The sequence below is a fragment of the Inquilinus sp. 2KB_23 genome (assembly GCF_052115705.1).
Taxonomy (GTDB): Bacteria; Pseudomonadota; Alphaproteobacteria; order DSM-16000; family Inquilinaceae; genus Inquilinus; species Inquilinus ginsengisoli_A.
In genome coordinates, this window is the sequence record NZ_JBFRHF010000005.1 from 218148 (window position 1) to 273602 (window position 55455).

The 55455-nt window shown below is 69.4% G+C and carries 56 protein-coding genes (2 of these 56 running past the window's edge); 33 read left to right on the top strand and 23 right to left on the bottom strand.

Annotated features, from left to right (window positions below):
- From AB4112_RS08835 to copD, 7 genes are all read left to right on the top strand, one after another.
- Positions 1 to 156: the 3' portion of a lysozyme inhibitor LprI family protein gene (locus tag AB4112_RS08835; RefSeq protein ID WP_441718673.1), read on the top strand. It extends 240 nt beyond the left edge of the window; the window shows 156 of its 396 coding nt (coding positions 241–396); the start codon falls outside the window, past its left edge; it ends in the stop codon at positions 154 to 156.
- Between the two features lie 259 nt (positions 157 to 415).
- Positions 416 to 874: a DUF305 domain-containing protein gene (locus tag AB4112_RS08840; RefSeq protein ID WP_309791647.1), complete on the top strand. Its 459-nt coding sequence runs from the start codon at positions 416 to 418 to the stop codon at positions 872 to 874.
- Between the two features lies 1 nt (position 875).
- A complete protein-coding gene (locus tag AB4112_RS08845) occupies positions 876 to 2348 on the top strand; it encodes a YncE family protein (protein WP_309791648.1) in 1473 nt (490 codons plus the stop codon).
- Positions 2349 to 2373: 25 nt separating this feature from the next.
- A complete protein-coding gene (locus tag AB4112_RS08850; protein WP_309791649.1) occupies positions 2374 to 2904 on the top strand; it encodes a sigma-70 family RNA polymerase sigma factor in 531 nt (176 codons plus the stop codon).
- On the top strand, positions 2901 to 3698 hold the full coding sequence (locus AB4112_RS08855; protein WP_309791651.1) for an anti-sigma factor family protein: 798 nt from the start codon (positions 2901 to 2903) through the stop codon (positions 3696 to 3698). The genes AB4112_RS08850 and AB4112_RS08855 overlap by 4 nt, the downstream gene beginning before the upstream one ends.
- Before the next feature lie 46 nt (positions 3699 to 3744).
- The gene (copC, locus tag AB4112_RS08860; RefSeq protein WP_309791652.1) at positions 3745 to 4110 is read left to right on the top strand and encodes a copper homeostasis periplasmic binding protein CopC; all 366 of its coding nucleotides are present in this window, start codon (positions 3745 to 3747) and stop codon (positions 4108 to 4110) included.
- Positions 4107 to 4991 carry a copper homeostasis membrane protein CopD gene (copD, locus tag AB4112_RS08865; RefSeq protein ID WP_309791654.1) on the top strand — a complete coding sequence of 295 codons (885 nt, stop codon included), beginning with the start codon at positions 4107 to 4109 and terminating at the stop codon, positions 4989 to 4991. The genes copC and copD overlap by 4 nt, the downstream gene beginning before the upstream one ends.
- Here copD and ruvX read toward each other — a convergent pair.
- Positions 4988 to 5455: a Holliday junction resolvase RuvX gene (gene ruvX / locus AB4112_RS08870; RefSeq protein ID WP_309791656.1), complete on the bottom strand. Its 468-nt coding sequence runs from the start codon at positions 5453 to 5455 to the stop codon at positions 4988 to 4990. The genes copD and ruvX overlap by 4 nt on opposite strands.
- Before the next feature lie 101 nt (positions 5456 to 5556).
- Between ruvX and gatC the strand changes: the two genes are divergently transcribed.
- The 5 genes from gatC (at position 5557) to AB4112_RS08895 (ending at position 9392) form a co-directional block, all read left to right on the top strand.
- Positions 5557 to 5844, top strand: coding sequence for an Asp-tRNA(Asn)/Glu-tRNA(Gln) amidotransferase subunit GatC (gene gatC / locus AB4112_RS08875; RefSeq protein WP_309791658.1), 288 nt, complete (start codon positions 5557 to 5559; stop codon positions 5842 to 5844).
- Positions 5844 to 7319 carry an Asp-tRNA(Asn)/Glu-tRNA(Gln) amidotransferase subunit GatA gene (gene gatA / locus AB4112_RS08880; RefSeq protein ID WP_309791659.1) on the top strand — a complete coding sequence of 492 codons (1476 nt, stop codon included), beginning with the start codon at positions 5844 to 5846 and terminating at the stop codon, positions 7317 to 7319. Before gatC ends, gatA begins: the two co-directional genes overlap by 1 nt.
- Positions 7320 to 7334: 15 nt before the next feature.
- A complete protein-coding gene (locus tag AB4112_RS08885; protein ID WP_309791660.1) occupies positions 7335 to 7832 on the top strand; it encodes a GNAT family N-acetyltransferase in 498 nt (165 codons plus the stop codon).
- 101 nt (positions 7833 to 7933) lie between these two features.
- Positions 7934 to 8734: a class I SAM-dependent methyltransferase gene (locus tag AB4112_RS08890; protein WP_309791662.1), complete on the top strand. Its 801-nt coding sequence runs from the start codon at positions 7934 to 7936 to the stop codon at positions 8732 to 8734.
- A 91-nt stretch (positions 8735 to 8825) separates the two neighbouring features.
- Positions 8826 to 9392, top strand: a complete 567-nt coding sequence (locus AB4112_RS08895; protein WP_309791663.1) for an NADPH-dependent FMN reductase — start codon at positions 8826 to 8828, stop codon at positions 9390 to 9392.
- Between the two features lie 148 nt (positions 9393 to 9540).
- Here the strand turns inward: AB4112_RS08895 and AB4112_RS08900 are convergent, their stop codons facing one another.
- Positions 9541 to 10095, bottom strand: a complete 555-nt coding sequence (locus AB4112_RS08900) for a helix-turn-helix domain-containing protein (protein WP_309791664.1) — start codon at positions 10093 to 10095, stop codon at positions 9541 to 9543.
- A gap of 125 nt (positions 10096 to 10220) precedes the next feature.
- Between AB4112_RS08900 and AB4112_RS08905 the strand changes: the two genes are divergently transcribed.
- Together AB4112_RS08905 and gatB are read left to right on the top strand one after the other, a co-directional pair.
- Complete coding sequence (locus tag AB4112_RS08905; protein WP_441718682.1) at positions 10221 to 11396, top strand: NAD(P)/FAD-dependent oxidoreductase; 1176 nt, start codon at positions 10221 to 10223, stop codon at positions 11394 to 11396.
- Between the two features lie 85 nt (positions 11397 to 11481).
- A complete protein-coding gene (gene gatB / locus AB4112_RS08910; RefSeq protein ID WP_441718685.1) occupies positions 11482 to 12936 on the top strand; it encodes an Asp-tRNA(Asn)/Glu-tRNA(Gln) amidotransferase subunit GatB in 1455 nt (484 codons plus the stop codon).
- Positions 12937 to 12987: 51 nt separating this feature from the next.
- Here the strand turns inward: gatB and AB4112_RS08915 are convergent, their stop codons facing one another.
- Positions 12988 to 13527 carry a DUF1097 domain-containing protein gene (locus tag AB4112_RS08915; protein WP_441718688.1) on the bottom strand — a complete coding sequence of 180 codons (540 nt, stop codon included), beginning with the start codon at positions 13525 to 13527 and terminating at the stop codon, positions 12988 to 12990.
- A gap of 209 nt (positions 13528 to 13736) precedes the next feature.
- Between AB4112_RS08915 and AB4112_RS08920 the strand changes: the two genes are divergently transcribed.
- Positions 13737 to 14987: an MgtC/SapB family protein gene (locus tag AB4112_RS08920; protein WP_441718691.1), complete on the top strand. Its 1251-nt coding sequence runs from the start codon at positions 13737 to 13739 to the stop codon at positions 14985 to 14987.
- A 566-nt stretch (positions 14988 to 15553) separates the two neighbouring features.
- The gene (locus tag AB4112_RS08925; RefSeq protein WP_309791670.1) at positions 15554 to 16717 is read left to right on the top strand and encodes a helix-turn-helix transcriptional regulator; all 1164 of its coding nucleotides are present in this window, start codon (positions 15554 to 15556) and stop codon (positions 16715 to 16717) included.
- A gap of 20 nt (positions 16718 to 16737) precedes the next feature.
- Here AB4112_RS08925 and AB4112_RS08930 read toward each other — a convergent pair whose 3' ends face one another.
- Entirely contained in the window at positions 16738 to 17754 is a 1017-nt protein-coding gene (locus tag AB4112_RS08930) for a CorA family divalent cation transporter (protein WP_309791671.1), read from the bottom strand.
- A 7-nt stretch (positions 17755 to 17761) separates the two neighbouring features.
- Complete coding sequence (locus tag AB4112_RS08935; RefSeq protein ID WP_309791672.1) at positions 17762 to 19345, bottom strand: inorganic phosphate transporter; 1584 nt, start codon at positions 19343 to 19345, stop codon at positions 17762 to 17764.
- 186 nt (positions 19346 to 19531) lie between these two features.
- Here AB4112_RS08935 and AB4112_RS08940 point away from each other — a divergent pair, with 186 nt between their 5' ends.
- Complete coding sequence (locus AB4112_RS08940) at positions 19532 to 19912, top strand: glycine zipper family protein (protein WP_309791673.1); 381 nt, start codon at positions 19532 to 19534, stop codon at positions 19910 to 19912.
- 4 nt (positions 19913 to 19916) lie between these two features.
- Here AB4112_RS08940 and speB read toward each other — a convergent pair whose 3' ends face one another.
- Positions 19917 to 20837, bottom strand: a complete 921-nt coding sequence (speB, locus tag AB4112_RS08945) for an agmatinase (protein WP_309791675.1) — start codon at positions 20835 to 20837, stop codon at positions 19917 to 19919.
- A 92-nt stretch (positions 20838 to 20929) separates the two neighbouring features.
- A complete protein-coding gene (locus AB4112_RS08950) occupies positions 20930 to 21328 on the bottom strand; it encodes a carboxymuconolactone decarboxylase family protein (protein WP_309791677.1) in 399 nt (132 codons plus the stop codon).
- Positions 21329 to 21703: 375 nt separating this feature from the next.
- Between AB4112_RS08950 and rpsM the strand changes: the two genes are divergently transcribed.
- From rpsM to rplQ, 4 genes are all read left to right on the top strand, one after another.
- Entirely contained in the window at positions 21704 to 22072 is a 369-nt protein-coding gene (gene rpsM, locus AB4112_RS08955; protein WP_309792237.1) for a 30S ribosomal protein S13, read from the top strand.
- Between the two features lie 18 nt (positions 22073 to 22090).
- Complete coding sequence (gene rpsK, locus AB4112_RS08960; RefSeq protein WP_309791678.1) at positions 22091 to 22495, top strand: 30S ribosomal protein S11; 405 nt, start codon at positions 22091 to 22093, stop codon at positions 22493 to 22495.
- 202 nt (positions 22496 to 22697) lie between these two features.
- Positions 22698 to 23714 carry a DNA-directed RNA polymerase subunit alpha gene (locus AB4112_RS08965; RefSeq protein ID WP_441718819.1) on the top strand — a complete coding sequence of 339 codons (1017 nt, stop codon included), beginning with the start codon at positions 22698 to 22700 and terminating at the stop codon, positions 23712 to 23714.
- A 106-nt stretch (positions 23715 to 23820) separates the two neighbouring features.
- Positions 23821 to 24261, top strand: a complete 441-nt coding sequence (gene rplQ / locus AB4112_RS08970) for a 50S ribosomal protein L17 (RefSeq protein ID WP_309791680.1) — start codon at positions 23821 to 23823, stop codon at positions 24259 to 24261.
- Positions 24262 to 24345: 84 nt separating this feature from the next.
- On the opposite strand, the gene AB4112_RS08975 is transcribed toward rplQ, so the two are convergent.
- Positions 24346 to 25962, bottom strand: a complete 1617-nt coding sequence (locus tag AB4112_RS08975; protein ID WP_441718698.1) for a carboxylesterase/lipase family protein — start codon at positions 25960 to 25962, stop codon at positions 24346 to 24348.
- A gap of 248 nt (positions 25963 to 26210) precedes the next feature.
- On the opposite strand from AB4112_RS08975, the gene AB4112_RS08980 reads away from it, so the two are divergent.
- The 3 genes from AB4112_RS08980 to AB4112_RS08990 all read left to right on the top strand — a co-directional run bounded on the left by AB4112_RS08980 (position 26211) and on the right by AB4112_RS08990 (position 28946).
- Positions 26211 to 26495, top strand: coding sequence for a DUF427 domain-containing protein (locus AB4112_RS08980; RefSeq protein WP_309791684.1), 285 nt, complete (start codon positions 26211 to 26213; stop codon positions 26493 to 26495).
- 134 nt (positions 26496 to 26629) lie between these two features.
- Positions 26630 to 28033 carry a Do family serine endopeptidase gene (locus AB4112_RS08985; RefSeq protein ID WP_441718702.1) on the top strand — a complete coding sequence of 468 codons (1404 nt, stop codon included), beginning with the start codon at positions 26630 to 26632 and terminating at the stop codon, positions 28031 to 28033.
- 61 nt (positions 28034 to 28094) lie between these two features.
- On the top strand, positions 28095 to 28946 hold the full coding sequence (locus AB4112_RS08990) for a hypothetical protein (protein WP_441718705.1): 852 nt from the start codon (positions 28095 to 28097) through the stop codon (positions 28944 to 28946).
- 18 nt (positions 28947 to 28964) lie between these two features.
- On the opposite strand, the gene AB4112_RS08995 is transcribed toward AB4112_RS08990, so the two are convergent.
- Entirely contained in the window at positions 28965 to 32147 is a 3183-nt protein-coding gene (locus AB4112_RS08995) for an efflux RND transporter permease subunit (protein WP_441718708.1), read from the bottom strand.
- 11 nt (positions 32148 to 32158) lie between these two features.
- Positions 32159 to 33346: an efflux RND transporter periplasmic adaptor subunit gene (locus AB4112_RS09000; RefSeq protein ID WP_441718711.1), complete on the bottom strand. Its 1188-nt coding sequence runs from the start codon at positions 33344 to 33346 to the stop codon at positions 32159 to 32161.
- Between the two features lie 263 nt (positions 33347 to 33609).
- Between AB4112_RS09000 and AB4112_RS09005 the strand changes: the two genes are divergently transcribed.
- Positions 33610 to 34929 (top strand): replication-associated recombination protein A, encoded by a 1320-nt coding sequence (locus AB4112_RS09005; RefSeq protein ID WP_441718714.1) that lies wholly within the window; start codon positions 33610 to 33612, stop codon positions 34927 to 34929.
- 37 nt (positions 34930 to 34966) lie between these two features.
- Here AB4112_RS09005 and AB4112_RS09010 read toward each other — a convergent pair whose 3' ends face one another.
- A complete protein-coding gene (locus tag AB4112_RS09010; RefSeq protein WP_441718717.1) occupies positions 34967 to 36661 on the bottom strand; it encodes an amidohydrolase family protein in 1695 nt (564 codons plus the stop codon).
- 257 nt (positions 36662 to 36918) lie between these two features.
- On the opposite strand from AB4112_RS09010, the gene AB4112_RS09015 reads away from it, so the two are divergent.
- The 4 genes from AB4112_RS09015 (at position 36919) to AB4112_RS09030 (ending at position 40766) form a co-directional block, all read left to right on the top strand.
- Complete coding sequence (locus AB4112_RS09015; protein WP_441718720.1) at positions 36919 to 37842, top strand: aspartyl/asparaginyl beta-hydroxylase domain-containing protein; 924 nt, start codon at positions 36919 to 36921, stop codon at positions 37840 to 37842.
- A gap of 259 nt (positions 37843 to 38101) precedes the next feature.
- Entirely contained in the window at positions 38102 to 39205 is a 1104-nt protein-coding gene (locus tag AB4112_RS09020) for an acyltransferase family protein (RefSeq protein WP_441718822.1), read from the top strand.
- Positions 39202 to 40086 carry a hypothetical protein gene (locus AB4112_RS09025; RefSeq protein ID WP_441718723.1) on the top strand — a complete coding sequence of 295 codons (885 nt, stop codon included), beginning with the start codon at positions 39202 to 39204 and terminating at the stop codon, positions 40084 to 40086. The genes AB4112_RS09020 and AB4112_RS09025 overlap by 4 nt, the downstream gene beginning before the upstream one ends.
- A 5-nt stretch (positions 40087 to 40091) precedes the next feature.
- Positions 40092 to 40766 carry a DUF2459 domain-containing protein gene (locus AB4112_RS09030; protein ID WP_441718726.1) on the top strand — a complete coding sequence of 225 codons (675 nt, stop codon included), beginning with the start codon at positions 40092 to 40094 and terminating at the stop codon, positions 40764 to 40766.
- Between the two features lie 3 nt (positions 40767 to 40769).
- Here the strand turns inward: AB4112_RS09030 and AB4112_RS09035 are convergent, their stop codons facing one another.
- Positions 40770 to 41273: a hypothetical protein gene (locus AB4112_RS09035; protein WP_441718729.1), complete on the bottom strand. Its 504-nt coding sequence runs from the start codon at positions 41271 to 41273 to the stop codon at positions 40770 to 40772.
- Between the two features lie 94 nt (positions 41274 to 41367).
- Positions 41368 to 41757 carry a fluoride efflux transporter CrcB gene (crcB, locus tag AB4112_RS09040; RefSeq protein WP_309791698.1) on the bottom strand — a complete coding sequence of 130 codons (390 nt, stop codon included), beginning with the start codon at positions 41755 to 41757 and terminating at the stop codon, positions 41368 to 41370.
- Between the two features lie 139 nt (positions 41758 to 41896).
- Here crcB and AB4112_RS09045 point away from each other — a divergent pair, with 139 nt between their 5' ends.
- Both AB4112_RS09045 and AB4112_RS09050 read left to right on the top strand, forming a co-directional pair.
- The gene (locus AB4112_RS09045; RefSeq protein WP_441718733.1) at positions 41897 to 42889 is read left to right on the top strand and encodes an RluA family pseudouridine synthase; all 993 of its coding nucleotides are present in this window, start codon (positions 41897 to 41899) and stop codon (positions 42887 to 42889) included.
- Between the two features lie 69 nt (positions 42890 to 42958).
- Positions 42959 to 43300, top strand: a complete 342-nt coding sequence (locus AB4112_RS09050; protein WP_441718736.1) for an antibiotic biosynthesis monooxygenase family protein — start codon at positions 42959 to 42961, stop codon at positions 43298 to 43300.
- 51 nt (positions 43301 to 43351) lie between these two features.
- Here AB4112_RS09050 and AB4112_RS09055 read toward each other — a convergent pair whose 3' ends face one another.
- Both AB4112_RS09055 and AB4112_RS09060 read right to left on the bottom strand, forming a co-directional pair.
- Positions 43352 to 43813 carry a hypothetical protein gene (locus AB4112_RS09055; RefSeq protein WP_441718739.1) on the bottom strand — a complete coding sequence of 154 codons (462 nt, stop codon included), beginning with the start codon at positions 43811 to 43813 and terminating at the stop codon, positions 43352 to 43354.
- A gap of 262 nt (positions 43814 to 44075) precedes the next feature.
- Entirely contained in the window at positions 44076 to 44693 is a 618-nt protein-coding gene (locus tag AB4112_RS09060; protein ID WP_441718742.1) for a LysE family translocator, read from the bottom strand.
- Positions 44694 to 45243: 550 nt separating this feature from the next.
- Here AB4112_RS09060 and AB4112_RS09065 point away from each other — a divergent pair.
- Positions 45244 to 46593, top strand: coding sequence for an FAD-dependent oxidoreductase (locus AB4112_RS09065; RefSeq protein ID WP_441718744.1), 1350 nt, complete (start codon positions 45244 to 45246; stop codon positions 46591 to 46593).
- Positions 46594 to 46625: 32 nt separating this feature from the next.
- Positions 46626 to 47597 carry an alpha/beta fold hydrolase gene (locus tag AB4112_RS09070; protein WP_441718747.1) on the top strand — a complete coding sequence of 324 codons (972 nt, stop codon included), beginning with the start codon at positions 46626 to 46628 and terminating at the stop codon, positions 47595 to 47597.
- A gap of 10 nt (positions 47598 to 47607) precedes the next feature.
- Here the strand turns inward: AB4112_RS09070 and AB4112_RS09075 are convergent, their stop codons facing one another.
- The 8 genes from AB4112_RS09075 to AB4112_RS09110 form a co-directional block, all read right to left on the bottom strand.
- The gene (locus tag AB4112_RS09075) at positions 47608 to 47997 is read right to left on the bottom strand and encodes a VOC family protein (RefSeq protein WP_309791705.1); all 390 of its coding nucleotides are present in this window, start codon (positions 47995 to 47997) and stop codon (positions 47608 to 47610) included.
- Between the two features lie 47 nt (positions 47998 to 48044).
- Positions 48045 to 49055, bottom strand: coding sequence for an ABC transporter permease (locus tag AB4112_RS09080; protein ID WP_309791706.1), 1011 nt, complete (start codon positions 49053 to 49055; stop codon positions 48045 to 48047).
- 139 nt (positions 49056 to 49194) lie between these two features.
- Positions 49195 to 50703 (bottom strand): sugar ABC transporter ATP-binding protein, encoded by a 1509-nt coding sequence (locus AB4112_RS09085; RefSeq protein ID WP_309791707.1) that lies wholly within the window; start codon positions 50701 to 50703, stop codon positions 49195 to 49197.
- Between the two features lie 59 nt (positions 50704 to 50762).
- Positions 50763 to 51719, bottom strand: a complete 957-nt coding sequence (locus AB4112_RS09090; RefSeq protein ID WP_309791709.1) for a sugar-binding protein — start codon at positions 51717 to 51719, stop codon at positions 50763 to 50765.
- Positions 51720 to 51833: 114 nt separating this feature from the next.
- Positions 51834 to 52907, bottom strand: coding sequence for a LacI family DNA-binding transcriptional regulator (locus tag AB4112_RS09095; protein WP_309791711.1), 1074 nt, complete (start codon positions 52905 to 52907; stop codon positions 51834 to 51836).
- A gap of 68 nt (positions 52908 to 52975) precedes the next feature.
- Complete coding sequence (locus tag AB4112_RS09100) at positions 52976 to 53980, bottom strand: rhamnose ABC transporter substrate-binding protein (protein WP_441718753.1); 1005 nt, start codon at positions 53978 to 53980, stop codon at positions 52976 to 52978.
- 206 nt (positions 53981 to 54186) lie between these two features.
- Positions 54187 to 55173, bottom strand: coding sequence for an ABC transporter permease (locus AB4112_RS09105; protein ID WP_441718755.1), 987 nt, complete (start codon positions 55171 to 55173; stop codon positions 54187 to 54189).
- Positions 55173 to 55455 carry the 3' portion of an ATP-binding cassette domain-containing protein gene (locus AB4112_RS09110; RefSeq protein ID WP_441718758.1) on the bottom strand. The gene runs 2276 nt beyond the window's last position, so 283 of the gene's 2559 nt are visible here — the last part of the coding sequence; the start codon falls outside the window, past its right edge — the gene reads right to left on this strand; its stop codon occupies positions 55173 to 55175. The genes AB4112_RS09105 and AB4112_RS09110 overlap by 1 nt, the downstream gene beginning before the upstream one ends.

Sequence of the window (55455 nt, forward strand, 5' to 3'; positions counted from 1 at the left end):
TGCGACTTCATCACCTCGGGCGCGGCGGGGGGCACCGTCCGTCCGATGCTCCAGACGATGTGCCTGGAACAGGTGACCTCCAGGCGCGTCGACGAGCTGAAGCCGCTGCTGGAGTGCGAGGAGGGTGATCTGAGCTGCCCGGTGCCGGCCCCCTGATGGAAGTCCCGTCCGCAGTCGCCGAAAGATGCGGCGACTCGCCGCGGCAAATGGGCGTAGAATGACGGAAGAATCGGAACGACGGCCGGCAAGTCCAGTCGGAATTAATATTATTACAATTGTAGCAAAATCCATTTTCGACAGACGCGCCGAAGTTTGCGGTTAATTCATCAGGAAAAGTGACGGCACGGGAATAAAGCCGGCGGGCCGGCGTCTCATCAGTCGCGGCGCTGACGCCGTCCCTTGCCCCGGAGGTTCCATGCGCCCCCCCCGCTTCCTTCTCCGTCCCCGGACGGTCGTCCCCCGCCCTGGGGCGGTGGTCGGTGCCGCACTGCTGCTCGGCGCCGCCACCGCCTGGGGCGCCGGACCTCCGGACGAGGCCCCGTTCCTGGCCGAGAACGACGCCGCCATGACGAAGATGATGGACGGCATGACAGTCAAGCCGACCGGGGATGTCGACGCCGACTTCACGGCGATGATGATACCGCACCACCAGGGTGCCATCGACATGGCCCAGGCCGAGCTGCGCTATGGCCGCAACGAGCAGCTGCGCCGCATCGCCCAGGAGATCATCGTCGAGCAGCAGCAGGAGATCGCGGCGATGCGGCTGGCGCTGGGCCAGCCCTTGCCGCCCTCGGTCGCCGCGCCCGACCAGGGGACGCCTGCCGCCCCGGCCGCCGACTCAGCCATGCCCATGACCATGCCGATGGAGCACTGACGTGAAACGCCCCCTCCTGCTGTCCACGCTGCTGGCCGCTACGGCCTTCGCCTCCGCCGCCTGGGCCGGGCAGGCGCCCTTCGCCGCCGCGGCGCCGGACATCCCGGTCAGCCACAAGGACCGGGTCTATGCCGCCGAGCAGTTCTCCAACACCGTCTCGGTGACCGATCCGGTCGACAACAGGCTGCTCGGCGTGATCCGCCTGGGCGAGCCGCAGCCGACCAATTTCAGTCCGCTCTACCACGGCCAGCTGCTGGTGCACGGCATGGGCTTCTCGCCCGACCACCGCACCCTCGCGGTGGTGTCGATCGGGTCGAACTCCGTCACCTTCATCGACACCGCGACCAACGCGGTGAAGCACACCACCTATGTCGGCCGCTCGCCGCACGAGGCATTCTTCACGCCCGACGGCAAGGAGGTCTGGGTCACGGTGCGGGGCGAGAACTACATCGCGGTGCTCGACGGCACGACCTATGAGGAGAAGACGCGGATCATCGTCCCTGCCGGTCCGGGGATGCAGATCTTCTCGCCCGACGGCAAGTACGGCTACGTCTGCTCGTCGTTCAATCCGGAGACGGTGGTGATCACGGTGGCGGACCACCAGATCGTCGGCCATGTCCCGCAGGCCAGCCCGTTCTGCCCCAACATCGCGGCGACGCCGGACGGCACCCAGGTGTGGTTCACCCTGAAGGACACCGGCAAGACCCAGGTGTTCGACGCCAGGCCGCCGTTCAAGCTGCTGACCACGATCGACACCGGCCCGATCACCAACCACGTCAACATCGTCCACAACCGGAACGGCATCTTCGCCTACGTCACGGTCGGCGGGCTGAACCAGATCCAGGTGTTCCGCACCGACGACTTCTCCAAGGTCGCGACCATCCCGGTCGGCAACCTGCCGCACGGCATCTGGCCCTCGGGCGACGGCACCCGGGTCTATGTCGGCATCGAGAACGGCGACCAGATCACCGCGGTCGACACCCTGACCAACAAGGTCATCGGCTCGGTCGCGATCGGCCAGGCGCCGCAGGCGGTCAACTACGTGCCCGACGCGGTGCCGGAGGGCGACGGCACCCAGAACCTGCAGCCGCTCGGCATCGCCGGGCAGACTGCGCATCTGACCCTGCAGGCGCTGAAGGACGGCAAGGCCGCGTCCCCGGCCTCGGGCGTCGCGCCGACCAGCGTCTCGCTGTTCGACCAGGGGCTGACCCAGGTGCTGCAGGCCTCGGCCACCGGGCTGGAGCCGAAGCAGCCCTATGTCCTGGCGCTTTCCGGCCAGGCCGATGGCGGCGGCACGCTGCAGCCGCTGGCCGCCTTCATGACCAACCCGGCCGGCGCCGCCGTCGTCAATGCGTTGGGGCCGATCCGGCAGTTCGTGCAGGGCGACGCCAGGACCGCGCCGCGCTTTCTCGTGATCGCGCCGGGAACCGCCGCGGGCCCGACCGGCGCCGCGGTGCAGATCCAGGCGCAGTGAGCGGCCGGGGGGAGGCGGCCAGTCCATGAAGGACATGATGATCCTGGTCGAACCGCTGATCCCGGCCCTGCGGCGCTATGCCCGTTCGCTGCTGCGGGCCGACGCCGCGGCGGCGGACGACCTGGTGCAGGACTGCCTGGAGCGGGCGATCACCCGGTGGCACCAGCGCCGCGCCGACGGCGATGCGCGGACCTGGCTGTTCACCATCCTGCACAACCTCGCGGTCAGCCGGCTGCGGCAGGCCGCCCGCCGCGGCTGGCACGTGCCGATCGACGATGCCGACGAGGCCGCCACCGCGCGGCCTCCGACGCAGGAGGCCGGGTTGCGGCACGGCGAGCTGCTGCGGGCGCTGGACACCCTGCCGGAGGAGCAGCGCAGCGTGCTGCTGCTGGTCTCGGTCGAGGACCTGACCTACGCCGAGGCGGCGAAGGTGCTGGACGTGCCGATCGGCACGGTGATGTCGCGCCTGTCGCGGGCCCGCGAAAGGCTGCAACGGACCATGGATGCGGACGCACCAGCCTCAGGCCGGGCGCCGATCCTGCGGAGGGTGAAATGAACCCCAATCCACCGATCACCGAGGACGACCTGCACGGCTATGTCGACCAGGCGCTGGCGCCCGAGCGGCGGGCCGAGGTCGAGGCCTATCTCGCGAGCCATCCGGAGGTGGCGCGGCGGATCGCGGGCTATGCCGGCCAGCGCGAGGCGCTGCGCGATGCCTTCGGCCCGATCGCGGAGGAGCCGGTGCCGCCTCAGCTGTCCCTCGCCCGGATGATCGAGGCGCGGCGGTCGCCCGCCCGGCGTCTGCCTTGGCGCCCGGCAGTGGCCGCTGTGTTGCTGCTGGCGATCGGCGGCGGCGGCGGCTGGCTGTCGCGCGGCCTGACCCAGCCGGCATCGGCCGGGATCGCCGCGCTGGCCCAGGAGGGCGCCGACACCTACGCGGTTTATGCCTCGGACCGGACCCGTGCGGTCGAACTCGGCGCCGCCGACCGCGAGCAGCTGGTCCGCTGGGTGTCGAACCGGCTGCAGCGGCCGATCGCGGTGCCCGACCTGGCCTCGGCCGGCTACCGCTTCATGGGCGGGCGCCTGGTCGCCACGCCGCACGGGCCGGCCGGCATGTTCATGTATGACGACGACCGCGGCACCCGGATCGCCATGCTGGTGCGGCCGATGGAGATCGAGGGCGACACGCCGATGTCGGAGCGCTCCCACGGCCCGGTCTCCGGCGTCACCTGGGCCGAGCAGGGGCTCGGCTACACCCTAGTCGGGGCCAAGCCGGCGGATGTGCTGCACCCCCTGGCGGACGAGATGCGCCGGCAGATCAGCGCCGGCCAGGACAGCGTGAAACTGTAGGGCCCGCCTTGTTTCCCACCCTGCCACCGCCTCGAGGAGGTTTCCGATGAACCGTATCCGCCTGCATGGCCTGGCCGCGCTGCTCAGCCTCGGCCTTGCCGGCCCGGCCTTCGCCCATGCCCACCTGACCGCGTCCGCCCCGGCCGCGAATGCGACCGTGACCGCGACGCCGGCCGCGCTACAGCTGACCTTCTCCGAAGGGCTGGAGCTGCGCTTCACCGGCATCAAGGTCACCGGCCCGGGCGGCGCCGCGGTCACGACCGGCGACGCCACCTTGGGGCGGGACGGCGCCACCCTGGTCGTGCCGGTGACCGGGCCGCTGGCACCGGGCGCCTACACCGTCGACTGGCACGCGCTGTCGACCGACGGCCACACCACCAAGGGCAGCTACGCCTTCACGGTCGCGCCGTGACATCGCTCGACGGTGTCCTGGCCGCCTGCCGGCTGGGGCACTATGCGGCCCTGACCTTCATCTTCGGCGCCGCCGCCTTCCTGCGCCTGCTGGCCGGGCCGGCCCTGGCGGCACCGATCGGCCGGGCCCTGCGCCGGCCGATGCAACTCGCCATCCTGCTGGCGGCGGCCACCACCTGGCTGTGGCTGCCGCTCCAGGCGGCGGAGATCGGCGGCGGCTGGGACTGCGCCGGCGATCCCGGCACGCTGTCGGCCGTGCTGTTCGACACCGGCTTCGGCCAAGTCTGGATCGGCCGTGCCATCCTGGCGGTCGTGCTGCTGCTTCTGGTCGCGGGGTGGCAGCGCCGAATGGGCGCGCTGGCGCTGGTCGCCGGACTACTGCTCGCCAGCCTGTCCCTGGTCGGCCACGCCGCCATGCAAAGCGGGGCGTCCGGCATGGCGCACCGGCTCAACCAGGCTGTCCATGTGCTGTCCGGCGGCTTCTGGCTGGGCGCGCTGGTGCCCTTCGTGCTGTGCCTGCCGGCCCTGCGCGACCCCCGGCTGCGGCCCGACGCTGCGTGGGCGCTGCGGCGGTTCTCGACGGTCGGGCATGTCGCGGTGGCGGCGGTGCTGGCGACCGGGGCCGTCAATGTCGCCCTGGTGCTCGACCGCTGGCCGACCCAATGGTCGTCGCCCTACCAGGCCCTGCTGGTGGCCAAGATCGCGGCGGTGCTGGCTATGACCGGCCTGGCGATCACCAACCGCTATGTCCTGGTGCCGCGGATCAAGCGGTCGAACGGCGGCGCCGTCCGGGCGATCCGCGACGGCGCGGTCGCCGAGATCCTGCTCGGCGTCGCGGCGGTGGCCCTGGTCGCGGTCTTCGGGCTGCTTGATCCGGCCTAGCCGCCGAACTGCAGCGCGTCGAGCGCGCCCTGCAGGATCCAGGCGGCGGCGGCGGTGTCCACCGCCTTGGCCCGCTTCTTCCGGGTGACGTCGAATTCGATCATCTGGCGCTGCACCGCCATGGTCGACAGCCGCTCGTCCCAGAACGCGATCGGCAGGTCGCGCAGCCGCAGCAGGTCCTTGGCGAAGGCTCGCACCGACTGGCAGCGCGGCCCCTCGCTGCCGTCCATGTTGATCGGCAGGCCGATCACCAGCCCGGCGACGCTGCGGTCGTCGATGATCCGCAGCAGCTCCTGCGCATCCGGGGTGAACTTGGTGCGGCGGATGGTGCCGATCGGCGAGGCCAGCGACAGGCCGGGGTCGGACACCGCCATGCCGATCGTCTTCTCGCCGAGATCGAGCCCGATCAGCCGCCCGTTGGGGGGCAGCAGGGCCTTGAGGTCGCGAAGATTGCAGACCGCCATATCGGGTGATACCTTCCGCGCCGCTTTCCGTCGGCCGTCCCCCGCGGTCCCGGCGCCATGCCGGCCCGGGGCGGCCACTGATCCCCGGAGATGACTACGACATGTCGCTCGACAGAGCCACCGTCGCGAAAATCGCGCATCTGGCCCGTATCCGCCTCGACGAGACGGAACTCGATGCCATGACCGGCGAATTGTCCAAGATCCTGGACTTCGTCGAGCAACTGGCCGAGGTGAACACCGATGGCGTCGAGCCGATGACCAGCGTCGCCCAGCAGGGGCTGCGGCGCCGGCCGGACGAGGTCACCGACGGCGGCTATCCCGACCGTGTGCTGGCCAATGCGCCCTCGGCCAAGGCCGGGTTCTTCACCGTGCCGAAGGTGGTCGAGTGATGTCGAAGTCCACCCACCTGACCCTGGCCGGCGCGCGCGACGCGTTGAAGGCGCGCGAGATCTCCTCGGTCGAGCTGACCACGGCGCATGTCGCCGCGATGGAGGACCTGCGCGGCCTCAACGCCTTCATCACCGAGACGCCGGACAAGGCGATCGAGATGGCCAAGGCCTCCGACGCCAAGCTGGCGCGCGGGGAGGGCGGTCCGCTCGAGGGCCTGCCGATCGCTATTAAAGACCTGTTCTGCACCGAGGGCGTGCGCACCACGGCCGGCAGCAAGATCCTGGGCAACTTCGTCCCGACCTATGAATCGACCGTCACCAGCCAGCTGTGGCGCGACGGCGCGGTGATGTTGGGCAAGCTGAACATGGACGAGTTCGCCATGGGCTCGGCCAACATCACCTCGGCCTATGGCAATGTCGAGAACCCGTGGCGGCGGCAGGACGGCAGCAACGCCAAGCTGGTGCCCGGCGGGTCCTCCGGCGGCTCGGCCGCCTCGGTCGCGGCGCGGATGACGCTGGCGGCGACCGGCACCGACACCGGCGGGTCGATCCGCCAGCCCGCCGCCTTCACCGGCATCGTCGGCATCAAGCCGACCTATGGCCGCTGCTCGCGCTGGGGCGTGGTCGCCTTCGCCTCGTCGCTCGACCAGGCCGGGCCGATGGCGCGCACGGTGCAGGACGCGGCGATCATGCTGCGCTCGATGGCCGGCTTCGACCCGAAGGATTCGACCAGCGTCGACCTCGCGGTGCCGGATTTCGAGGCGGCGCTGACCGGCGACATCCGCGGCCTGAAGATCGGCATTCCCAAGGAATACCGGGTCGACGGCATGCCGGCCGAGATCGAGCGCATCTGGAAGCAGGGTGCCGACTGGCTGCGCGACGCCGGGGCCGAGATCGTCGACGTCTCGCTGCCGCACACCAAATACGCGCTGGCGACCTACTACATCGTCGCCCCGGCCGAGGCGTCCTCGAACCTGGCGCGCTATGACGGCGTGCGCTACGGCCTGCGGGTCGAGGGCGGGTCGTTGAACGAGATGTATGAGAACACCCGCGCCGCCGGCTTCGGCCGCGAGGTCAAGCGCAGGGTGATGATCGGGACCTATGTGCTGTCGGCCGGCTATTACGACGCCTACTACACCAAGGCGCAGAAGCTGCGCACGCTAATCGCCCGCGACTTCACCGAGGCCTATCAGCGCTGCGACGCGATCCTGACCCCAACCGCACCGTCCACCGCCTTCGCCATCGGCGAGAAGCAGGACGACCCGATCGCGATGTACCTCAACGACGTCTTCACCGTGCCGGCCTCGATGGCCGGGCTGCCCGGCCTGTCGGTGCCGGCGGGTCTCGGCGATGACGGGCTGCCGCTCGGCCTCCAGCTGCTCGGCCGGCCGTTCGACGAGGAGACGGTGCTGCGCATCGCCCATGTCATGGAAAAGGCGGTCGGCTTCACTGCGCTGCCCCAGACGATCTCGTGAGCTGGGGCTCCTGACATGGCGGCCTTCGCCATCCGCCGGCTCGACCGCGCCGATGCGGCGGCCTACCGCGAGATCCGGCTGGAGGGGCTTCAGCGCCATCCCGAAGCCTTCGGCTCGTCCTTCGAGGCCGAGGCGGCGCTGTCGCTGGACGAGTTCGCCGAGCGCACCGTTGCGGTGACGACCTTCGCGGCGGAGCGGGACGGCAGGCTGCTCGGCATCGTCGGGCTGGCGCGCGAGACCATGGCCAAGCGCCTGCATCGCGGCACCCTGGTGCGGATGTATGTCCGGGCCGAGGCGCGCGGCAGCGGCGTCGCCGACGCGCTGGTGACAACGGTGCTGGACCATGCCCGGGCCGAGGGCCTGGACGCGGTCCTGCTCGCCGTGATCCCCGAGGCCGAGCCGGCGCGCCGGCTCTACGCCCGGCACGGCTTCACCGTCTATGGGATCGAGCCGGGGGCGCTGCGCATCGGCGACCGGTCCTATGACGACGAGCTGCGCATCCGGATTCTCTGATCCGCGGCGCTGCGCCGTCTTCGGGCGGTCATGGAAGTCTGCTATGCCAAGCGGATGGCGCAGGGGAGGGGATGCGCCGACGCAGCAGAAGGACGCTGGTCATGGATACCATTCCCTTTACGCCCCGTCGCTTCCAGACGGCGGCCGCCCACTACCTGCAGGGCCGGCCCGCCTATGCCGCCAGCCTGTTCCCGCGCATCGCCCGCCTGTGTGGCCTCGGCCACGGCCATCGGGTGATGGATCTCGGCTGCGGGCCGGGCCAGATCGCGGTGGCGCTGGCGCCCTTCGCCGGCGAGGTGGTCGGCGTCGATCCCGAGCCGGAGATGCTGGCGATCGCCGCCGAGACCGCATCCCGCGCCGGCGTCCCGGTCCAGTTCCGCCAGGGCAGCTCCTACGACCTTGGCCCCGATTTCGGGCGGTTCCACCTCGTCGCCATGGGCCGGTCCTTCCACTGGATGGACCGGGTCGAGACGCTGCGCCGCTTCGACGGCATGGTCGATCCGGGCGGCGCCGTTGTGCTGCTGCACGACGATCACCCCAAGGTGCCGGACAACCGCTGGGTGAAGCCCTATCGCGACCTGATCGAGCGCTATGCCGAAGGCGACTCGGCCCGGGCGATGGTGCGGTCGCCGGGCTGGCTCAGCCACACCGCGGTGCTGCTCGATTCGCCGTTCAGCCGGCTGGAGGAAATCGCGGTGATCGAGCGCCGGCACATCCCGGCCGACACGCTGGTCCATCGCGCCCTGTCGATGTCGGGCACCGCGCCGGGCCGGATCGGCGACAACGCCGATGCCCTGATCGCCGAGATCGAGGTGCTGATGTCGGAGTTCGTGGCCGGCGGCATGGTGGCCGAGGTCGTCACCTCATCCGCCCTGATCGCTCGGCGTCCCGACAACGCCTGATCCCGGCCCGGCCGCTTGCATCCGCCGGCCGGCCGCCGCATAGACGCATGTCGATTTCAGCCGCGCGACCCGCGCAAAAGGAGAGAGTGTCTTGGCGTCCAAGCTCCACACCATCATCTGCAGCACCCGGCCGAACCGGATCGGGCCGGCGATCGCGACCTGGTTCCACGACATCGCCGCCGCGCATGGCAAATTCGACGCGTCGCTGGTCGACCTCCGGGATTTCGACCTGCCGGTGTTCGACGAGCCGGAGCATCCGCGGCTGCAGCGCTATGTGAACGAGCCGACCAGGCGCTGGGCCGCCAGCGTCAGCGCCGCCGACGCCTTCGTCTTCGTCACACCGGAATACAACTACGGCCCGCCGCCGGCACTGCTGAACGCGCTGAACTACCTGTATCTCGAATGGAACTACAAGCCGGCCGGCTTCGTCAGCTATGGCGGCGCGTCGTCCGGGCTGCGCGCGGTGCAGGCCGAGAAGCTGACCCTGACCACGCTGAAGATCATGCCGATCCCTGAGGCGGTGGCGATCCCCTTTGCCTGGAACGCCGTGGCCGACGGCAAGTTCACCGCCCCCGAAGGCCAGGACAAGGCCGCCACCACCATGCTCGACGAGCTGTCGCGCTGGACCGAAGCGCTGAAGCCGCTGCGGGCGAAGTAAGGGCTCCCACCTATCCCCTCAACCTGTCATTGCCCGGCTTGACCGGGCAATCCAGGGGCCACCAAGAGCCGCTCTGGCCGCCCCTGGATGCCACGGTCAAGCCGTGGCATGACAAGTGGGGTTGGAACGGGCGTGGCAACCCACAGCCTCACCCCGTGTGCACCCACAGGATCTCTGCCTCCTCGGGGCCCTCGGACAGGCAGGCATGGGGTGTGCGGGTGTCGAAATACAGGCTGTCGCCGGCCGCCAGACGCAGTGGCGGCTCGCCCAGAAACTGCATCAGCACCATGCCGGACAACACCAGCAGGAATTGCTGGCCGTCGTGATGATCCAGCGGGCCGTATTCGGCCAGGGTCCGCGCCTTGACCCGGGCCCGCACCGGGGTGATGCGCTTCTCCGCCAGGTCAGCGCCCAGCAGCTCGTGGCTGTAGCTGCGGGTCTCGTGGCGCGGCCCGGTGCCGGCCCGGGTCAGGCTGCGCGCCGCCGGATCCGGCCGGGCGTCGCCGAACAGCCCGGCCAGGTCGACGGCGAAGCCCTGCGACAGCTTCAGCAGCACCTCGACCGTCGGCGACATCCGGCCGTTCTCGATTTTCGACAGGGTGGATTTGGCCAGGCCGGTGCGGGTGGCGGCCGCCTCCAGCGTCCAGCCGCGCGTCCGGCGCAGCGCCTTCAGCCGCGGACCCAGCCCTTCGTTGACATCCATGCTCATGGCCGGGAGCTAAGCACGCGGCGGCTGTCGCCGCATCTGTTTCCGATCGGAAAAATCGTGATTGCGCGACGTGCGGCGGCGGCGTAGGAGTCGGGGACATTCCGGGCAGGGTGCGGGCAATGGCGGACAGCTTCGACGTGGTCATCATCGGTGGCGGCGCCATCGGCAGCGCCATCGCCTGCTTCCTGATGCTGGACCAGGGCTTCGGCGGCTCGGTCGCGGTGATCGAGCGTGACCCGACCTATCGCACCGCCTCCTCGGCGCTCTCCGCCTCCTCGATCCGGCAGCAATTCTCCACCCCGTTCAACGTCGCGGTGTCGCGCTTCGGGCTCGAGGTGCTGAAGCACCCCGAGCGCTGGTTCGAGGTCGAGGGCGAGGTGCCGGATTTCGGCTTCCATGAGAAGGGCTACCTGTTCCTCGCCACCCCGCCCGGCCTGCCGGTGCTGCAGGCGAACCACGACATGCAGGTGGGCGAGGGCGTCGCCGTCGACCTGATGGCGCCGGACCGGCTGGCCGAACGCTTCCCCTGGCTGAATGTCGACGGCCTCTCCGCCGGGTCGCTCGGCCTGGCCGGCGAGGGCTGGTTCGACGGCTACAGCCTGCTGCAGGCGTTCAAGCGCAAGGCGCGGTCGCTCGGCGCCACCTACATCACCGAGACGGTGACCGGCATCGACCGGGCCGGCAGCAAGGTCACCGGCGTGACCCTCTCGGACGGTCGCCGCATCGCCTGCGGCACGCTGGTCAACGCCGCCGGGCCGCAGGCCGGCAAGGTCGCGGCGCTGGCCGGCATCGACCTGCCGGTGGAGGGGCGCAAGCGCTGCGTCTTCGTGTTCGACTGCCGCCAGACCCTGGCCGGCTGCCCCTTGGTGATCGACCCCAGCGGCGTCTGGTTCCGGCCCGAGGGCAACCTGTTCATCTGCGGCGCCCCGCCCACGGGGGAGGATCCCGACACCGACGACCTCACGGTCGACCACAGCCTGTTCGACGCGATGATGTGGCCGGCCCTGGCCGAGCGCGTTCCGGCCTTCGAGAGCCTGAAGGTGGTGAATGCCTGGGCCGGCCATTACGAGATGAACACGGTCGACCACAACGCCATCATCGGGCCGCATCCCGACCTGCCGAACCTGATCTTCGCCAACGGCTTCAGCGGCCACGGTCTGCAGCAATCGCCCGCCGCCGGGCGGGGCGTGGCCGAATTGATCGCCCATGGCGGCTTCCGCACGCTCGACCTGTCGCCCTTCGCCTTCACCCGCATCCTGGAGAACCGGCCGATCGTCGAACTCAACGTGGTCTGACGCCGGGCGCGACAATCCTTGACACCGGCGCCCCTTCCGCGCTCCCTACCGTCGCTTTTCTGTCAGGTTGAGTGCGAGCGGTTCGATGTACACGATCGAGGGTGAGACGGGCGTCTGGGAGACGGTGATCGGGCTCGAAGTCCATGCCCAGGTCACGTCCAAGGCCAAGCTGTTCTCCGGCGCGGCCGCCGATTTCGGCGCGGCCCCGAACAGCCAGGTCAGCCTGGTCGACGCCGCCATGCCCGGAATGCTGCCGGTGATCAATGATTATTGCGTCGAACAGGCGGTGAAGACCGGCCTGGGCCTGAAGGCGCAGATCAACCGGCGCTCGGTGTTCGACCGCAAGAACTACTTCTACGCCGATCTGCCGCAGGGCTATCAGATCAGCCAGTACAAGGACCCGATCGTCGGCACCGGCGAGATCGTGCTCGACCTGCCGGACGGGTCGGCGCGGACCGTCGGCATCACCCGGCTGCATCTGGAGCAGGATGCGGGCAAGAGCCTGCACGACCAGTCGCCGCGCGAGACCTTCGTCGACCTCAACCGGTCCGGCGTCGCCCTGATGGAGATCGTGTCCGAGCCGGATCTGCGCAGTCCGGACGACGCCTCGGCCTATCTGCGCAAGCTGCGCTCGATCATGCGCTATCTCGGCACCTGCGACGGCAACATGGAGGAAGGCTCCATGCGCTGCGACGTCAACGTGTCGGTGCGCAAGGTCGGCGACACCGCCTTCGGCACGCGCTGCGAGGTCAAGAACGTCAACTCGATCCGCCATGTGATGTCGGCGATCGAGTTCGAGGGCCAGCGCCAGGTCGAGATCCTGGAGGGCGGCGGGTCGATCAACCAGGAAACCCGGCTGTGGGATCCGAACAAGGGCGAGACGCGGTCGCTGCGCACCAAGGAAGATGCGCATGACTACCGCTACTTCCCCGACCCGGACCTGCTGCCGCTGGTGCTGGAAGAGGGCTATGTCGAGCGGATCGAGGCGACCCTGCCCGAGCTGCCGGACGACAAGAAGGCCCGCTTCATCAGCGAGTACGGCCTGTCCGCCTATGATGCCAGCGTGCTGGTGGCCGAGCAGGCCAAGGCGTTCTTCTACGAGCGGGTGGCCAAGGGTCGCGACCCGAAGCTGGCGGCGAACTGGGTGATCAACGAGCTGTTCGGCGGCCTGGCCAAGGCCGGCAAGGAGATCGAGGACAGCCCGGTCTCGGCCGAGCAGCTGGGTGGTCTGGTCGACCTGATCGCCGACAACACCATCTCCGGCCGCATCGCCAAGGATGTCTTCGCCGAGATGATGGAGACCGGGCACGACGCCGGCGCCATCGTCGAAGCCAAGGGGCTGAGGCAGGTCACCGACACCGGCGCGATCGAGAAGGTGATCGACGAGGTGATGGCGGCGCAGGCCGACAAGGTGGCCGAGTACCGCTCGGGCAAGGACAAGCTGTTCGGCTTCTTCGTCGGCCAGGTGATGAAGGCCTCGGGCGGCAAGGCCAACCCGGCGATGCTGAACGAGCTGCTGAAGACCAAGCTGAACGGCTGATCCGCTCTGCCGGCATCGCCGCACGCGATGCCGGCAGAGCGGGCCGAGCGGCTAGGCCGGTGCGGCTGACTTGCTCAGCACCCCGGCGAGCTTGGCCGAGACGTAGCCGAACAGCGCCCCGATCACCATCGACACGACCAGCAGGATCACGGGGTTGCCGATGCTCGCCGTGGTCAGGCGCTGCAGCGGCCCGACGCCGCCGGCGTCGGCGCCCTGGTGCAGCGCATAGGCCACGGTTGCGGCATAGCCGTAGACATTGGCCGGGACCACCGAAAGCAGGTCGACCGAGGCGACGATCACCAGGAAGAAGACGGTGACGCCGACGACGATGGCCGGCCACACCGTCCCCAACGCCGGGACCGGGACCTTGACGATGATCAGCAATGCGACCCAGGCGACGATGGCGCCGTAGACATTGCCGGCGATCGTCCTGCTCAGCGCCTTTTCGTCGGCGCCCGAGTGGAAGAAGCATCCCCAGGCGATGAACCCGGCCCAGACCAAGACGAAGCCGCTCAGCGGCCCCAGGGCCAGGAATGCCCATACCGCGCCGAGCACTGCTATACTTAAGGATAAGGCAGGCAATTTCGACATGGCGTTTCCCCCGAGATCAATATTGTTCTTTGGAGCGCCGCATATCATTGAATTCAAAGCATCAGGATTCATACTGTAACAAAGTACGAATTCGTCGCTCGGCTGTTGCTGGTCCTCCCGACTGATGCACCCGGCGTCCGCCCTTCGGTTTCACGGGATTCAACCTTTCGGCTATGCTCGGCGCTGATCAACGAGGCGGGGGCCGTGGAATGGATGAGACGCTTCCGGCCCTGCGCCTCGGTGCTGCCCTGGCCGTCGGCCTGATCATCGGGCTGGAGCGCGGCTGGACCGACCGGGGCCGGCCCGAGGGCCGCCGCGCCGCCGGCCTGCGCACCTTCACCATCGCCGGCTTCGGCGGCGGCGTCGCCGCATTGCTGGCCCCTGATCTCGGGCCCGGCCCGCTGCTGCTGTTCCTGCTGGGCATCGGGGTTTACATGCTGGCCGCCTATTGGCGCGACCGCGACGGCGGCCTCGGCCTGACCACCGAGGTCGCGATGCTGGTCACTGTCCTGCTCGGCGCCGCCGCCGGGGCAGGGCATGTCCTGGTGGGCGCGGGCGGATCCGTCGTCGTCGCCCTGCTGCTGCGCGAGAAGGACCGGCTGCATGGCTGGCTCGACCGCTTCACCCCGGCCGAGACTGCGGCGGCGCTGCAATTCCTGCTGATCGCGGTGGTGGTGCCGCCGCTGCTGCCGGACCGGACGCTCGACCCGTGGCAGGCGATCAACCCGGCCAAGATCTGGTGGCTGGTGGTGCTGGTCGCCGGCCTGTCCTTCGCCGGCTATGCCGCGGTGCGCATCGCCGGCGCCCGGGTCGGGACCCTGCTGACCGGGCTTCTGGGCGGCCTCGTCTCCTCCACCGCGCTGACGCTGGTCTTCGCCCGGCAGGCGCAGGCCGCGCCACAGGCGGCGCCGGCGCTGGCCGCCGGCGTCATGACCGCCTGGGCGGTGATGGTCCTCCGCATCGGCGTGCTGGTCCTGGTCCTCCACCCGCCGCTGTTCCTGGCCCTGGCGGCGCCCCTGGCGGGGGCCGCGATCGTGGCGGCCGGAAGCGGCCTGTGGCTGTGGCGGGCCGCCGCCCATCGGACCAGCGAGGCGCCGCCGCTCGGCAACCCGCTGGAGCTGTGGTCGGCGCTGAAGATCGTGGCGCTGATCGTGGCGGTGCTGGTGCTGTCGAAAGCGCTCGAGGCCACGCTCGGCGTCGCCGGCCTTTACCTTCTCGGCGCCGTCTCCGGCCTGGCCGATGTCGATGCGATCACCCTGTCGGCGGCGCGGCTGGCCCAAGGCGGGCTCGATGTCGCCGTCTGCGCGAACGTGGTGCTGATCGCGGCCGGGGTGAACACCCTGGTCAAGGCCGGCTTCGCCGTCGTTCTGGGCGGCCGGGCGATGGCGCTGCGCATCGTGCCGGTGACGGTCGCGATGCTGGCTGCCGGCGTGGCCGGCCTCACCCTTTCGGCCTTCTGATCCGCGAGCCGCTGCCCGGGACGGCCTTCGCCGAGGCCAAAGAGAAGGCCCGGCGCCGTCGCTGAAGGAGATCGCCGGCCGCCACGAAATGAGGCAGGCGGACCTGGTGCGTCTGCTGGTGCGGATCCTGCCGGTGGGGTCGGAGCGCCGTGCCGTCCAGTTAGGGGGCTCCACCGGCCGTCCCGGCTGTCTCGTGGAGGTGTCCACCTCAGCCCACAAGCGAGACAGGCCACACCGGGTTGGGTGTGGCCTGTCCATTGTTTTGCCGTCGGTTTTTGTACGCCGCCTTCGGGTGAACCTCCCACCAGACGAAGCCGCTCGGCTGACGATTTATTAAACGCTATGTGTCCCGTTGGATAAAAACCGTATCAATTTGCGTGGGTGTCTGTACTCTTGAAACGCTGAGAGCATGACTGAAAACCCATCGCGGTCCCATCTGCAAATTGAAGGATGGCAACCTGACCCAAATGGACTATCTTTATCAAAGCCCGGGGGATAGTGGGCAAGCATCGCGGCGCAAGGCCGGCGCAGCCTGCGCTGGCGCCCAGTCGAGGATCGTTCCCGGAATGGCGGATGGTCTGTCGGATCTCATCGCGAGAATCTACGATGCGGCGCTCGACCAGGGGTTATGGGATTCTGTTCTCAACGACCTCGCCCGGCAATTCGCCGACGGCCACGCCAGCCTCTACCTGCTGCATGAATCCGACGATGTCGACACCGCCGCCTTCGAGGCGCTGGCGGCCACCAGCAGCTGGGATCCGGCCTTCATCGACAGCTACGCCCAGCATTTCTGGCGCACCAACCCCTGGAGCGACCGGGTCCTGCAGCGCGGCGTCGGCGAGGTCACGGTTAGCGATACGCTGGTCCCCCGCAATTCGCTGGAGCGGACGGAGTTCTACTCCGACTGGCTGAGGCCGCAGCAGCTGTTCTCCGGCATCGGCGGCACCTTCCTGCGCCGCGGCGGCGTCTCCGCCCATATCAGCGTGCTGCACGCCTCGCCGATGACCGAGCAGGACACGGAGCGGCTGACCACGCTGATGCGTTTGCTGCTGCCCCATTTCGCCCGCGCGGCACAGGTCCATCAGCGGCTCGGCGACGTGACCACCCAGCGCGATGCGCTGGAAACCGGCCTGGACCGCCTGTCGATCGGGGTGATCCTGACCGACCCGACCGGGCGGGTCTCGTTCTCCAACCGCGTGGCCGACGATCTGCTGCGGGCGGGAACCGCGCTGCGGGTCGACCAGCGCGGGCTGATCTGCGCCAGCCAGCCGTCCGAGACCGCGCGGCTGCGTCAGCTGATCGCCTCCGCCTCGATCATCCTCGACGACCCCGGGCTGGAGCCGGGCGGCGGGCTGACCCTGTCGGACACCGGCGGCGACGACCGGCTCGCCGTCCTGGTCGCGCCGGTCGGCCGTGGCCGCCCGCTGCTGGGCCTGACCCAGCCCAAGGCCGCGATCTTCATCGCCGGGCCGACGCCGGCGAACCAGATGTCGCAGCCGGAGCTCCGTCGGCTCTACGGCCTGACCGCGACCGAGGCCCGCATCGCCGGCGAGCTGGCGGCCGGGCTGTCGCTGAAGCAGATCGCGACCCGGCTCGACGTCAGCTACGAGACCATCCGCAACCATCTCAAGAAGATCTTCGCCAAGACCCGCACCAACCGGCAGTCGGAGTTGGTGCGCCAGCTGCTGCGCAACCTGCCGGCGATCGGCGGCCGCAGCGAGGCGGTGTAGGCGGCCAGCCAAGGGCCAGCTCAGAACATCCGGCGCCAGAGCATCAGCACGATCGTCGCCACGCCCGCGACCACGATCAGCAGCATCACCCACAGGAACGCCCCAGGATCCTGCAGCCCGGGCATGCCGGCGACATTCATGCCGAAGATGCCGGTGATCAGCGTCATCGGCAGGAAGATCGCGGTCAGCACCGCCAGCACCAGCAGGCTGCGATTCATCGCCTCGGCCCGCTGCGCCGCAATTTCCTCCTGCAGCAGGCGGGCCCGGTCGATCACCTCGTCCAGGCTGCGGGCGGCGCGGCGGAAGCGTTCGGCCGCGGCGACCAGGCTGCCCCGCCCGGCCGCGTCGGCCCAGTCCGGCAGATCGTCAAGCCCGGCGGCGAAGGTGGTGCCTTCCGGCAGCAGGTGGCGCCGCAGCGCGGCGGCGCTGCGGCGGATGCGGCCCAGCGCCTGGCGGTCCTCGACCGTGTGGCTGTTCGACCGGTCGTCCAGCACCCGGTCTTCGATCTCGTCGACCTGCTCCATCAGCTTCTCGACCGTCGCCTCCGCCTCCGCCGCCAGGTGCTCGCCGACCAAAGCGAGCATGCCGAGGGCGGTGGCGGGCGCCCGCCCGGAATCGAGGCTGCGGCGGATCTCGTCGACCGCACGCAGCGGATGGCGGCGGCCGGTGACCAGCAGGTTCGGCCCGACGCAGAACCGCATCCGGCTGATCTGGTCGGGCTCGAAGGCGAAATCATGGTGCAGCCCGTTGGCGGCGCCGACCACCCAGCCGTCCAGTCGTTGCAGGTGGACCCGGTCCGGCCCGTCCAGCAGCCATTGGGCCACGGCGGGGGGTACGGTCGCGTGATGCGCCAGCCAGTGCCGGGCGCGGGTGTCTGTCAGCTTCAGATGCAGCCAGACCCAGCCGTCGCCCGGCTCCGGCAACGGGTCGACCCCGGTCTGGCGGCAGGCGCCGGATCCGGGGTCGAAGTGATAGGCGGCGGCGACCGCATCGCCGAAGTGAAAGCTGACGAGCGGCCGCTTTTCGTCCAATCCCACGCTCGGATCAGAACAGGTGGCGCAGCAGCCAGTACAGGCCGCCGGCCAGCACGATCGAGACCGGCAGGGTCAGCACCCAGGCCATGATCAGGTTGCGGATGGTGCTCCACTGCAGCCCGGACCGGTTGGCCGCCATCGTGCCGGCGACGCCGGAGGACAGCACATGGGTGGTGCTGACCGGCAGGCCGTAGACATCGGCGGCGCCGATCGTGGCCATGGCGACGAGTTCGGCCGAGGCGCCCTGGGCGTAGGTCAGGTGCTCCTTGCCGATCTTCTCGCCGACGGTGACGACGATGCGCTTCCAGCCGACCATGGTGCCGAGGCCCAGCGCAATGGCGACCGCGACCTTGACCCAGGTCGGGATGAACTTGGTCGCCTGGTCGAGATAGCCGCGATAGGCGGTCAGCACCTTGCCGTCATCGGCGGTGAAGGCCGGCGTCTCGGACTTCGCCATCAGCTTCAGCGCTTCGGAGGCGAGGTACATGTCGTTGCGGATGTTGCCGGTCTGCTCCAGCGGGACCGTGGCCAGGCTGCTGCGGCCGGCGACGCTGCGGTCGATCTCGCGGGTCAGCGCGGCCAGGGCCGGGATCGTCTCCGGCGCGATGGTGCGGTCGCGGACATAGGCGGTGGCGGCTGCCCGGGCATCGGCCGGGGCGGCGACGCCGTTGGTGTAGCGGTCGAGCACGCCCGCCGCCTGCTGCGACGACTGCTCGAAGGCGGCGATCTGGGTTTCCGGCATCGCCCGGTTCAGGGCGTAGGCGGTGGGCACCGTGCCGATCAGGATCAGCATGATCAGCCCCATGCCCTTCTGCCCGTCATTCGAGCCGTGGGCGAAGCTGACGCCGGTGCAGGTCAGGATCAGCAGGCCGCGGATCCACAGCGGCGGCGGCTTGGCACCTTCCGGCGCCTTGTACAGCTCCGGCCGCTTGATCAGAAGCTTGGCGGCCAGCAGCAGCAGGGCGGCGGCGACGAAGCCGACCAGCGGCGACAGCAGCAGCGACTTGCCGATGCCCAGGGCCTGGGACCAGTCCACGCCGCTGGTGCCGGTGCCCGGGATGGCCATCAGCTGGTTCATCAGCCCGACGCCGATGATCGAGCCGATCAGCGTGTGCGAGGAGGAGGAGGGCAGGCCGAAATACCAGGTGCCGACATTCCAGATGATCGCGGCGATCAGCAGGGCGAACACCATGGCGAAGCCGGCTTGGCTGCCGACCTGCAGGATCAGCTCGACCGGCAGCAGCGAGATGATGCCGAAGGCGACGATGCCGGTCGACGTCAGCACGCCCAGGAAGTTCCAGGCGCCGGACCACACCACCGCGAGGGTGGGCGGCAGCGAGTTGGTGTAGATCACCGTCGCCACCGCGTTGGCAGTGTCGTGGAAGCCGTTGACGAATTCGAAGCCCAGCGCGATCAGCAGTGCGATGCCGAGCAGCAGGAAGGGCAACAGGCTGGGGGAATGGACGTCGCCCAGGTCGTTGACCAGGCTCCAGCCGGCATAGATCACGCCGGCGATGAGCAGGCCGAAGACGGCCAGCGGGGTCAGTCTGCTCAGGCCCCCTGTGGGCCTGGAGTCGAGCACGGAACTGGTCATGGGATGCCTCGGCCGGCTTCGATCGATGAAGCCGTGACCCTACAAGCCGTGTGTTACGGTATTGTTGTGGTTTCCGGACGTCATCGGGTCACGTCGAACCCGGAACAGTGTGCGGCCCCAGCCGTTGATACGGGGCGTTTCGCGGCCCATCGATCGAGGGAGAGGACCATGGTCTTGAGAAGGGGAATGGGTCTCGCCGTCCTGGCGCTGGGCCTCGTGCTCGGCCTTGCGGCCTGCGCCCGGCAGGTGCGGCCGATCATCGACCCCGCGACCTCGGTCGCGGGCGGCCGGAACTATGAGTTCGACGTCGGCCAGTGCCAGCAGCTGGCGGATCAGGTCGACACCGGCGGCCGAACCGTCGGCGGGGCGCTGGTCGGCGGCGCGGTCGGTGCCGCCGGCGGCGCGATCATCGGTGCCTTCACCGGCAATGTCGGGCGCGGCGCCGCGATCGGCGCGGGCGTCGGCGGCCTGACCGGCGGCGTCGGCGGCGCGGCCTCCGGCGCGACCTCGACCCGCGACGTCGTCCGCAACTGCATGATGCGCCGCGGCTACGCCGTGCTGGACTAACGCCTTAAGGTGCCTGCTGGGCCGACAGCAGGCAGAGCCAGGTCCAGCCGACCGTCGCGGCCAGCACGGCGGTGATCTCGGAATGGTCGTAGGGCGGGCAGGTCTCGACCACATCGGCGCCGACCCAGTCGAGGTCGCCGAGCCGGCGCAGGATGGCCAGCGCCTGCCACGAGAACAGGCCGCCGGCCTCGGGGCAGGCGACGCCCGGCGCCATGCCGGGGTCGATCACGTCGATGTCGAAGGTCAGGTAGGCCGGCCGGTTGCCGACCACGGCGCGGATGCGGTCGACGGTGCGGTCGATGCCGTCGAGATGCACGCTCTCGGCCGACAGACCGGTCACGCCCCGGTCCCGGGTCCAGGCGGCGGTGTCACGCGCGACCGGGCTGTGCAGCCCGACCTGGATCGTGGCCCGCGGGTCGATCAGGCCTCGCTCGATGGCCAGCCGGACATGCGATCCGTGATAGACCGGCGCCGAGGGCGCGCCGGACCAGGTGTCGCAATGCGCGTCGAACTGCACCAGTGCCACCGGACCGTGCTTCGCCGCCGTCGCTTGCAGCAGCGGCAGGGTGATGGTGTGGTCGCCGCCGAGGGCCAGCACCCTAGCCCCGGCCGCCAGTTGCTCCGCCGTCGCCTGCCGGATCGCCGCCAGGCTTCCGGCGATGTCGGCGGTGATCGGCGCGGCGTCGCCGGCATCGTACAGGTCCAGGCGGTCCTGCGGGCTCAGGCCCAGCTCGGGATGGTCGTCGCCAGTCAGCACCCGGCTCACGGCGCGGATCGCGCCCGGCCCGAAGCGGGAGCCGGGGCGGTAGGTGGTGCCGAAATCGAACGGCGCTCCCAGCACGGCGACGGCGGGGCGGTCCCCTTCGGGCTTGCGGCGGTGCGGCGCGCCGAGGAACGTCGCGATGCCGGCATAGGGCGGGGCCATGGCTCTCTCCGGACCGGAAACGGGCCGCGATGGTTCTTGCCCGCCGCCGGGGTGTCAAGCCGTGTCGGCCCCCGGGTCGCTCCCCGGCCCCGTCACTCCGGGCGGCGGAACGCCTGATCGATCGGCACCTGCAGGCCGGTGGCCAGGCGGTTGGTCTCGTTCGCCATGCCGGTCACCGCCATCAGCTCGCCCAGCATCTCGTCGGTCATCCCGGCCTTGCGCGCGGCGACGGTGTGCGACGCGATGCAGTAGCCGCAGCCATTGGTGGTGCTGACGGCGAGATAGATCATCTCCTTCACCAGCGGGTCGATCGCGCCCGGGGCCATCACCTCCTTCAGGCTCTCCCAGGTCCGCTTCAGCGTCGGCGGGTGGACGGCCAAGGCCTTCCAGAAGTTGTTGACCCGGTCGATCTTCCGGGTGGTCATGATGTCGTCGAACACGGCGCGCACCTCCGGCGGCGCCTCGTCATACTCGATCAGCCCCGATGTCATGCGCTGTCCCCTATTGCGGTCTGGTCGGGCAAGGTGGCACAGCCCGGCCGCAGCGTCATGGGTCCGGGAGGGGCCGCCGGCCCGGCAAATCGTCACAATTGTGCAGGTGACAAGCCGGATCGGTCCCGGCTATGGTTCGGGCGCAGTCGGTCCTGCCGAGCGCGGCGTGCAGTCGCGAATCCCGGCGGTTGACTCTGTCCTGCCGATCACTATACTCCGCGCGCTTCGGAGCCGTAAGGCGCCCGAAGCGCAAGGCGTTCGCATGGCCGCTCCGGCCTGCGGGCAACCATGAACAGCATACCCGGCGTTGCAGGCCTCGCCTCACAAGGGCAGGGCAGCGGCGGCGCCGAAGGTGGCACTCACAAGGAGAGAGACGTGGCACGTATTGCCGGCGTCAATATCCCGACCCAGAAGCGCGTCCTGATCGCGCTCACCTATATCCATGGGATCGGCCGCCATGCCTCGCAGACGATCATCGACAAGCTCGGCATCCCGGCCGACCGTCGCGTCAGCGAGCTGACCGAAGACGAGATCCTGCGCATCCGCGAGTCGATCGACGCCGACTACACGGTCGAAGGCGATCTGCGCCGCGAGACGGCGATGAACATCAAGCGCCTGATGGACCTCGGCTGCTACCGCGGCCTGCGTCACCGCAAGGGCCTGCCGGTCCGCGGCCAGCGCACCCACACCAATGCGCGTACCCGCAAGGGCCCGGCGCGGCCCATCGCGGGCAAGAAGAAGTAATCGGAAGGCGAGCGAACCATGGCCAAGCCAGCAGCTGCCACCGCGAACGCCCGTCTGCGTCGTCGCGAGCGCAAGAACATCACCTCGGGCGTCGCCCACGTGAACTCGTCCTTCAACAACACGGTGATCACCATCACCGACGCGCAGGGCAACGCCATTGCCTGGTCGTCGGCCGGTGGCATGGGCTTCAAGGGCAGCCGCAAGTCGACGCCCTACGCCGCCCAGATGGCCGCCGAGGATGCCGGCCGCAAGGCGCAGGAACACGGCATGCGCGTGCTCGAGATCAACGTGAAGGGCCCCGGCTCCGGCCGTGAGAGCGCGCTCCGCGCCCTGCAGTCGGTCGGCTTCCAGATCACCTCGATCCGCGACGTCACGCCGATCCCGCACAACGGCGTCCGCCCGCGCAAGAAGCGTCGCGTCTAATCAGGGCATCCGGCCCGTCAGCACCGTCCCGGATCTCCGGGGCGGGGCCGACGGGCCGATGTCTTTTCGGGTTTCAGCCGGCCGATCCGGGATAGGACCACTGGCCACAGGGTCCACGCATGGGATCGGAAGGGGGTTTCGGCCCCCGCCGGTGTTTTGGCCGTATCCGGCCGTCCGTGGCAGAACAGGATGATTGATGACAGTGCTTCAGCGCAACTGGCAGGAACTGATCAAGCCCAACGCTCTCGACGTCCAGCCGGGCGACGATGCGCAGCGCAAGGCGACCCTGGTCGCCGACCCGCTCGAGCGCGGCTTCGGCCTGACCCTCGGCAACGCCGTCCGGCGCGTGCTGCTCTCCTCGCTGCAGGGCGCGGCGGTCACCGCGATCCACATCGACGGCGTGCTGCATGAATTCTCGTCGATCCCGGGCGTCCGCGAGGACGTGACCGACATCGTCCTCAACGTGAAGGCGCTGTCGCTGCGCATGCACGCCGAGGGCCCGAAGAAGATGCGCCTCAATGTCGAGGGGCCGAAGGTTGTCAAGGCCGGCGACATCGTCACCGGCGCCGACATCGAGATCATGGACCCCGAGCTGGTGCTGTGCACCCTCGACGAGGGCGCCAAGCTGGCGATGGAATTCACGGTCAATCTCGGCAAGGGCTACGTCCCGGCCAGCATGAACCGGCCCGAGGATGCGCCGATCGGCCTGATCCCGGTCGACGCCCTGTACAGCCCGGTCCGCAAGGTCTCGTACAAGGTCGAGAACACCCGCGTCGGCCAGGTCACCGACTACGACAAGCTGTCGATGCAGATCGAGACCAACGGCGCGGTCACGCCCGAGGATTCGGTGGCGCTCGCCGCCCGCATCCTGCAGGACCAGCTGCAGCTGTTCATCAACTTCGAGGAGCCGTCGCGCGACCATCGCGAGGAGACCTCGGAGGACATGCCGTTCAACCGCAACCTGCTGCGGAAGGTGGACGAGCTCGAGCTGTCGGTGCGCTCGGCCAACTGCCTGAAGAACGACAACATCGTCTACATCGGCGACCTCGTGCAGAAGACCGAGGCGGAAATGCTCCGCACCCCGAACTTCGGCCGCAAGTCGCTGAACGAGATCAAGGAAGTTCTCTCGACCATGGGTCTCCATCTCGGCATGGAAATCCCGAGCTGGCCGCCGGAGAACATCGAGGATCTCGCCAAGAAGCTCGAAGAGCCGTTCTGATCGGCTGACGAGAAGTGCCTAAGCCCGCCGTTCTCTCCCAGCTGGGGAGGCGGCGGGTCCCGCCATCGGACCCCCGCCGGGGGCCATGCCTTGAGGAGAGACCGCCATGCGTCACGGCGTTTCCGGACGTAAGTTCAGCCGCACCAGCAGCCACCGCAAGGCGATGTTCGCCAACATGGCGGCGGCGCTGATCACCCATGAGCAGATCAAGACCACCCTGCCGAAGGCGAAGGATCTTCGCCCGATCGTCGAGAAGCTGATCACCCTCGGCAAGAAGGGTGGCCTCGCCAACCGCCGCCTGGCCTACGCGCAGCTGCGCGACGACGAGGTGGTGTCCAAGCTGTTCTCGACCATCGCCGAGCGCTACAAGACCCGCGAAGGCGGCTATTCCCGCGTGCTCAAGGCCGGCTTCCGCTACGGCGATGCCGCCCCGATGGCCGTGATCGAGCTGGTCGACCGCGACCGCGCCGCCAAGGGCTCCGCCGACAAGGCCCGCGACGCCGAGCTGAAGGCCGCGGCCGCCGAGGCCGAGGGCGCCGACGCCTGATCGGCCGCTGAAGCGACAAGAGACGGATCAAGGCCCGGCGCAAGCCGGGCCTTTTTCGTTGCCGATCGGGTGCGGCGTCCGGGCCTATCGAAGCGGCAGGGCCTGGACGCTGATGATCGGGGTCCAGAAGCCGCATTTGTGGTCGGCGGCGAAGGCGAATGTCGGCTTCTGCCGCTCCGCCAGCGATTGGATGGCGGTCTGGCCGGACCCGATCGGGGTCCAGGACGGAACGCCCAGGCCGTTGGGGTCGCCGCGTCTCGCGAAATTCGTCCAGTAGCGCACCATCGACCGGGCCAGCGCCTGCTCGACCGGCGTCAGGGGGGCGGCCTGGCTGCCATTGGCGGGCTGGACGAACCGATCGAACACGAACGGGATCTCGCTGGCATGCGCCGCGGCGTAGGGGAAGCTGACCGGCGGCAGGAAGATCTGGGGGGCACTCTCGTCGGCGAACTCGTATTGGAACACCGGGGCGAACCGTGCCGCCGCCGCGCCGGCGCGAAGCGTGTTGCACGAGAAGATCGCGTCGGTCTCGAGCGTCGCGAGGGCAAGATCCGGGCTGGGGAACCCGGTCAGCGGATACTGGGCGAGAACCGGGGTGGCGATGCTGGGAAGCGACCCATTGACGAACCCGGCAAAGCCCGCTGCGGTCAGCGGCGCCCCGGCCAGGTCGAACTGGCCCGCGACGAACAGCCTGCCTTCGTCGTGGTTGGAGCCGAGCATGAGCGGAACCCGGCTGAAATTGCCGGTCTTCAGGGCGACGTCGAGGGATTGCGGCAGCACCATGCCATCCAGGATGGTGGTCCTGAAGGCCACACCGGCCTGGTTCGCCAGGATGGTCTCGACCGGGAGCCGGCGCAGGCAGGCGGCCGATTGATCGGTGCAACCCGTCTGCGTGGCGAAGGCGGTTCCCAGGGCCTGGGCCTGGGCGAGGGTCGGAAGGATCAGCCCATAGGCGCCGCTCTGATCGATCGCCCGCGCGAACAGCCCCCGGGCTCCTGGCGAGACCAGATTCGACAGGACGCTCTGCCCGCCGGCGGATTCCCCGAACATGGTGACGTTGCGCGGATCGCCGCCGAAGCCGGCGATGTTGTCCCGCACCCAGCGCAGCGCGGCCTGCTGGTCGAGTAGGCCGTAGTTGACGGCGGGATGGCCCTCGGCCTCCAGGGCGGGGTGGGCGAGGAACCCGAGCGCGCCCAGCCGGTAGTTGAACGTCACGACGATGACGCCCTCGTTCACCAGCCGCGCCGGGTTGAAATCGTCGCTTTCGCCCTGGTTCAGGCTGCCGCCATGGATCCACACCATGACCGGAAGATAGGGGCGTCCCGGGATGGCGCCGTGGGGCGCGAACACGTTCAGGAACAGGCAGTCCTCGGTCGTGCTCGGCGTCCCGAACGCTGACGCCGTCTGCGGGCAATGGGGGCCGAAGGCATTGGCGATGGTGGTGCCGAACGCGGCCTCGAGCGGCTGCGGCGGCTGCCAGCGCAGGGCGCCGACCGGCGGCCGGGCATAGCGCATCCCCAAGAATTGCTTGAAGTCCTGGGTTTCCTGCCCGATCGCCAGCCCATGCTGAAGGATGGCCAGGGTCGGCACCGTGGCGGCCTCGGCCTGCCGCGGGGCCGGTATTCCGGCCGCCGCGACCGCGATGGCGGCCGCCAGCGACCGCAAAAGCGCGCGGAAGCGCCGCGCCAAGGTCTTGATCACCGCAATAATTCTCCCCTTCCGACTCTCGAATCCCAATGCGATTCACCGGAAGGATGAAATCGTCGAATTGCGGATGTGTGTCAGATCGGAGATCGATGGCTACCGACGCAATCAAGCCTGCGGGCGGCCGAAACGACCGTTTGGGAATGTCCAGGACTTCGGGCCGGGTCTTTGACTCCGATGATCGGGCCTTGCCGAAGGGAGATCGGGCTCCAACCTCTCCCGGAGACAACGAAATGGAGCATCCGATGGCGCGCGCGGTCTGGAACGGGGTGGTGCTGGCGGACAGCGACACCTATGAACTGGTCGAGGGCAATGTCTACTTCCCGCCGGACTCGGTGCGGAAGGATGTGCTGCGGCCCAGCCCGACCCACAGCACCTGCCCGTGGAAGGGCGAGGCCAGCTACTACACGGTCGAGGCCGGTGGCGCCGAGAACAAGGACGCCGCCTGGTTCTACCCCGACCCGAAGCCCGAGGCAGCGCGGATCAAGGATCATGTCGCCTTCTGGCGCGGCGTGACGGTCGAGCGCTGAGCGTTCCGCAGAGACCCTTCCTCCAAGACCTTCCTCCACGCGACGTACCGGCGCGTTGCCGTCGGGCCTCTCCCTCGGCTAGACCGGTCCGTCGCCTCTGGTGAGGGGTACCGATGATGGCGGATGGAGGAGTGATGACGCGCTTGTGGATGGCCGCGGCGGCCGCGCTGGTCCTGCTGGCCGGGCCTGCCCTGGCCGAAGATGTTGTGCCGGCCAACCGGGCCGAGATCGACCTGACCTTCGCGCCGCTGGTGCGCACCGCGGCGCCGGCCGTGGTCAACATCTACGCCCGCCACATGGTGGTCGAACGCCAGAACCCGCTGTTCGACGATCCGTTCTTCCAGCGCTTCTTCGGCGACGACATCCCCGGCGGCAGGCCGCGGCAGCGGATGGAGAACTCGCTCGGCTCCGGCGTCGTGGTCGCTGCCGACGGGTTGGTGGTGACCAACCACCATGTGATCAAGGACGCCGACCAGATCACCGTGGTGCTGGCGGACCGCACCGAATTCGAGGCCGAGGTGGTGCTGTCGGACGAACGCACCGACCTCGCCTTCCTCCGGCTCAAGGACATCGGCGGCCGGGCGCTGCCGTTCCTGCCGCTGGGCGACAGCGACGCACTCGAGGTCGGCGACCTCGTGCTCGCCATCGGCAACCCCTTCGGCGTCGGCCAGACCGTGACCATGGGCATCGTCTCGGCCATCGCCCGCACCGCCGTCGGCATCTCCGACTACGACTTCTTCATCCAGACCGACGCGGCGGTGAACCCCGGCAATTCCGGCGGCGCCCTGATCGACATGAAGGGCCGGCTGGTCGGCATCAACACCGCGATCTACAGCCGGACCGGCGGGTCGCTCGGCATCGGCTTCGCCATCCCGGCCAACATGCTGCGCGGCATGATGCGCTCGGCCCAGACCGGGCAGCCGGTGGTGCGGCCCTGGCTCGGCGCCGACGGCCAGGCGATCGACCACAGCCTGGCCGAGGCCTATGGCCTCGACCGGCCGGCCGGGGTGCTGGTCAACGGCGTCGATCCGAAGGGCCCGGCCGGGCGCGCCGGACTGAAGGTCGGCGACGTCGTCATCGCGGTCGACGGCCATGCGGTCGACGATCCGGAATCGCTGCGCTACCGCCTCGTCACCCTTGATCTCGGCGCCACCGCCAAGCTGGCGGTGCGGCGCGGCAAGGACACGGTCGAGCTGTCGCTGCCGGTCGAGGCGCCGCCGGAGGATCCGCCGCGCGACCAGCGCGCGCTCGGCAGCGGCTCGCCGCTGGCCGGCGCCACCGTGGTCAACGTCTCGCCGGCGGTGGTGGAGGAGATGCGGCTCACCAGCGTCGGCAAGGGCGTGGTGGTGACCGCGGTCGCGGCGCGCAGCCCGGCGGGGCGGCTGGGGCTGCAGCCGGGCGACGTGCTGCTGCGCCTCAACGGCGACGCGGTCGACAGCACCGGGGCGCTGGAGGCGTCGCTGCGCGGATCCCGCGGCCCCTGGCGCATCGCCGTCCAGCGCGGCGGCCAGGTGCTGGAGACGACGGTCGGACGCTAGCGGTTGCCCTGTTGTCCTGCCGCTGAAATGATCCGCGCCTGATTCGGGCAAGGGGACCAGAATGGTGGTGGCATTTTCGAGCGGCGACCTGCTGCGGCGGGCCTTCGGCTGGAGCCTGGGGCATCCCGGCGCGCTGGCGCGCGTGGCGGCGCCGGCGATTGTCTTCGCCGCCATCCTCCGCCTGGCCATCGGCCAGCTCTGGGGCGACGAGATCGTGGCCATGATGGCGACCGGCGAGCCCTCGGGTCCCGCCATGCTGGCCGGGCTGCTGTACGGGGTGGTGCTGCTGCTCGCCGTCGCCTTGATCGCGGTGTCGTGGCACCGCTACGTGCTGCGCGGCGAGATCGTCCCGTTTCCGGCCGATGCGGCGACGCTGCGCTTCGCCCTCTACCAGATCTGGCTCGGTGCCCTCGGCATCGCCACGGTGATGGTTGCGCTGATCATCCTGTCGCTGGTCTTCGGCGCCGTGGGCGGACCGTCGGTGATGCAGTCCTTCGCCGCCGGCGGTGGCCTGGCGGGCGGGCTGTGGTCGGCCCTGGCGACGACCGTCCTGGTCACCGCCGTCATGACCGTGCCGTTCGCCTTCTACGGGCTGGTCCTGCCGGCCACCGCGATCGGCGATCGCGGGCTGGTCGCCGGCGAAAGCCGCCGGCTGCTGCGCGGGCATCGCATCGCCGGCCTGGTGGCGCTGATCGCGACCTCGGTGTTGAGCCTGGTGATTTCCCTGGCCGTCGGCTACGCGCTCGATGCAATCCTGCCGGAGGGCGATGGCTTCGGGGTTGCCGAGATCGTGGGCGAACTGGTGGCGCTGGCCCTGGTGGCGTTCGAGACCAGCCTCGTCGCCGGCGTGCTGTCGGAACTGTACCGCGACCTGCGGCTGCCGGAACTGGCCCGCGGAACCGCCCCGGACTGATCCGGGGCGGTTGTCGCGTCAGGCGGCCGGGGTGGCCTCGGGCTTCGGCGCCGCCGGCTTGCGCCGCGATACCGCCGCGCCGAGCCAGCGGCAGACCACGTAGAACATCGGCGTGAACATCAGGCCGAACACGGTCACGCCGATCATGCCCGAGAACACCGCCGTGCCCAGCGACCGGCGCATCTCGTAGCCGGCGCCCGTCGCGATCACCAGCGGCACCACGCCGAAGATGAAGGCGAAGGAGGTCATCAGGATCGGCCGCAGCCGGGTGCGCGCGGCATCGACCGCGGCCTGCTGCCGGGTGTCGCCCGCGGCCTCCGCCTGGCGGGCGAACTCCACGATCAGGATCGCGTTCTTCGCCGCCAGGCCGATCAGCACGACGAAGCCGATCTGGGCCAGGATGTTCACGTCGTACCCCCGGATCAGCAGGCCGGTGACGGCGGCGAGCAGGCACATCGGCACGATCAGGATGACCGAGAGCGGCAGCGTCCAGCTTTCATACTGTGCCGCCAGCAGCAGGAAGACGAACACCACCGAGGCGACGAACACCAGCATGCCGGTGTTGCCCGCCAGCTTCTGCTGCAGCGCGATTTCGGTCCATTCGAAGCCGAAGCCCGGTGGCAGGGTGTCGGCGGCGACCTTCTCCATCGCATCCAGGGCGAAGCCGGTGGAATAGCCCGGCGCGGCCGCGCCCTGGACCTCGGCTGCGGGGTACAGGTTGTAGCGCGGCACGCGATAGGCGCCGGTCTCGTTGCGGAAGCTGGCCACGGCGCTCAGCGGCACCATCCCGCCGCTGTCGCTGCGGGTCTTGTAGTTGCCGACGTCGCGCAGGTTCACCCGGAACTTGCCGTCGGCCTGGGCGGTGACGCGGAAGGTGCGGCCGAGATAGTTGAAGTCGTTGACGTAGGACGAACCGAGATAGATCTCCAGCGCCTCGAACACGCGGGAGGCGGGCACGCCCAGCATCTCGGCCTTCACCCGGTCGATGTCGGCATACAGCTTCGGCGTCCGGGTGTTGAACAGCGAGAACACGCCGGCCAGCCCCGGGACCTGGTTGGCCGCGGCCACCACCTCCTGCGTCGCGGCGTCGAGCGCGGGCAGCCCGCGGCCCAGCTTGTCCTGGATCATCAGCTTGAAGCCGCCGCCGGTGCCGATGCCGCGGACGGGCGGGGGCTGGATGGTGATGATGAAGGCGTCCTGGATGGCGGACAGGCGTTTGCCGAGGTCGGCCTGGATCGCGTCGGCCGTCTGCCCCTTGGGGTCGCGCTCGGCGAAGGGCAGGAACGGCGAGAAGACGGCGCCGGCGTTGGAGGCGTTGGTGAAGGTGGCGCCGTCGAAGCCGGCGAAGGCCACGGCATGGGCGACGCCCGGCGTCTCCGTGACGATCTTGGCCACCTGCTTGACCACGGCGTCGGTGCGCGCCAGGGACGAGCCCGGCGGCAGCTGGATGACGGTGATCAGATAGCCCTGGTCCTGCTGCGGGATGAAGCCGGTCGGGGCGCGGCTGAACTGGACGCCGGTCAGGGCGATCAGCCCGACATAGGCCACCAGCATCACCACCGAGAAGCGTATGAACTGGCGGGTCAGGCCGCCATAGCCGAGCGACAGCCGGTCGAAGAACCAGTTGAAGCCGCGGAAGAAGGCGGTGATCGGCCGGAACAGGATGAAGGTCTTGCGCCGGCTGTGGTGCTCCTCATGCGGCTTCAGCAGCAGGGCGCACAGGGCCGGGCTCAGGGTCAGCGACACGAAGGCCGAGATCACCGTCGCCGCGGCGATGGTGACCGCGAACTGGCGGAAGAACTGGCCGGTGATGCCGCTGATCAGCGCCGCCGGGATGAACACGGCGCACAGCACCAGGGCGATGGCGATCAGGGCACCGCCGACCTCGTCCATCGTCAGATGCGCGGCCTCCTTCGGCGACTTGCCCTCGCGCAGATGGCGTTCGACGTTCTCGACCACGACGATGGCGTCGTCGACCACGATGCCGATGGCCAGCACCAGGCCGAACAGCGACAGGTTGTTCAGGGAATAGCCCAGCCCCGCCATCAGCATGAAGGTGCCGACCAGCGAGATCGGGATCGCCACCACCGGGATGATCGCGGCGCGCCAGGTCTGCAGGAACACGATCACGACGATGACCACCAGGGCCACCGCCTCCCAGATCGTCTTCTCCACCTCCTGCACCGATTCGGCGATGAAGGTGGTCGGGTTGTAGACGACGTCGTAGTGGACGCCCGGCGGGAAGACCTTGGACAGGTCCGCCATCGTCGCCAGCATGGAGTTCGCGGTGTCCAGCGCGTTCGTCCCGGGCTGCTGGAAGATCAGCAGCGGGATCGCCGGCTGCTGGTCGAGATAGCCGTTGGTGGTGTAGTCCTGGGCGGCCAGCTCGACCCGGGCGATGTCGCGCACCCGGGTGACGCGGCCGTCACTGTCGGTCTTGATCACGATGTTGCCGAACTGGCGCGTATCGGTCAGCCGGCCCAGCGTCTCGACGTTCAGCTGGTAGGCGCCCGGGTTCGGCGTCGGCGGCTGGTTCAGCACGCCGGAGGCGACCTGGACGTTCTGCGCCCGCAGCGCCGCCACCACATCGCCGGCGGTCAGGTTGCGCGACTGCACCTTGTCGGGGTCGAGCCAGATCCGCATCGAGTAGTCGCGGGCGCCGATGACGCGCACGTCGCCGACGCCGTGCAGGCGGGCCAGCACGTCGCGCACCTGCAGGGTGGCGTAGTTCGAGAGGTAGAGCGGGTCGCGCGAGCCGTCGGGCGAGGTGAGATGGATCACCATCAGCAGGTCCGGCGAGGACTTGTTGGTGGTGACGCCGAGCGACCGCACCTCCTCCGGCAGCCGCGGCTCGGCCACGGCGACGCGGTTCTGGACCAGCACCTGGGCGATGTCGAGGTCGGTGCCGAGCGAGAAGGTGACGGTGATCGCCAGCTGGCCGTCGCCGGTGGCCTGCGAGGACATGTACAGCATGTTCTCGACGCCGTTGATCTCCTGCTCGATCGGCGTCGCCACGGTGTTGGCGACGACGTCGGCCGAAGCGCCCGGATACTGGGCGCGCACCACCACGGTCGGCGGCGCGATCTCGGGATACTGCGCCACCGGCAGGGTGAAGTAGGCGGCCGCGCCGAGCAGCACGATCAGGATCGACAGCACCGTCGCGAAGATCGGGCGGTCGATGCAGAAATGGGAGAACTTCATACCCCCCGCCCTCAGTTCGCGTCGTATTCGGGAACGGCCGCGATGGTGCCCGGCTGCGGCGTCACCTTGGCGCCGGGGCGGGCGCGGACCAGCCCGTTGATGATGACCTTGTCCTGCGCGGTCAGGCCATCGCGGATGATGCGCAGGCCGCCGGGATAAGTCGGGCCGGGCCGGATGATCTTGGGCACGACCGTGTTGTCGTCCTTCACCGTCATCACCACGCGGTTCGACTGATCGGTCAGGATCGCACTCTCCGGTATCAGGATCGCGTCATAGGCGTTCGACCCTGGCAGGCGCAGCCGGCCGAACTGGCCGGGGGTGATGAACAGGTCCTTGTTGTCCAGGATGGCGCGGGCGCGGATGGTGCCGGAGCCGGGGTCGAGCCGGTTGTCGACGAAGTTCATGGTGCCGGCATGCGGCCAATCCTGCTCGTCCGGCAGCCGGGTCTGGATGATGGTGGCGTTGTCGCGGGTCGAGGGCAGCTTGCCGGCGACCACCGCGCGCTGATAGGCGAGGTAGTCGGCCTCGCTCATGTCGAACTCGAAATAGATCGGGTCCAGCGCCACGATGGTGGTCAGGAGGGTCGAACTCGGGTCGCCGGTGACCAGGTTGCCGATGTCGACCCGGCGGTTCGAGACCCGGCCGGACATCGGCGCCTTGACCTGGGTGAAGCCGAGATTGAGCTGTGCCGACTGCAGCGCCGCCGTGGTCTGCGCCACTGCGGCCTCGGAGGCCCGCCGTTCCTGCACCGCCTGATCGTAGGACGAGCGCGAGACGTTGGACTGGGCGACCAGCGACTGTGCGCGATCGAGCTGGACCTTGGCGAGGTCGAGCCGGGCCTGGGCGTTGGTCAGGTCGGCCTGGGCCGAATCCACGACCGCCTGGTAGGGGCGGGGATCGATCGTGAACAGCAGGTCGCCCTGCTTGACCATGGCGCCGTCGGTGAAGTTGATCGACTGGAGGTAGCCGGAGACGCGGGCCCGCACCTCGACCGAGGCCGTCGCCTCGAAGCGGCCGGTGAACTCATCCCATTCGGTGATCTTCTGGACGAGCGGCGAGGCCACCGTGACCGGCGGGGGCGGCGGCGCGGCCTGGCCCTGGCTGCCCGATTCGTTGCAGGCGACGAGGAAAGCGGCCAGTCCCAATGCCGTCAGGGTGCCCAACACCCGTCCTGGCCGCATGTGCAGGCGCCCGGTCATCATTGTCTCATGCTCCGAAGGAGGTCCCCGGCAAAAGGTATCCGGGTGTCAGGGCTTGTCAATCGTTCGCTCTTTGCACCGCAAAGGTTCACGGCGAAGTGATCATGGTCACAGTCCGGCGGAACGGCGGCGGAAGAGCGGCCAACATGTCGCCATTGCGCCTCGCTGGCCGGTGGCCGACGATGCGGGGCCTCGGCGGGATTCCGCCGCGATCCGTTGTCCCGGCGCTGGCCAAGACCGCCCGCGCCCCCTAGATCTGAGCCATGGCCCGTTCTCCACGATCCGACAATACGCCCTCGCTCTTCGCCGACCAGGCGCCGCGGCCGCTGGCCGACCGGCTGCGGCCGCGCAGCATCGACGAGGTGGTCGGCCAGGACCACCTGCTGAAGCCGGAGGGTCCGATCGGCCGGATGGTGGCGGCGCACCGCATCGCCAGCATGGTGCTGTGGGGCCCGCCGGGCTGCGGCAAGACCACCCTGGCGCGGCTGCTGGCGGAGCACACCGACCTGCATTTCGAGCCGCTGTCGGCGATCTTCTCCGGCGTCGCCGAGCTGCGGAAGATCTTCGACGCGGCCCGTGGCCGGCGCGCCGCGGGGCAGGGCACGCTGCTGTTCGTCGACGAGGTCCACCGCTTCAACCGCAGCCAGCAGGACGCGTTCCTGCCGGTGGTCGAGGACGGCACCATCACCCTGATCGGCGCCACCACCGAGAACCCGTCCTTCGAGCTGAACGCCGCGCTGCTGTCGCGCTGCCAGGTCTTCGTCCTCAACCGCCTCGACTTCGCGGCGCTGGAGGAGCTGCTGCAGCGGGCCGAGGCGGCGGAGGGCCGGACCCTGCCGCTGACGTCGGAGGCGCGCGATGCGGTCAAGGCCATGGCCGACGGCGACGGCCGCTACCTGCTGAACCTGACGGAGGAGCTGTTCGCACTGAAGCCGGCCGCGCCGCTCGACGCCGCCGGGCTGGCCCAGACGGTGCAGCGCCGGGCGCCGGTCTACGACAAGGCGCAGGAGAGCCACTACAACCTGATCTCGGCCCTGCACAAGTCGCTGCGCGGCTCCGACGTCGACGCCGCGCTCTACTGGTTCGCGCGGATGCTGGCGGGGGGCGAGGACCCGCTCTACGTCGTGCGCCGGCTGGTGCGCTTCGCGGTCGAGGACATCGGCATGGCCGACCCGAACGCGCTGACCCAGTCGCTGGCGGCCTGGGACGCCTATGAGCGGCTGGGCAGCCCGGAGGGCGAACTCGCCATCGCCCAGGCGGTGATCTTCCTCGGCACCGCGCCGAAGTCGAACGCCGCCTACACCGCCTATAAGGCCAGTTCGCGTGCGGCGAAGGAGACCGGCAGCCTGATGCCGCCGATGCACATCCTGAACGCCCCGACCAAGCTGATGAAGGAGATCGGCTACGGCAAGGGCTACGCCTACGACCACGACACCGACGAGGGCTTCTCGGGCCAGAACTACTTTCCGCCCGACATGGCGCGGCAGGAATTCTACCGTCCGGTCGAGCGCGGCTTCGAGCGCGAGATCCGCAAGCGGCTGGATTACTGGGGCAAGCTGCGGGCGCAGCGGGAGGAGGGGTGACCTGCGCTGTCCCGGTCCCGGTCCCGGATTTCAGGCTTCAGGCGAAAGGCGGCAGCAGCGTTTCGGGCATCTGGTTGACGGAATAGAACCCCTCCAAGAGCCTACGGCGCGTCGCATCGCCGTCTCGCAGCCCGAGATAGCGGCCGGCATTCAGGCGCAGGATTCGGTCCAGCTGGTCGGCGCTCAACCCGCAATCCTCCGTCAGGAACCAGATGACGTTGCGGGTATAGGCCACTCCCGCCTTTTCGATTCCGACCATGATCCAGTCCGTCCCGAACAGGATGTGCTCCGCGTTCCGGTCGTATCTCCCGATCCAGGCCTTGAGGCTGTCGGCATAGTATTTGCGATTCTCCGCGCCGGGCCGCAGGGCTTCGGACAGATAGCTGATGTCCATGCAGAGATGCGTATCGGGGTTCTTGCTGATATGCCGGCCGATGATGTCCTCGTAGAGCTGCCCTGTGGTCTCCGGGGCGAGCGATCTGTAGCCGAACCGGCCCTGATGGGCGAGGCACAGGCGAAGGCCGGGCCACCGCTTCAGGACCCTCAGCCAATAGGTCGGATCGGCACGATCGGCGTAACCTCGCCCGGCGCCCTGGGTCGCGGCGGCATGCGCGATCACCGGCGCCTCGATGCGGGTGCACAGACCGTACAACCGGTCGAGGGCGTCATCGAGATCCCGCCCCAGCCCTGCAACGCCGCGCAGTTCCTCTGCGACAAGGTCGGGATAGCCCTGGCCGTCGGTATTGCCGGCCGCGCGGAACCCCATGGGCGGATACAGTTTCACCCCCAGGAAACCGTGGCTTTCCAGGGCGTCCTCGACGATCGAGAGCGGGTCCTCCGCCTGCAGGTCGGGGCGGCGCTGGTGGTAGACGGCGCGTAGCGGATCATAGGCGACCATGCCGTGAATGGCCGGTGACGCCTGCCGTCCCCGTGCGATCAGGTCGAAGACCTCAACCTGATCCCGCAAGGATGACGCGACCGATTCCCCGAGCCATTTCGAATAGTCGATCATCAGGGGGACGAGGAGGACGGGCTTCCGCCCGTCATTGGTGAGGGCGCTCGTCAGCTGCTCGGCCAGCGAATGGCGATACTGCATGAAGAGGGTGAACCATCTCAGATAGACCCCGATCGTGCTCTGCGATTCATAGGCGGCAAGGGCGGCCTCCCGCGGGTCGGGCTCGGCTCTCGGCGCGGCGCGGTTCAGGCTCATGGTCCCCGACTGCCCGGCCGCGTCGAGAAGCAGGGTGCGAAAGCGCTCGGACCGGGCATCCGGGGCAAGACGCGGCCCGACGCCGTCGGGCGGTCTGCCCTGGATGACGTCGGCGAGGGTGGACACCGCGAAATCCGGTGCCCCCGCCGCCGTCGCGTTCGATCGCAGCGATGCCTCGCCTTTCAGGTAGGCGATCTCCTGCTCGGCCGTCGGCGTCTCGTGCAGAAGCCGGTCCTTGAACCACTGCAGGACCAGCTCCAGGACGCTGGGATCCTCCACGGCACGGGACGCGGCGATGCGGGGCTCGGGTGTCTCGTTCTCCGGAATGACGACCTTCGTGATGAAACGGACGACGGGCAGATCCTGGCCGTTGAAGAGGTGGCAGTGGATGTCGACGATATCCCCCGCCACCACCAGCGGCGGCGGTGGCGGAAGCAGCGGACGGCACGCTGCGGCAATGCCTGAGATGGAGATGAGAAGGGCGCCCTTGCTGAAAGTCCGTCTGTCGATGTCCAAAGACATGATCGGCTCCCCATAAAATAATATGCGATCAAAATACTGCGGCCTGCGACGGCGAAAATTCCGGCCGTGCGCGCCCCGCCGATGGTAGTGGAAATCGGGACAGCCCGCATTCCCAGCTTTCGCGCGCTTCCGAGCGCCATGCGCCACCCTGCGGCGCCCTGGTCCTATCGGTCCGGCGGCAGGGATGGTATAGAGCGTGCGAGTTGGTCGCAATTCCGGCCCGCACCCTCGCGGCTCCGGTTGGAGGTATGGCCCAGATGCTGGCCACTGTGTTCGCGCCGAAGTTCCTGATCGTCTATGCCTACATCGCCTCGGCGCTGTGGGTGCATTTCCGCGGCCAGGTGCGGCACCGCTTCACCCGGCAGCTGACCGATCACTCGACCTTCTTCGCGCCGATCAACTGCTTCATGTACCTGTTCTCGCGGGTGCCGAGCAGACCTTACCACGACCCGCGCAGCTTCCCGGAGCTGCAGGCGCTGAAGGACAATTGGCACGTCTTCCGCGACGAGGCCCTGCGGCTGCAGGAGGACGGCGACATCAAGGGCTCGGACAAGCTCGACGATGTCGGCTTCAACTCCTTCTTCCGGCGTGGCTGGAAGCGCTATTACCTCAAGTGGTACGGCGACCCGCTGCCCTCGGCCGAAACCCAGTGCCCGCGCTCCGTGGCGCTGGTGAAGACCATCCCGACCCTGAAGGCGGCGATGTTCACCTCGCTGCCGCCGGGCGGCAAGCTGGTGGCGCATCGCGACCCCTATGCCGGCTCGCTGCGCTACCATCTCGGCCTGATCACGCCGAATGACGACCGCTGCCGCATCATCGTCGACGGCAAGTCCTACAGCTGGCGCGACGGCGAGGACGTGGTCTTCGACGAGACCTACATCCACTACGCCGAGAACTTCTCGGACGAGAACCGGGTGATCCTGTTCTGCGACGTCGAGCGGCCGATGCGGTTCGGCTGGGCGCTGGCGGTGAACCGCTTCTTCGCCAAGTACCTGATCCAGGCCGGCGCCACCCGCAACGCCGACGGCGACAAGGTGTCGGGGCTGAACAAGGCCTTCGCCTACATCTACCCGATCCGGACCTTCTTCAAGAAGATCAAGAAGAAGAACCGCAAGCTGTACTACGCGATCAAATACGTCTTCTTCGGCGGGCTATTGGCGGCGTTCCTGGCCCTGGCCTAGAGCCCATCCGATACCGCTACTGGTGCGGCCGTCTGACGGCGGCTTCTCCGCTTCCGGTGCTCACGGACCCAAACGTCCGCTGCGCGCCGGGTCTCGAAACCACCGCCAGCCGACTCACACCAGCGCGGTCTCGAACGGGCCCTATTTCGATGGCCGACGAAGCGGGCCCGTTGCGATGGCGCCGGCGGCGATGCGATAGTGAGCGCGGCGGGGATTCCGGGGGGAACGAATGGTCGCGGAGATCCGTGCCTTGACGTCGATGCGGGGCATCGCCGCGTTGTCCGTGGTCGGGCTGCATCTCGACGACACCATCGACAACCTGATCGGCAAGGGGCTGGTGCCGGTCGGGTTCGACCCCAGCGGCGTCACCCGGTATTTCGACAAATCGTATCTCTGGGTCGACTTCTTCTTCATGCTCAGCGGCCTGCTGATGGCCCTGGTCTACGGCACCGTGCTGAGGCCCGGATTCCGCCGGCGGGACTATCTCGACTTCATCGGCCGCCGGCTGGCCCGGATCTATCCGCTGCACCTGCTGATGCTGCTGGTCTTTGTCGGCATCGAGCTGCTGAAGTACCGGGTGCCGACCTATGATTCCGCGCCCTTCACCGGGCCGCACGGGCCGGTCGGCCTGCTGCAGCACCTGCTGCTGATCCAGGGCTGGCCCGGTGGCGTGGGCACCAGCTTCAACTACGTCTCCTGGTCGGTCAGCACGGAGTTCCTGGCCTATCTGCTGCTGCCGCTGCTGCTGGTCCTGCTGCGCTGGGGATCCTGGCCGCTGGCGATCGCCACGGCGCTGGCCGGGCTGGCGGCGCTGCTGTGGCTGTCGACGGTCGACCCGGCGCTGCAGTTGAACCAGTCCGCCGGGCTGGCGATCCTGCGCTGCCTGCCGTCCTTCGGGATCGGTATCCTGATCGCCCGGCTGGTCGAGACCCGCGACCAGGCGCTGCGGCGGCTGGGCGGCGCGGCTGGCGCGGCCGCGGCCCTGATCCTCGCCGTCCTGCTGCTGCATCTCGGGGCGCCGGACATCCTGCTGATCCCGGTCTTCGCCTGGATCGTGCTGTCCCTGGCGCTGGACGGGGGAACGGTCGCCCGGGCCCTGTCCTGGCGGCCGCTGCATCTCCTCGGCCTGTGGTCCTACTCGATCTACATGGTCCATCCCCTGGTGCTGAAGATCGAGATGCAGGTGCTGCTGCGGTCCGGTGACCGGCTGCAGTCGCTGCCCTATCTGGTCGCGGTCTCGGCCGCGGCGCTGCTGGCGGTGGTGCTGCTGGCGGCGCTGCTGTTCCGCTGGGTCGAGGTGCCGGCGCGCCGGGCGCTGTATGCCCGCCTCGACCGCCGGCGCCCGGCCGCGCTGGCGGCATGAACCCGGCAGGGTTCCCGGCCCCCTTCGACCGCTTCATCGCCATCGACTGGTCCGGCGCGCGCGGCGTCTATGACGGCGTCGCCGTGGCGGAATGCCGGGCCGGCGCGGCCGGGCCGATGCTGCTGCCGCCACCGTCCGGCCGGCGCTGGACCCGCAGCGCCGTCGCCGACTGGATCGCGGCCGAGGCCCGGGGCGCCGACCGCATGCTGGTCGGCATCGACTGCGCCTTCTCGCTGCCCTTCGTCACCGCCGCCGGCTATCTGCCGCCGGGCGGCGGCGCCCGTGACCTGTGGGCGCTGATCGACCGGGTCGCGGCCGGGGCGCCGGATTTCCTCGGCGCCGATTTCGCCCGCCATGCCGACTACATCGCGGATTTCTGGCTGCGCGGCCCGCGGCCGGCCGGCTGGGTCGAGCCGCATCGCGAGGCCGAGATGGCCTGCCGCCGCGACGGGCTCGGCGCGCCGGACAGCCCGTTCAAGCAGTTCGGGCCGAAGACGGTGGGGCCGGGTGCCCTGGCCGGCATGCGGGTGCTGCACCATCTGCGCGACCGCCTCGACGGGCGGCTGGCGGTCTGGCCGTTCGAGCCGGTGGGGGCGCATCCGATCGTGATGGTCGAGATCTTCCCGCGCCTGTCCTGGCGCCGCGCCGGGCGCATGGCCAGCGCCAAGGTCCGCGACCGCGCTGATCTCGACGCCGCGCTGGCCCGGCTGGGCAGCGGCCCCGCCGTCGTGGCCGATCCCCTGACCGACCATGCCACCGACGCGCTGGTCGCCGCGGCGGGCCTGCGGGTGGCGGCCGGGGAGCCGGAAAGCTGGGCGCCGCCGGGGCTGACGGCGGCGACCGCCCGCACCGAAGGCTGGATCTTCGGGGTGCGGGGATGAGGGCGTTGCGCCTGCTGATCGCGGCTCCGCTGGCGCTGGCCGCGACGGCGCTCGGCCTGGCTGCCCTGTATGTCCTGACCGCCGTCGTCCTGGCGCTGGTGCCGGTCGGAGGCCGGGCGCAGGCCGTCGCGCCGGGCAACCCGCCCGCCTATGTCTGCGCCACCCTGGCCCACACCGACATCGTGCTGCCGGTGCGCGGCGCGGGGGTCGACTGGGCCGCGGTGTTCCCCGACGCGGCGCCGACCTTCCCCGTGCCCGACCTCCACGTCGCCTTCGGCTGGGGCGACCTGACCTTCTACCGGGAGACACCACGCTGGGCCGACCTCCGCTTCTCCACCGCCATGGCGGCGCTGCTCGGCGGCGGTCCCAGCGCGCTGCACGTCGCCTATGTCATGGACCCCGCCGGCAACCCGTCCTGCACCCGCCTGTCGCTCGATGCGCCGGGGCGGGCGGCGCTGTCCGGCTTCATCCGCGGCACGGCGGTTCTGGACGATGCCGGGCGGGGCATCCTGGCCGCGCCGCCGGGCACCGGCACCCACGAGGCCTTCTACGCCGCGCATGGCCATTACCGGCCCTGGCGTACCTGCAACGTCTGGACCGCTGACGCCCTGGCGACGGCCGGGCTGCCGACCGCGCTGTGGGCGCCCTTCAGCTTCGGGGTGATGTGGCCGCTCGGGTGAGTCCTACTTCCGCCGCTTGCGCTGGCGCGGTTCCGGCGGCTTGGGCACAAAGCCCTCGGCATCACCGTCGGTGACCTTGTCAGCATAGGAGGTGGAGCGGCCCTGATACGGTCCCTGCGCCGTCGAGACGAAGCGGATGGTGTCGCCGAGATCGAACAGCTGGGCGCAGCGGTCCTCGCCCTCGCGGAAGGTCAGGCACAGCTCGTCCTTGTCGTCCGGCACGTGCCAGTAGCCATGGAAGGTGGTGCGGGTGTCGCGGTACCATAGCTGGCCGTCCGCGCCGAAATACTCGGTCCAGGCGTCGCCAGCCTTGGCGGTGTTGGTGTCGATGGCGATGGTGCCGTACAGCGTCTTGTCGGTCAGCCGCTCGGCGATCGCCGGGCCCGGGATCAGCTTGGCGCCATGTTCGCGCAGGGCATCCGCCGTCGGGTCGGGCGGCAGCTCCTTGGAGGCGCAGCCCGCCAGCAGCCCGAACACCACGCTTCCCGCAACGATTGCCAGCCTCATCGCCCAAACTCCCTGCCATCCCCGGGCCGACTCACAGCCCTTTTGCGCGATAATAATACGCCTTTATGCACGGAGTGCGGGAAATCCGCCCCCCTCAGGCCGCTTTCAGCGTCTGGATCGCGGCGACGCCGAGCCACACCGCGACCAGGCACAGTAGCACCGACAGCAGCACATACAGCCCCGCCCGCAGCCAGTCGCCGGCCTGCATCAGCGTCAGCGTCTGCAGGCTGAAGGCGGAGAAGGTGGTGTAGCCGCCGCACAGCCCGACCATGACGAACAGCCGCGCATCCGGCCCGGCCGGAAGCGGCCCGCCCGCCGCGGTCAGCGCGCCGAACAGGCCGATGACGAAGGAGCCGAGGATGTTGATGCCCAGCGTGCCCCAGGGGAAGGTCTCGCCGTAGCGCTCGACGGCGGCGACGGAGCACCAGTACCGTGCCATGCCGCCCAGCGCGCTGCCGGCCGCGACCCAGAGATATGCGCCCACGCGACGATCCCCTTCACCCGTGCTAAACAACGCGGATGAGCCGAATGCCAGACCCCCTAGAGTCCCTGCCGATGATCCGCGCCCGCCATCCTGCCCCCAAGCCGCACGCCGGCGCCACCCCGCGATCGGGAGACCTGTCGTGAGCGGGGTGCAGAGCCTGGCGGTCGGCACCGATGAGGGCGAGCTGCGCCTGGACCGCTGGTTCCGCCAGCGCTTTCCCGGGCTGACCCATGGCAGGCTGGAGAAGCTGCTGCGCACCGGCCAGATCCGGGTCGACGGCAAGCGCGCCAAAGCGGCGCAGCGGCTGGAGGCCGGGCAGACCATCCGCATCCCGCCCTTGGACGACACCGCGACCGAGACGCCGACCCCGCGCGCGCCGCTGCCGCTGAAGCCGGAGAAGGCGCAAGGCCTGGCGGCGGAGCTGAAGCGCGCCATCCTGTTCATGGATGACGACATCATTGCGCTGAACAAGCCGGCCGGGCTGGCGGTGCAGGGCGGCGGCAAGGTCAAGGCGCATGTCGATGGGCTGCTCGACCACCTGCAGTTCGACGCCAAGGAGCGGCCGCGGCTGGTCCACCGGCTGGACCAGGAGACCTCGGGCGTGCTGCTGATCGGCCGCACCGCCAAGGCGACGCGGCGGCTGACCGAGGCCTTCCGCGAGCGCGCCACCCGCAAGGAGTACTGGGCGGTGACGGTCGGCGTGCCGCAGCCGCGCCAGGGCCGCATCGACCTGCCGCTGGCACGGTCGCCCAGCAATGTCGGCCGCGTGGTCGAGGAGGATGACGAGGAGGGCCAGCGCGCCGTCACCGACTTCGCCGTGGTCGAGGCCGCGGCCCAGCATGCCGCCTTCGTGGCGATGTGGCCGGTCACCGGCCGCACCCATCAGCTGCGCCTGCACATGGCTGCGCTGGACACGCCGATCCTGGGCGACGGGAAGTATGGCGGCGCCCGGTCCGAGATCACCGGCGCCGAGCTGCCGCGCCAACTGCACCTGCATGCGCGCCGGCTGGTGCTGCCGCACCCGACCCGCGGCACCATCGACGTCACCGCGCCGCTGTCGCCGCACATGGTGTCGACCTTCCGCTACTTCGATTTCGACGCCAAGGCGAAGCCGGAGGGCCCCGAGGACTGAGCCTTCGCGGAACCGCGGTGGCGGAAAGGCTGTGTATCAGGGGGGGGTCACGTCTCGAAGGAGAGCCCCATGAGCACCGAGACCAGCCGCCAGCCGCGCATCGCCCGGATCTGGCGCGGCCGCACCCGGCCCGAGCGGGCCGATGAATACGAGGCCTACAATTACGAGGTCGGGATCAGGCCGCTGATCGACAAGGCGATGGGCGTGCAGACCTTTCGCGAGGACCGCGAGACCCATTCCGAGTTCATGACGATCTCTTACTGGGAGAGCGTCGAGGCGATGGCGGGCTTCGCGGGCAGCGACCCGACCCGCATCCACCACCTGCCGCGCGACGAGGAGTTCCTGATCGAACTGCCGAAATCCGTGCAGATCCTGCGGCTGCTGACCAGCCACGGCCGCACCGGATCATGACGGGACCGCGGGTGAAAGGCGGGCGCGAGGCCCGCCCCTCACCCTGTCGGATCACTGGGCCCGATTGACCCGGATGGTGAAGTGCTCTTTCCCGTGCCAGATCGTCACCCGGCTGTAGTTGGCGGGCGCGGGGTCTTCGACATAGGGCGGGACGTCGATCGGCGTCACCACGGATGCGCCGGCCTGGGGCGCCGTCGCATGCAGTTCCAGGACTTTCGTCCTTGCGGCTTTGCCCGGGGGGCCGTCCACCAACTCGGCCGTCCATCCGGCCGATGGGGCGACCACGGCCCCCGTCGTCCCCTCCACATGCAGCGACGGGGGTGAGCCCGGCATCACATTCAGCCAGGCGGTGAAGTCCTTCGGATTGACTTTCACCTGGTCGACATCGTTTTTGGGCGGCGTTGCTGCTTCGGTCACCTGCGGTGTCGTGTTGGTCGTCGCCTGAGGCGAGCTGCAACCTGCCAGGGCTGTAATGAAGAACCCCGCTAACAGTACGCTATTGTACTTGGCCATTTGGGCTTCTCCCCTAATATTGGGCGCTATACACGACGTTTATACGTGATCGCCCGGTATTTGGCCAGCCCAGGCGGAGCGGCGAAATGCTCGCTGGTCATGGCCATTCGGCAGGGCACGGGTGATGGCCTTCGGTGGATTTCCCGGGCAGGGATAAATACCTCGATTCCACCAAGCCCAGCCGGATCAGCCGCCGCCTGGGCGACGGCCGATCCAATGGAGACAATTTCGGCGACCAGTGGTTCCATCGGGTCGACAATCGCTACTTGCCCCGGGCCAAGGCCAAGCCGAGGCCGGCGCCGATCAACAGGCTGCCGGAGATCCGGTTGCGCAGCCTCCCGTGGCGGGCCAGCAGGAAACGGGCGCGGCCAGCCAGCACCGCCCAAGTACCGTCGACCGCGAGCGCCAGGATCAGGAACACCGCCGACAGCAGGGCGACCTGCGGCCCCGCCGGCCGGGCCGGGTCGATGAACTGGGAGAAGAAGGCGCCGGTGAACAGCAGCGTCTTCGGGTTGGTCAGCGACACCAGCAGGGCGCGGCCATAGATCCGGCGGGCGGATTTCGGCTGCGGCGCCGTCCGGGTCAGGTCGGCCGGCGGGGCTCGCCACTGCGCCACGCCCAGCCACAGCAGATAGGCGACGCCGATCCAGCGCAGCAGCTCGAACCAGCCGCCGAGCGCACCGAGCAGCTGGGCCATGCCGAGCGCGGCCAGGGCGAGCTGGATCACCATGGCGGAACTGGTGCCGAGCACGGTCAGCAGGCCGTAGCGCGGGCCCCAGGCGACGCTGTTGGCGACGATCAGGGCCACGTTCGGCCCCGGGATCAGCATCAGCAGGGTGACGGCGGCGGTGAAGGCGAGAAGCAGGGTCGGATCGATCATCAAGGCTCTCCGGAAAAAGGCGCCGGCGAGGATCCGAATCAAAAACCCCGCCGGCAGGACGGCGGGGTGTGGGGCTTCGGGCTTGTCAGCCGACGGTCAGGAAGACCGCCGGCGGAACCAGGTCCCGTCCGCCCATGCGACAGCCACCGCCGGGTGAAGCCGGCGTTGTTGGCGCGTCGCGAGGGGACGGTGACAAACCATGGCGACAGCCTAATGGCGCAGGCGGTCAGCCGTCAATCCGGTGTCCAGGGCACGCCGCCGCCATCTCCGCATCCCCTGGCCGTAGACCGGGTTGAAGCGGCAGATCGCGTCGCCCGGCGGCAGCAGCCCGCAGGCGAAGGTTCCGGCAGGGAATCTCGAAGCCCCACCGTGTTTCATCCGTAGCCGGATTGGGCCGCTGGCGACATCATCCGGCAGTTGGCCGGACGATATCCAATCTCATAGAGTTCATTGCTTTGCGGCGATTGCGGGTGCTCTCCAGCCCGCCTCGGTGCCGGCGAGTCCATCGCGCGTCACCGTCGGGTCGCCCGGGCAGATGGAGATCGGGTGGATGACAAGGCAGATCGGCAGGCACGCCGTCGTCGTCGGAGCCGGAATGAGCGGCCTGACGGTCGGGCATGCGCTCGCGAACCATTTCGAGCGGGTCACCCTGTTGGAGCGGGACAGGCTTCCCGCCGGCATCGGGCATCGCGTGGGCACGCCGCAGGACAAGCATCTCCACGCCCTGCTGGCCGGCGGCCAGGGCGCTCTGACCGAGCTCTTCCCCGGGTTCGAGCAGGATCTCGTGGCGGCCGGCGGCGTGCCGATCCGGGTGGCGGGCGACATGCGGGTCGAACAGGTGGGCTACGACCCGTTCCCCCAGCGCGATCTCGGCTGGACCGCCTACACCATGTCGCGGCCGCTGATCGAGTTCCTGGTCCGGCGGTATGCCGAGCAGCGGCCCAACATCGTGCTGCGGCCCGGCTGCCGCGCCACCGAGCTGGTGACCTCGGACGACGGCACGGCGGTGACGGCGGTGCGCTGCGTGACGGCGGAGGGCGCGCAGGAGACCCTGCCGGCGGACCTTGTGGTGGATGCGTCGGCCAGCGGGGCCCTGACCCTGGCGCTGCTGCGGTCGGTCCGCCTGCCGCTGCCCGAGACCTCCACGGTCGGCGTTGGCCGGTTCTATGCCACCACCGTCTTCCAGATCCCCGACGATGCGCCGGACGACTGGAAGCTGGTGATGACCTTCTCCGACCCGCAGGAGAACAGCCGCCGCGGCATGCTGATGCCGCTGGAGGGCAACCGCTGGATGCTGAGCACCGGCGACCAGGATGGCGGCTCGCCCCCCGCCGACTGGGCCGGGGTGCTGGAGTATCTGCAGGGGCTCCGGACCCCGACGATCCACAATGCGGTCAAGGCCCTGCAGCCGCTGGGCGAGGTCCGGCGGCACGTCTTCCAGGAAAGCGTGTGGCATCATTTCGAGCGGCTCGAGACCATGCCGCGCGGTATCCTGCCGGTCGGCGACGCGTTCTGCCGGTTCAACCCGATCTACGGCCAGGGCATGACGCTCGCGGCGCAGGAGGCCTGCCTGCTGGGCGACCTGCTGCCGGCGGCGGCGCTGTCGCCGGACCCGCTGGCCGAGCTGCAGCAGAGCTTCCTGTGCGAGGTCGGCGGCCTGATCGAGGGGCCCTGGGTGATGTCGGCCATCAACGACTACATCTATCCTCGCACCCGCGGCGACCGCCCCGCGGATTTCGCCAATTCGGTCAAGTTCGGCGCCGCGCTGAACCGCCTGGCCGCGCGCGACCCGGCGATCCACAAGCTGGCGGTCGAGGTGCAGCATCTGCTGAAGCCCCGCAGCGCCTACCAGGACCCGGACGTGATGCGCCGGGTGATGGCCGAGATGGCGGCGGCATGACGAGCGATACGGACATGGGACAGGAGAGCGGGATGACGGCTGTGCAGCACCGCATGATCGAGACCAACGGCATCCGCATGCATGTCGCGGAGCAGGGGGAGGGCCCGGCCGTGCTGCTGTGCCACGGCTTTCCCGAATCCTGGTACTCCTGGCGCCATCAGCTGCGGGCGCTGGCCGAGGCCGGGTTCCGGGCGATCGCGCCGGACATGCGCGGCTATGGGCAAACCGACGCGCCGCCGGAGATCGACCGGTATTCGATGTTTCACCTGGTGGGCGACATGGTCGGGCTGCTCGATGCCCTGGGGCTGGAGCGCGCCGCCATCGTCGGCCATGACTGGGGGGCGCCGGTGGCGTGGCACGCGGCGCTGCTGCGCCCCGACCGCTTCCGCGGCGTGGCCGGGCTCAGCGTGCCGTTCCGGCCGCGCCTGGCCGGGGGCGGGCCGCCGACCGCCCGGATGCCACGGCGCGACGACGCGGTGTTCTACCAGCTCTACTTCCAGGACCCCGGCGTCGCCGAGGCGGATCTCGGGCGGGATGTCCGGCGCAGCCTGCTGACCCTGTTCGGCATCCAGTTCCAACGCAACGCCCAGGGGGGAGAGGTGGGCATGGTGCCGCTCGACCGCGGCATGATCGGCAGCGCGCCCGCGCAGCTCGGCCTGCCGCCCTGGCTCGGCGAGGACGACATCGCCTTCTACACGGCGGAATTCGCGCGCAACGGCTTCCGCGGGCCGCTGAACTGGTACCGCAACATCGACCGCAACTGGGAGCTGCTGGCGCCCTACGCCGGGGCGCAGATTGCCTGTCCCGCGCTGTACGTCGCCGGCGACCAGGATCTGGTCGTGCACTTCCCCGGCATGGACCAGATCATCGCCAACCTGTCGCGGCCGGTGCCGCGGCTGACGCGCACGGTCATGCTGCCCGGCTGCGGCCACTGGACCCAGCAGGAGCGGGCGCCGGAGGTCAATGCGGCGCTGATCGCCTTCCTGCGGGGTCTCGAAGCCTAGAAGCGGCTGGTCAGCCGGCCGGCGCCGCCGAGGTCATCCAGCCGACGACGGCGCCGGTCGGGTCGCGGACGATGGCGATGCGGCCGACGCCGGGCACGTCGAAGATGTCGCGCATCAGGGTGGCACCGGCCTGCTGCGCCGCCGCGACTCGGGCGTCGACGTCGTCGACCTCGATGTAGGCGAACCAGTGCGGCGGCACGGCGTCCATGCCCGGCAGGCCCCGCAGGTCGAACACGCCGCCCACCATTCGGCCGCCGATGCTGGCGACCAGGTATTCGCCACCGCCGGCCATCGGCATGGTCTCGAAGCTCCAGCCCAGGGTCTGGGCGTAGAAGTCGCGGGCGGCAGCGGGATCGCGCGTGTTCAGCTCGTTCCAGCAGAAGGTTCCGTGGTCGGGCATGGCCTGTCTCCCTGTGCGGCGGCGGTCGCCGCCTTCCCGTCAGGCTATCACGGTTTCGATGACGATCCGGCGACCGCCGCCGTCGGCCCGGCGGCGACCGGCACCGCCCGGGCCAGGCGCGCCGTGCGCATCCGCTGCAGGTGCTGGTCGGCCAGCACGCCGATCAGGATCACCGTGCCCATCACCGCGAAGTTCAGCGAGGAGGGGATGCCCAGCAGGTTGACCAGGTTCTGCAGCACCTGCAGCAGCACGGTGCCGAGGATGATGCCGAGGATCGAGCCCTCGCCGCCGCGCAGCGAGCAGCCGCCCAGCACCGCCGCGGCGATGGCGTAGAGCTCGTAGAAGTTGCCGTGCGCGGAGGGCTGGATCGAGTTCGTGTAGAACGCGAGGAAGACGGCGGCCAGGCCGGCCAGAAGCCCGCAGATGACATAGGCCGAGGCGATGACGGTGCGGGTGCTGATGCCGGAATAGCGCGCCGCCTCCTCGTTCTTGCCGACCGCGAACAGGTAGCGGCCGAACACCGATCGGTGCAGCACCACCCACATCACCAGCGCCACCACCACCAGCGCCAGGAAGCTGTTGGGGATGCCGAAGCTGCGGCCGGTGGCGAAATCCGCCAGCGTGTCGAAATCGCCGCCATAGCCGAAGCCGACGGTGGCGTCGTCGGTGTAGTAGCGCGCGGCGCCGCGGTAGATCAGCAGGGCGCACAGGGTGACGACGAAGGGCTGGATCCCGACCCGGGCGACCAGGAAGCCATGGATGGCGCCGAACACGCCGCCCATGGCGATGGCGGCGGCCAGGGCCAGCGGCCAGGACCAGCCCCAGTTCACCACCATGTCGACGAAGACGACGCCGATCAGCGCGAACGCCGACCCGACCGACAGCTCGATCCCCCCGGTGATGATCACCAGGCCCTGGCCGATCGAGAACAGGCCGTAGAGGCCGACCAGATTGGCCATGTTCACGAGGTTCACCGTCGAGATGAAGCGCGGCTGCAGCAGCGCCACGATGCAGCCGATCACCAGGATCAGGATCGCGAGCCCCAGTTCCTTCCTCATTTACCCGACGTCCTCCCGGTTCGCGTCTCTATCCGTTTTATTCCCTGTCATTGCCGGGCTCGACCCGGCAATCCAGAAGATGTCGACAACCTCTGGATGCCCGGGTCAAGCCCGGGCATGACAACAAGGGAAAGCCCCTTCACGCCGCCAGCGGCCGGCCGACGGCCAGCTGCATCACGTTCGGCTCGCTGAACTGGTCCCGGCGCAGTGTGCCGCTGATCCGGCCCTCATGCATCACCGCGATGCGGTCGCTGACGCCGATCACCTCCTCCATGTCGCTGGAGATCATCAGGATCGGCACGCCGCGGTCGGCCAGATTGCGCATCAGCTGGTAGATCTCGGATTTGGCGCCGACGTCGATGCCACGGGTCGGCTCGTCGAAGATCAGGAAGCGCGGCTGCATCGCCAGCCATTTCGCCAGCACGATCTTCTGCTGGTTGCCGCCGGACAGCTTCAGCGCGTTGGTCATGACCGACGGGGTGCGGATGCGCAGCTTCTCCCGCTGGGTCTCGGCTTCGCGCAGCTCGGCGCCGCGGCTGATCAGCCCGCGCCGGGCATGGCGGTCGAGGTTGGGCAGGGTCACGTTCTGGGCGATGCTCATCTCGAGCACCAGGCCGCTGCGCTTGCGATCCTCCGGCACCAGGAACACGCCCTGGGCGATGGCGGTGCGGGGCGTGCCGAGCGCCAGCGCCTTGCCGTCGAGCCGGACCTCGCCGGCCAGCATCCGGTCGATGCCGAAGATCGCCCGCGCCAGCTCGGTGCGGCCGGAGCCGACCAAGCCGGCGAAGCCCAGGATCTCGCCGCGCCCGACCGACAGCGTCACCTCGTGGTCGGGATAGGTGGCGGTGCGGACGCCGCGGATCTCGACCGCGTCGGGCTGGGCCGCGACCGCGGGCGGGATGTAGAGCGCCCGCAGGTCGCGCCCGACCATCATCCGCACCATGCGGTCATGGTGGATCTCGTCGCGGTCGAGCGCCCCGACCAGCTGGCCGTCGCGCAGGCAGACCACGCGGTCGGCACAGGCCTCGATCTCGCCCAGGCGGTGGGTGATGAAGATGATGGCGACGCCGGCCGCCCTCAGCTCGCCGATCACGCGCAGCAGGGTCTGCGTCTCGGTCAGGGTCAGGCTCGAGGTCGGCTCGTCCATGATGATGATGCGGGCATCGAGCGACAGCGCCTTGGCGATCTCCACCATCTGGCGCTGGGCGATCGACAGCTCGGCCAGCGGCGTGGCCGGCCCGAAATCGACGCTCAGCCGGTCGAGCAGCCTTTGCGTGTCGGCGTGCAGCCGGGCGGTGTCGATCAGCTTCAGCGGGCCGAAGCGCCGCGGCTCGCGCCCGATGAAGACGTTGGCGGCGACGTCGAGATTGTCGAAGAGGTTCAGCTCCTGGTGCACGAAGGCGATGCCGGCGGCGATCGCCTCCTGCACCGTCAGCGCCGCACGCGGCGTGCCGCCGACGGTGACGGTGCCGGTGGTCGGGGCCTCGACCCCGCCCAGGATCTTCATCAGCGTCGACTTGCCGGCCCCGTTCTCGCCGATCAGCCCGACCACCTCGCCGCGGCCGACGGACAGGCTGACATCCCTCAGCGCCTGCACGCCGGGATAGGTCTTGGAGATTCCCTCCATGGCCAGGACGGCATCGGTCATCTGCTGCTCCCTCGGGGCGACGGTGGCGGCGGAGGCCGGGGCCTCCGCCGCGCCCTGCCTCACTTCTTCAGCAGTTCCTTCATCGTCTTCTGGAAATCGGCGACGTTGCTGCTGTCGATCAGCCGGGTGGGGATGATCTTCAGATGGTCCGCCGGGATGAAGGACTTGTCGCCCTCGATGTACTGGGCCAGCAGCTTCACCGTCTGGTAGCCGAACTCGAAGGGTTGCTGCACCACGGTGCCCTCGATCACGCCCTCCTGCACGCCGCGCAGGGTGACCGGGTCCTCGTCGAAGCCGACGACCTTGATCTTGCCCAGCTTCCCGGCCGCCTTCATGGCGTCGTAGATGATCGGCGTGTTGTAGGAGTAGAGGCCGACCAGCATCGCCAGGTCGTCGTACTTGGTCAGCGTGTCCTCGACATTGCGCTTGGCCTTGGCGAAGTCGATGTCGTCGGTGCGGATGTCGACGATCTCGATCTTGGTGCCGGCGATCGCTTTCTTGATGCCCTCGACTCGCTCGCGGGCGTTGGCGTTGCCCAGCGTGCCGACGAACAGCATGATCTTGCCGCCGTCCGGCAGGGTCTTCTTGATCAGCTCGCCCGCCTGCACGCCGGCGGCGACGTTGTCGGTGCCGATGTACAGGAGCCGGTCGCTCTTCGGCGCGTCGCTGTCGAAGGTGAACAGCGGCACCTGGCCGGCGGCCTTGTTCAGCAGCGCGGTGGAATTGTCCGGATCGACCGGGCTGATGCCGATGCCGGCGACGCCGCGGGCCAACATGTCCTCGACGATCTGGCGCTGCTCCGCGGCGCTGGATTGGCCGGGGATCTTGAACTCGACACTGTAGCCCTTCAGCTCGGACACCGCCTTGTCGGTGCCCTTGTTGGCGATGGTCCAGAAAGAGGACGAGCCGTTGACGACGAAGGCGATGGTCTTGTCGGCCGCCTGGGCCGGCGCCGGACCGATGGCGAAAGCCGCCGCGACGGCGGCCGCCAGGCCCGCCAGAACGAAACGCTTCATTGGGTATCCTCCCGGTCTTTTCGACCATTGAAATGCCCCGTTGGGGCGCATTGTTATTATTATCATACAATTAGGATCATAATGGTTCGGCGGGGTCAAGGGCGCGATCTGCGGTCAGGGAAATCCCCCACGACCGGTCACGCTCCTACGGCCCTCCCAGGGACCGCACCCGCACGAATCGCGCACGCGCAGCGTCGGCGTCAGGCGCAGGGTTTTCGGCTTGGCGGCGGGGTCCTTCAGGCGGCGCATCAGCAGCCGGACCGCGGTCTCGCCGAGTTCCGCGCAAGGCTGCGCCACCACGGTCAACCGCGGGGTGAAGGCGGTGGCCCAGTCGAAATCGTCGAACCCGGCCAGGGCCATGTCCCCGGGCACGCGCAAGGATGCCTCGCGCAGGGCGTGCATGGCGCCGATCGTCATCAGGTTGTTGCCGGTGACGATCGCGTCCGGCCGAGGATCCCGCGCCAGCAGCCCGTGCACTGCCTGCCGCGCCGGCTCCAGCGCCGAATGGCCGATGACGACCAGCGCCGGGTCGAAGGCCAGGCCCGCCTGCTTCAGCCCCGCCTTGTACCCGGCCAGCCGCTCCTGCGTGGTCGACAGGCCGGGCTGGCCGGACACCAGCGCGATGCGGCGGTGGCCGTGGGTCGCCAGATGCGCCACCAGCTCGATCGTCGATCTGCGGTTCTCGACCCCGACCTGGTCGAAATCGGGCGCGACCAGCCGGTCGATCAGCACCGTCGGGATGCCATGGGTGCGGAGATAGCGCAGTGCCGCGCGGTCCGGGTCGGCCGAGGCCGCCAGGATGATGCCGTCGACCCGGCGCTGGTGCAGGGCGCGCACGGTCTGCAACTCCTGCGCCGGATCGTCATGGGTGTCGGACAGGAAGATCATCAGGCCGTGGCGCTTGGCCTCGACCTCGATGCCGCCGACCACCTCGCTGAAATAATGGTTGGTGATGGCCGACAGGGCGATGCCGATCGATTCCGTGGTTGCCCCGGCCAGCGACCGGGCCAGGGTGTTCGGGATGTAGGCGGTCCGGGCCACCGCGTCCTCGACCGCCCGCACCGCCTCCGGGCTGACCTTGCGGGTGCCGTTCAGCACATGCGAGACGGTCGACACCGACACGCCGGCCTGGCGCGCGACATCGGCCATGGTCGAGGCGGGGGCGGTCCGGGATGGGCTGCGGGCCATCGGCGCTTTCTGTGGGTTGGATCTGTGGGGCGGGAGGGCTGGGCGCGAGTCCGGCCCTCCCGCCGTGGTCAGAAGGCGAATTCGCCGACATTCGCCGGGGTGACGATCTCGGCCGGCCCGAGCACCACCTCGCCGCCGTCGCCGACCTTGTACTCGCCCAGCCGGCCGGCGGTGAAGCTGCTGCCCGGCTTGCCGTCCAGCTTGCACTGCGCCAGCGCCTGGGCGGCGTAGTAGGTGAGGTAGCCGAGGTCCTTGACGTTCCACCAGATGTCCTGGGCGGCGCCGCTCTCGATGTATTTCCGGATCAGCGAGGCCGGGGCCAGCCCGGTCAGCTTGATCTTGCCGGTCATCCCCGCCTGTTCCAGCGCCCGCGCCGCCGCCGGCAGGCCGATGCCGGCCGGGACGATGATGCCCTTCAGGTTGGGGAAGGCCTGCGCCAGGGCCAGCGCCTGCTGCTGGTTGACCTGCTCGCTCTCCTCGCCATAGGCGACCTGGACCAGCTTCATCTTGGCGAATTTCGGATCGCCGGCCAGCCGGGCCTTCATGAAGTCGATCCAGGCGTTCTGGTTGGTCGCGGTCGGGGTCGAGGACAGGATGGCGAACTCGCCCTCGCCGCCGATCATCTGGGCCATGCTCTCCAGCATCATCTCGGCCAGGCTGTCGCCCTTGGCCTGGTTCAGGAACAGGGTGCGGGCGGCCGGCGCGACGTCGGAATCATAGGACACCACGCGGATGCCCTGGGCCATCGCCCGCTTCAGCGCCGGGGCCACGGCGTTGGCGTCGTTGCCGGAGATGGCGATCACCTTCACCTGCTGCGACACCAGGTTGTTGATGAACTCGATCTGCGCCTCGGCCGTGGCCTGCGACGGGGCCTGCTGGATAACGGTGCCGCCAATCTCCTTCTGCGCCTCGTCCGCGCCGGTCTTGGCGACCTGGAAATAGGGATCGGTGTCCAGCTTCGGCAGGAAGCCGACGGTGACCGGGCCGGTGGCGCAATCCTGCGCCAGGGCGGCGGGGGCCAGGCTGCCGAGCAGCGCTGCGGCCAGGGCCAGGCGGGTGATACGCGACGTCATGGGATGGTGCCTCCTTGGGTTGCTTGTTGTCGGGTCGTCCCGGCGCTTCGCATGGCGCCGATCATGGGGCCCGCGTCAGAGATCGCTTGAGAATGCGCTGGTATGAGTCGGCTGGTGGTGGTTTCGAGAACCGGAGCGCAGCGGACATCTACGTCCGTGAGCACCGGAAGCGCAGAAACTGCCATCAGACGGCCGTACCAGTAGCATTATCGAGCGATCTCTCGGGTCGAGCGCGGGCGAAGCCGTTCGAACAGGTGTTTCGACGCGTTGCTGAGCAGCAGCGCGCCGATCAGCAGCAGGCCGACGATGGTGCCCTGGGCGTCGCCGCCGATCTGGCTCAGGCCCAGCGCGTTGCGGATCACCGCGATCAGCACCAGCGCCCACAGCACGCCGGTCAGCTTGCCGCGGCCGCCGAACACGCTGACCCCGCCCAGCAGGGCCACGGTGATGATGTCGAGCTCGAACCCCACCGCGTTGTTGGCGCGGGCGTTGGCGAGGCGGGCGGTGAACACGATGCCGGCCAGCGACGAGACCAGGCCGGACAGCACGAACAGCCCCAGCCGCAGCCGCGCCACCCGGATGCCGGAATAAAGCGCGGTGGCGGGGTTGCCGCCCAGCACATAGATCCGCCGCCCGGCCGGAGTGTGCTGCAGCACCACCGCGAAGATCGGGGCCAGCACCAGGAACGGCACGATGGTCCAGGGGAACGGCGTGCCGAGGACGGAGTCGATGCCGAAATCGGTGAAGGAGTCCGGGAAGGTGTTGACCGAGGCGGAGCCGAGGATGATGTAGCCGATGCCCCGGAACATCGCCAAGGTGCCCAGCGTCACCACCAGCGACGGCAGACCGAAGCGCACAACCAGGACGCCGTTGAAGGCGCCCAGCGCCGCGCCGGCCAGCAGCACCAGCGGGATGGCGGCGGGCATCGGCACCCCGGCCTGGACCAGGACGCCGAGGATGACGCTGCTGAGCGCCAGGATGCTGGCGACCGACAGGTCGATCTCACGGGCGATGATCAGCAGCACCATCGGCAGCACGATCAGCGCCTTTTCCGACACGCCGGCCGCCGCCTGGGACAGGTTGAAGCGGGTGGCGAAGTTCGGCACCGCGAGCACGGCGTAGAGGATGACCGCCAGGGTCAGCACCGCCAGGAAGGTCTCCCAGCTGGCAAGGCGGCGAAGCCGGTCGCGCATCACACCGCTCCCTTCAGGCCGCGGCGGGCGATGGTGGCGTCGATCGCCACCGCGGCCAGGATCACCAGCCCGTAGATGCCCTGAAGCCACAGCGGGTCGACCCGCACCAGGGTCAGGCCGTTGTTGATCACCAGCAGCAGCAGGGCGCCCAGCACCGTGCCCAGGATGGTGCCGGCCCCGCCGCGGATGGCGACGCCGCCGACCACCACGGCGGCGATCACCGTCAGCTCGTAGCCCATGGCGACGCGGGCATCGACGGTGGCGTAGCGCGAGGCCCACAGG

Excerpts from the sequence above, each read along its gene's own strand:
- AB4112_RS08840 (WP_309791647.1), top strand. The coding sequence starts at position 416 with ATGCGCCCCCCCCGCTTCCTTCTCCGTCCCCGGACGGTCGTCCCCCGC.
- AB4112_RS08850 (WP_309791649.1), top strand. The coding sequence starts at position 2,374 with ATGAAGGACATGATGATCCTGGTCGAACCGCTGATCCCGGCCCTGCGG.
- AB4112_RS08855 (WP_309791651.1), top strand. The coding sequence starts at position 2,901 with ATGAACCCCAATCCACCGATCACCGAGGACGACCTGCACGGCTATGTC.
- copC (WP_309791652.1), top strand. The coding sequence starts at position 3,745 with ATGAACCGTATCCGCCTGCATGGCCTGGCCGCGCTGCTCAGCCTCGGC.
- ruvX (WP_309791656.1), bottom strand. The coding sequence starts at position 5,455 with ATGGCGGTCTGCAATCTTCGCGACCTCAAGGCCCTGCTGCCCCCCAAC.
- gatC (WP_309791658.1), top strand. The coding sequence starts at position 5,557 with ATGTCGCTCGACAGAGCCACCGTCGCGAAAATCGCGCATCTGGCCCGT.
- gatA (WP_309791659.1), top strand. The coding sequence starts at position 5,844 with ATGTCGAAGTCCACCCACCTGACCCTGGCCGGCGCGCGCGACGCGTTG.
- AB4112_RS08885 (WP_309791660.1), top strand. The coding sequence starts at position 7,335 with ATGGCGGCCTTCGCCATCCGCCGGCTCGACCGCGCCGATGCGGCGGCC.
- AB4112_RS08890 (WP_309791662.1), top strand. The coding sequence starts at position 7,934 with ATGGATACCATTCCCTTTACGCCCCGTCGCTTCCAGACGGCGGCCGCC.
- AB4112_RS08900 (WP_309791664.1), bottom strand. The coding sequence starts at position 10,095 with ATGGATGTCAACGAAGGGCTGGGTCCGCGGCTGAAGGCGCTGCGCCGG.
- AB4112_RS08905 (WP_441718682.1), top strand. The coding sequence starts at position 10,221 with ATGGCGGACAGCTTCGACGTGGTCATCATCGGTGGCGGCGCCATCGGC.
- gatB (WP_441718685.1), top strand. The coding sequence starts at position 11,482 with ATGTACACGATCGAGGGTGAGACGGGCGTCTGGGAGACGGTGATCGGG.
- AB4112_RS08915 (WP_441718688.1), bottom strand. The coding sequence starts at position 13,527 with ATGTCGAAATTGCCTGCCTTATCCTTAAGTATAGCAGTGCTCGGCGCG.
- AB4112_RS08920 (WP_441718691.1), top strand. The coding sequence starts at position 13,737 with ATGGATGAGACGCTTCCGGCCCTGCGCCTCGGTGCTGCCCTGGCCGTC.
- AB4112_RS08925 (WP_309791670.1), top strand. The coding sequence starts at position 15,554 with ATGGCGGATGGTCTGTCGGATCTCATCGCGAGAATCTACGATGCGGCG.
- AB4112_RS08935 (WP_309791672.1), bottom strand. The coding sequence starts at position 19,345 with ATGACCAGTTCCGTGCTCGACTCCAGGCCCACAGGGGGCCTGAGCAGA.
- AB4112_RS08940 (WP_309791673.1), top strand. The coding sequence starts at position 19,532 with ATGGGTCTCGCCGTCCTGGCGCTGGGCCTCGTGCTCGGCCTTGCGGCC.
- speB (WP_309791675.1), bottom strand. The coding sequence starts at position 20,837 with ATGGCCCCGCCCTATGCCGGCATCGCGACGTTCCTCGGCGCGCCGCAC.
- AB4112_RS08950 (WP_309791677.1), bottom strand. The coding sequence starts at position 21,328 with ATGACATCGGGGCTGATCGAGTATGACGAGGCGCCGCCGGAGGTGCGC.
- rpsK (WP_309791678.1), top strand. The coding sequence starts at position 22,091 with ATGGCCAAGCCAGCAGCTGCCACCGCGAACGCCCGTCTGCGTCGTCGC.
- rplQ (WP_309791680.1), top strand. The coding sequence starts at position 23,821 with ATGCGTCACGGCGTTTCCGGACGTAAGTTCAGCCGCACCAGCAGCCAC.
- AB4112_RS08980 (WP_309791684.1), top strand. The coding sequence starts at position 26,211 with ATGGCGCGCGCGGTCTGGAACGGGGTGGTGCTGGCGGACAGCGACACC.
- AB4112_RS08985 (WP_441718702.1), top strand. The coding sequence starts at position 26,630 with ATGACGCGCTTGTGGATGGCCGCGGCGGCCGCGCTGGTCCTGCTGGCC.
- AB4112_RS08990 (WP_441718705.1), top strand. The coding sequence starts at position 28,095 with ATGGTGGTGGCATTTTCGAGCGGCGACCTGCTGCGGCGGGCCTTCGGC.
- AB4112_RS08995 (WP_441718708.1), bottom strand. The coding sequence starts at position 32,147 with ATGAAGTTCTCCCATTTCTGCATCGACCGCCCGATCTTCGCGACGGTG.
- AB4112_RS09000 (WP_441718711.1), bottom strand. The coding sequence starts at position 33,346 with ATGACCGGGCGCCTGCACATGCGGCCAGGACGGGTGTTGGGCACCCTG.
- AB4112_RS09005 (WP_441718714.1), top strand. The coding sequence starts at position 33,610 with ATGGCCCGTTCTCCACGATCCGACAATACGCCCTCGCTCTTCGCCGAC.
- AB4112_RS09010 (WP_441718717.1), bottom strand. The coding sequence starts at position 36,661 with ATGTCTTTGGACATCGACAGACGGACTTTCAGCAAGGGCGCCCTTCTC.
- AB4112_RS09015 (WP_441718720.1), top strand. The coding sequence starts at position 36,919 with ATGCTGGCCACTGTGTTCGCGCCGAAGTTCCTGATCGTCTATGCCTAC.
- AB4112_RS09020 (WP_441718822.1), top strand. The coding sequence starts at position 38,102 with ATGCGGGGCATCGCCGCGTTGTCCGTGGTCGGGCTGCATCTCGACGAC.
- AB4112_RS09025 (WP_441718723.1), top strand. The coding sequence starts at position 39,202 with ATGAACCCGGCAGGGTTCCCGGCCCCCTTCGACCGCTTCATCGCCATC.
- AB4112_RS09035 (WP_441718729.1), bottom strand. The coding sequence starts at position 41,273 with ATGAGGCTGGCAATCGTTGCGGGAAGCGTGGTGTTCGGGCTGCTGGCG.
- AB4112_RS09050 (WP_441718736.1), top strand. The coding sequence starts at position 42,959 with ATGAGCACCGAGACCAGCCGCCAGCCGCGCATCGCCCGGATCTGGCGC.
- AB4112_RS09055 (WP_441718739.1), bottom strand. The coding sequence starts at position 43,813 with ATGGCCAAGTACAATAGCGTACTGTTAGCGGGGTTCTTCATTACAGCC.
- AB4112_RS09060 (WP_441718742.1), bottom strand. The coding sequence starts at position 44,693 with ATGATCGATCCGACCCTGCTTCTCGCCTTCACCGCCGCCGTCACCCTG.
- AB4112_RS09065 (WP_441718744.1), top strand. The coding sequence starts at position 45,244 with ATGACAAGGCAGATCGGCAGGCACGCCGTCGTCGTCGGAGCCGGAATG.
- AB4112_RS09070 (WP_441718747.1), top strand. The coding sequence starts at position 46,626 with ATGACGGCTGTGCAGCACCGCATGATCGAGACCAACGGCATCCGCATG.
- AB4112_RS09075 (WP_309791705.1), bottom strand. The coding sequence starts at position 47,997 with ATGCCCGACCACGGAACCTTCTGCTGGAACGAGCTGAACACGCGCGAT.
- AB4112_RS09080 (WP_309791706.1), bottom strand. The coding sequence starts at position 49,055 with ATGAGGAAGGAACTGGGGCTCGCGATCCTGATCCTGGTGATCGGCTGC.
- AB4112_RS09085 (WP_309791707.1), bottom strand. The coding sequence starts at position 50,703 with ATGACCGATGCCGTCCTGGCCATGGAGGGAATCTCCAAGACCTATCCC.
- AB4112_RS09090 (WP_309791709.1), bottom strand. The coding sequence starts at position 51,719 with ATGAAGCGTTTCGTTCTGGCGGGCCTGGCGGCCGCCGTCGCGGCGGCT.
- AB4112_RS09095 (WP_309791711.1), bottom strand. The coding sequence starts at position 52,907 with ATGGCCCGCAGCCCATCCCGGACCGCCCCCGCCTCGACCATGGCCGAT.
- AB4112_RS09100 (WP_441718753.1), bottom strand. The coding sequence starts at position 53,980 with ATGACGTCGCGTATCACCCGCCTGGCCCTGGCCGCAGCGCTGCTCGGC.
- AB4112_RS09105 (WP_441718755.1), bottom strand. The coding sequence starts at position 55,173 with ATGCGCGACCGGCTTCGCCGCCTTGCCAGCTGGGAGACCTTCCTGGCG.